This window comes from Pseudoalteromonas rhizosphaerae, from assembly GCF_902498845.1.
Lineage (GTDB): Bacteria > Pseudomonadota > Gammaproteobacteria > Enterobacterales > Alteromonadaceae > Pseudoalteromonas > Pseudoalteromonas rhizosphaerae.
The window spans coordinates 576,712-634,382 of record NZ_CABVLM010000001.1; the positions used below are offsets into that span (position 1 = coordinate 576,712).

A 57,671-nucleotide genomic window follows, 5' to 3' on the forward strand; every position below is an offset into this window, starting at 1 on the left:
ATTAAAGCGCATTTGAATTGGCTGTAAGAATTCATATCTGTTACCTGGAATAGGCTCGACTAGTGCAGCTAACTCTTCTACTATTTGAGCTTTAGATTTATTTGGGTTTGGCCAATGATCTCGTGGTTTTAGAATAATAAAGTTATCAGCTACGCTAGGTGGTACTGCATCTGTTGCTACATCCGCGGTACCAATTTTTGCAAATACGCGTTCTACTTCAGGCATCTGCGTAATTTTTTCTTCCAAGACTTTTTGTAGCTCAATCGCTTGGCTTAAGGAAGTACCTGGAATACGAAGCGCGTGCATAGCGATATCACCTTCATCAAGATTTGGTGCAAATTCGCTCCCTAAGCGTGTTGCTTGATAACCAAAAAATGTCACAAGTAAACAAGCGATTAGTACTACTGCCCAGCGGCCTTTTAATGCTAATGCGAGTACTGGTTTATAAACACGGCTTAACCCCAGCATAATATGATTAGGTTTTTCTTTAATTGGCTTTTTAAATAATAGGGCGACCATTGCAGGCACAAATGTGATCGAAAGCGCCATTGAACAAAGCAAAGCAATCACAACCGTTAATGCCATTGGATGGAACATTTTTCCTTCAACGCCTTCAAGCGCGAAAATAGGTAAATAAACAACGGTGATGATGAATACACCGAATAAAGCGGGTCGAATAACCTCTCGTGTAGCCGTAAAAACAATGTCTAAACGTGCTTTTAAAGAAAGAGGGGTATCACCTCTCATACTTAAACGACGTAAGCAGTTTTCGACGATAATTATCGTACCATCAACCAATAGACCAAAATCTAATGCCCCTAAACTCATCAAGTTTGCACTGACTCGCGTATGTACCATACCGGTTATTGTCATCAACATTGCAAATGGGATCACTAAAGCCGTTAAAAATGCGGCTCTGAAATTCCCCAGTAATATAAATAATACAACAATAACTAAAATGGCCCCTTCGAGCAGGTTAGTTTGAACAGTATTAAGCGTTTTATCTACCAGTTTAGTTCGGTCATAGACGGCTTTTGCAACTATACCTTCGGGTAAACTGGCATTGATTTCTTTTAACTTTTCACCCACGCCTTGTGCAACTGTGCGGCTGTTTTCTCCTATTAGCATGAACACGGTACTCATCACCACTTCGCGGCCATTTTGAGTAGCAGCACCGGTACGAAGCCCCTTACCATCACTTATAGTGGCAACATCTTTAATAAACACTGCGCTACCGTTGATGGTTTTAATGGGTAAATTTGTGATTTCAGTTAAATCAGCCACCTGACCAGGGACGCGAATTAACCATTGTGCACCGCTTTTTTCAATAAATCCTGTGCCTTGGTTTTGATTGTTTTGACCAATAATATCAACAACATCTGCTGAGGTAAGATTATAAGCCAGTAGTTTTTCAGGTTTAAACGCAATGAGAATTTCTCGCTCGTAACCACCAATAGGGTTTACTTCAACAACACCTGGCACCCGCATTAATTGAGGGCGAATTGTCCAATCATGTATTGTTCGTAAATCAATGGGAGTTACCTCACTACCGTCGGGGTTTTTAGCGCCAGGTATAGCATCAACCGTAAACATAAAAATTTCACCTAACCCAGTAGCTATCGGGCCAAGCTCAGGTAAAAGGTTTATCGGTAACTCGGAACGAGCACTAGACAGCCGCTCATTAACCAACTGGCGAGCAAAGTAAACATCGGTATCATCAGAAAAAATAGCAATAACTTGCGATAAACCATAACGAGACACAGAACGTGTGTTTACAAGCCCTGGTAGCCCAGCTAATGCATTTTCGAGGGGAAAAGTAACGCGTTGTTCAACCTCTAACGGCGTATAGCCTGGCGCTTCGGTGTTGATCATAACCTGAACATTAGTTATATCAGGTACTGCATCAATAGGCAGTTTAGTAAAATTCCATAAGCCTAATCCTGCAATGGCTAATACCATGACAAGAACGAGGATATTTCGCTTTATAGCAAAGCGTAAAATCGATTCTAACATTACGCTCTCCTAGTGATCGTGTGACGCGCCAGACTTTTCAATATCGGCTTTGATGATGTAGCTATTTTCAGTAACATACTCAGTACCAGCAGGCAGTCCACCTAGTACCTCTACCCATGTTGCATCTGAACGACCCAGCTCAAGCATCCTGACTTCATATTCATCAGCGACTTTTGCATACACGACCGTAAAATCACGAAAGCTCTGTAAGCCTATTTTCTTTACCGCTAAAGGAACTTCAAAAGAAGCAGTTTCAATATCGGCTTTAACAAAACTCCCTTCCAACAAAGGCTCAGCCTGTTGTGCCAACGTAACCCACACCATTCTTGCCTGATCACTTCTAACTTTTGGCTCTATAAATGATACCTTACCAGCAGTATTCACAAGACTACCTTCTGCCTTAATGCTCACTAGAGTGCCTTGAGATACTTTGCTGTAATCGCTCGGGTAGACTGCTAATTTAACGACAGATTGACTCGCGTCTGTGATAACAAGCAGTTCTCGGTTATTCGTTTGCTCACCTGAATTAGCCATTTGTTTTGCGACAAAACCAGCAATAGGCGATTTTATCTCATAGGGGTTTAAACTTTCATTACTTTCAATCGTCATTAAAGTTTGGCCTTTATTTACTTTATCGCCAAGCTTTACATTTAAGTGTGTAATAACACCTTCAAAACGTGCAAAAACAGTGCGGTGCGCACTCGGCGGTAACCAAACCTGTCCATAAGCAGGGATCGTTTGATGAAGCTTTTGAGACCCTGCAATTGCAGTTTCAATCGCCATTGCATCTGCTACTGCGGGTTCGATTTTTGTTCGCCCCTCTAGGTTATCGTATTGCCAACGATATTTTTTTCCTTGGTAGCTCGCATTTACTGTGACAATAAAAGAGTGCGGTTCGTAAATTTCCATATCCCCACGTAAAAAGTCACTTTGGCTAATAAACTTAATATCATCAATCACATTACCTAATCGGGTTAACGTAACCGTTAATTCAACATCGTCGGGATTAATTGGGTTTTTATTATCCGTTAACCATACTCTAAACTCAGGTGGTACGCCTGTTTCGAAAATCGCTAACTCCAATGCGAAGCTTCCTTCACGAAGCATACGACCATTATGCGGCCCTTTTTCAGGCTCTGCTTGCTCTGTAGTAGGTGTTGATACTGCGCTAGCGGGTAAATGTACCCCCGCGCTGAGGCCGAGTAATACGGCAACGGTTATGGAGGGAATAAAGTTTGTCGTTTTCATAAATAATCTCATTGTTCTATCGATGCGCCAGTAAGACGCTGAATTTCTATATGCTGTAAATGTAAGCTTTCATAAGCGCTAAGTAGTTCTGATTGCGCGCTTAATTGCGCCTGACGCACGCTACTCCACTGGTTGTAATTCAATTTACCAACGTTAAATGCTTGTTTTGCTTGGGTAAGCGCGGTTTCTAGCGTGGGAATGATTTCATTTTTTGAGGTGGTAATTACATGAACAGAATGCTTAACTTCTTGAAGCAAAGCATAAAGCTGGCTATTAGCTTGTTGAGTTAAACTCTTCGCTTGCGCTGTTAATACATCTTGCTCGGCACGTAACTTAGCGACCGTTCCGGCATTGCTGCCAGATGCTCCCCACGGAATAGAAACACCGGCCACGAGCCCAAAGTCATCCGTTGATTCATAGCGACGTAAGCCTGTTGTAAATTGCCATTGTGGTTTTGCTTCAATTTGAGCTAATTCAATGTGTGATTGTGCAATACGTTTTTGACTTGCTAACTGCATCAAACGAGGCGCATTTTTAAAGCGCTCGAACTGTGACTGAAAATCTACAATTTTAGGTAACTGCAATAAGTTACCTGCAAGTGTAAAGTCAGTGCGAGGCTCTGCCCACAAGGCAGAAAGCTGATATTTTCCACTGGCTATTTCATGCTCAAGATCTTCGAGGAGTAATTCTTGATTAATTAATTCAGCCTCGGCTAAGTATTTATCAATTGATAATGACTTACCTATACGAACCCGTTCATCAATTGCATTTATAACCTCATTAGCTTGCCTTACAGCCATTTTATTGAGCTTTAGCGCCTCTTCTTTCACCAGTAGTTGAATAAATAGCTTCGCGGTCATCGCAGCTAAATCAAGTGCAAGAATTTGTTTCTCTATACGTATCTGCTCAAGTTCAGACTGGCTTGCTTTTACGCGACTATCAATTTGCTCTTGTTGCATCAGCCAAGAAAAAGTTAAGGTTGATTGCATATTTTGCAAACCACTATGCTCACCTGTCCCAAAAGCATCTTCAACCATTAAGCCTATTTGCGCTCTTTGGCCTATATTTGCTTGTTTTATCTTACCTTGCTGCGCTTTGTCTCGGTAAAAGTAGCCCTGTAGTTGCGGGTTGTTAGCAAGTGTGAATGAGATTGCTTGCTTTAGGTTTAATGTTTGATAAGTCTCAGAACTTGCAAAACATGGTAGTGCTGAGAAAGATATAAATAAGCCCACAAAAAACCGACTGGCGATCGGTTTTTTGTGGGTGAAATGACGACTGAAAAATTTCATTTTAATCCTTACTTAGTGGATGAAAAAAGTTTCTATAAGGTGATGAACACTATCGACAGTCGACAGTGTGAATAAAGCGATAGCCATAAAGCTAAACAACGTGACAATTAAAAGTGGTTTAGGCGTAGTAGGAATTGGCGTTAACAATGTTTGTATACGCTGAGTTATTTGCTCATTACTAAAATGACTCGTAAAAATATTGTCATTAGTGATACGTTGTTGTCGTTGAAATCGAGCAACATTAATAAGCGCTTGAGCCACATCTAAACCATCAAAATACTGTGTGGCACCGACATCAGCAATTTGCTCAGTTAAAGCCGTATAAGATTGCTGTAACGCCGCGCGCGTTGGCGAAGGAAAACACCAACTAAATAAACTAAACAAAGTTTTAAAAAGCGGATCTCGGGCTTTTAAATGTGCTAGTTCATGCTGTATGACTATGTGTACTGTTTTTTCATCAAGTGCTTGTAATCCGCTGGTTATATACACTTTTGGATTGAAAAAACCAACAGTAAATGCCTCTGGTACAAGGTGTTCAATAACGTGTACAGACTGGTTGGGATAATCTTTGTGAGGTTGAGTATTTGATAAAGCCAACAGACTGCTCATTGCTGAACTATGTCTATTAAGACTAAAAAATGCATGTACGCTAGCGCTTGTCATCAAACAAGCTGCTGATATAAGTAATACCGAATGCCAACTATAGACAGAGAAAACCTCTAGGTGATGCCAGTGAGCAACCCCTTGCAACCAATTAGACATTTGGTTTTGATGTGCCTGCCAAAATACAGCTGCACACAATAAGGAGATCCACCAAGGGCTGCTAATAGTTAACCAAAGCATGAACTTACGCTCGGTAAACTGGAAAATAGTAATTTTTTTACAAAGCGAGGTGTGGAAGAAGGAAATCAATATGATCACACAAATAAAAGCGGTCACCGCTGCGCTCGCTAGATTTAAAAACACGGCCCAATTTCCAACAATCATGTTTACACTTTTCCGCTTCGTAGTTTTCGCTGTTGCTCTATAAGCTTTTCGAGCTCATCTAATTGTGTATCATTAAAATTAGTCGAAGTAGAAGAAAATGCAGCAATTAAACTGTTTTCACCCTCTTCAACAAAGTCAGCTGTAATATCATTTATTAAAGTAGCTATAAGCGAGTTACGATCAACTTTAGTTCGGTAATTATAAGCATGACCCTGCTTAGTTCTGCTAAGAAGGCCTTTTTTATAAAGTCTTTCAAGGGTGCTTTGAATAGTATTGAGAGTGCAGCCACGTGTTTTACCTAAACGACTGTGCACATGCTTTGCATCCGCTTCTTTAGAAGACCACAAATATTGAAGTACTAGTTTTTCTAATTCGCCTAACTGCATAATCAAATATCTCTTAACAACATAGCCATATCATGGCAAAATAAAAACCGATAGGCAATCGGTTTTTATTTTTTTATTTAAAAAGGAAAGTAATACATGGGTTGGATAATTTTTAAATACTTAGTGACAGCAGCAATTGTTGTAGCGGTTTCAGAGGTCGCAAAGCGCAGTGATAAACTCGGAGCACTAATTGTAGCACTTCCATTAGTGACTATTTTAGCAATGATTTGGTTGTACGTTGAAAAACAACCAACGGAGAAAATTGCGAACCATGCTTGGTATACCTTTTGGTATGTCGTGCCTACCTTACCGATGTTTTTAATATTTCCATCATTACTGCACCGATTTGGTTTTTGGCCATCACTCGGCCTTAGCGCCTTAATAACTTGTTTTCTCTTTGGAGTGTTTGCATTCGTTGTTAGCAAATTTGGAATAAATTTAATACCCTAAAAGGTTGTTCCTGAAATTAATAATATAGTGAAATAAAGGATGTAGATGGGGCAATAATTTCGATACTTATCCCTAAAAAATTTTCCATTACTTAGCAGAGTCAAATAAAAGCTAGCCTTATTTATGTACTAAGAGTGATAATATAAACAGAATATGGCTCATTTTATGGAACTATAAAAATGCTTCTATAACTCTAGTTCTAAGTGATTTAATTTGTATACTGCTCAATGAACAACCTGAAAGCAGCTCATCATAAGCTATACCGAGCTCTGGAGTCAGGCCCCCTAGAACGAGTTTATCAAGGTTTTCTTTTAACTTATTATCCCTGTTTATTTTTGGCGATGTTAAAGGTCTAAATATATCTTCTCTCACCAAAATTGTGTCACATTCCATATCAACATAAGAACAACTATCTGGTATATCAATATTAATGCGCTCAGCAAACTCAACTAAGCTTGTTTCTGCAAATGTGAATAACCAGGCGAATTCAATTTTGTCCTTGCCTGACCTAAGAATGCGCCCTAGTACTTGCCTAAAATACAATTCGGTTTTTATAGAGCTTAAATGACAACATACTTGTAGCCTAGGTATGTCGGTCCCTTCACTGATCATACCAACACTAACAATCCACTGTTCTGTAGATGACTTAAATGAATTGATCTTCTCTGTTGAATTATCGTGTAAGTAAGTAAGTAACTATGGTTGATGTTTGATTGAATTCATCAATTAATAGACTGTTTATCATTTCAGCGTGCTTAACTGAAGACGCGACCACTAGACCGCCAGCAGTCGGGTTTGAAGCTCTTATCTCCGACAATTTTAATACGGCTAACTTCAATAAATATTTAAGTGCAGGGTCATTATTAAGCACCTCTTGGTACGTTGAGTGAGTTTGCCTAACAAATTCAGCTATAGACCCATATGTTTCGTGACCATCCGAAATATTATTGCTATCAACTAAAACTATTTTTGGCTCTCTACACACATTATCTCTAATGGCCTGACTCAAGCTGTATTGATAATCGCATATCAACTCACCTTCTGGGTCAGAATAGTTCACTAAAGCAATAGGAAGAGCGTCTGAGCGCCAAGGAGTGCCTGATAGCGCAAGTGTATACGTTGCAATATCCTGTAAATGAAAAACAACTCTCTCACCCCACGTATTGATTTTAGATTTATCTTGCGAGAACGAGCAATGGTGTATTTCATCAAAAATAAAAAATGTACGGTATTTGCTTAGACCATCCCAGGTACTTTGAGGAATGGAGCATAAACTTTGATAAGTCATCGAGGCACCTACAGCGGTAAATGAGCCATCAAATGAACACCCAATTATTTTTCCAAATGTTCTTTTGATATTATTAGCCACTTCAACCGATGGTGAAAAGCAGATCACTCTGTCAATCATTCCTTTATCAAATAACGTTTTGGCCAATGATGCTGCCATTATTGTTTTACCAGCACCAGGAGTGGCCTGACATAAAAAGTGCTTATCACTAACAGTGTATTTCTTTACTGCTAACTCAACACATTCTTTTTGCCAACTTCTCAGCATCGCGAAGCACCATTGTTCAAAGAAGCCAATATAGTGGTTAAAGCATTAACTTTTCCTAATAACTTAGCTGAATTATTTTTAGCATCGTCTAATGCAGAATAGAACAAGCTAAGGTGCTCAGGGAATCGCTTTTGTAGGGCTTTATATTCATCAACTTCCCCTAACAAAATCGCAAGCTCAGCCTCAAACTGTTTCTTTTCATTCAATAAAGTCTCAACAAGCGGTGATGCTTGATTATCAGTATGACTGTTAATTGCTTTTTCTTGTTGAATTAAAGCCTGTTTCGCTACAAACGTAGCGTTATTAAACAGCCCAGTTTTAAAATATTTTTTATGGCGGCCACTTCCTTTTGAAGTTAAGAGATCCTTCCGCTCAAGAGTTGTCGTTTGCCTATAAATGAATTTACGTGCCTCATCTATATCTTGATATTTATCAGTTACGGTTAATAACTCATCCCTGAGCTCGACAATTGTAAAACCATTGCACTCTTTTTCGATCAAAAGAGAATAAATGTGGTGGTTTAATTTAATAACTTGGGGCATTTCTTATACTACAACAATTAAGAAAACTTAGGGTTGCTAAGTATATAGAACAATGCAAAACTTAGAAATACTAAGTTTTATATTTGAGAGCATTTTTAAGAACACACCCACAAAACAAACTTAGGATTCCTAAGTGTACAAACCATTGTAAAACTTAGACAATCTATGCAATTAGAGACTGAAAAATGATATTTCTGTGTTCCAAAATCCAATTCCAATTAGACTCAAACAAGCCCGCGCTAAGTCAGGTATTACTCAAAAGCAGCTGGGGATACTTATCGGTATGGATGAAAATTCAGCGAGTGGTCGCATGAACCACTATGAAAAAGGCCGCCACATTCCAGATTTAGCTACCCTAAAAAAGATCGCTGATGAACTAAATGTTCCATTGAATTATTTTTTCTGTGAAGATGAGACAACAGCAGAGCTAGTAATCGAAATCTCGAAATTAGATATAGAGAAGAAGCTTAAATTAATCAAAGAACTTAAAGACTCATCTAATTAGTTGAGCCTATATTAAAAAAGTAAATTGTCGTATACAATTAAATAAAAAATAGCCATAAAACAATGGAACTTGGACAATACTACACACCTAAAACTTTTAGTACTCTATTGATAGAGAACATGCTTTCAACTAAAGCTGATTATGTTTTAGACATAGGCTGTGGACAAGCTAGTTTATTAGAGGCAGCAAGAGGAAGATGGAAAAAAGCCAAACTTATTGGGTACGATATCGACCCAACTAACTATAATTTACAAGGTGAAAATTTACACATTGGCTTTGGGGATGGCTTAGACCCTGATTTATCAAATAAAATATTAGACAACTTTGGTTATATTGATATATCAGTAGCGAATCCTCCGTGTACCAGTAAATAAAAACATAATACGTTCAAAAAAGGCTCTAGAGGCCTTCTATTATTTCTTTCTTTCGATTTAAGTCTTACTTCACATCGCCGATTTATTTCAAGTAAGACTTCAATATCAAAATTAACTCCTCACTTTCATTTGCTCTCTCTTCATTACTTAAATTCGCCAGACCAATATGATGTCTTATGTGATCTTCCAGTATCTTGTTCATTAGTCCGTTAACAGCTCCCTTAATCGCAGCTACTTGCTGCAATACAACAATACAGTCAGGTTCTTGTTCCAATGCTTTTTCTAGTGCGTTAGTCTGGCCACGAATCTTTTTTATCCTAGTCAGCAATGCCTTTTTATTTTTTTCGATATGAGCCATACAATCCTCAATTGTTCAAAGTAGTATACTAGGGTATAGTATAGCAAAATTAATAAATAATTAAGAGAGTAAAATGCGCGAGCAAGCAGTCGAAAAATGGGGTCATACTCATCATTTTGCAATTGACACTGCACAATCTGAAAAGAAAGTGACAATCGTATTTGCAATCACTACTTTGACTATGGTGATAGAGATAGTTGCAGGAACTTGGTTTGGTTCAATGGCACTATTGGCTGATGGTTGGCACATGTTTACTCACTCGGCCGCTTTTGCTGTTTCAATTTTCGTATATTGGTATTCAAAAAAGCATCGAAGTAATAGGGAATATTCTTTTGGCGTTGGTAAGGTCAATACCCTAGGTGGATTTGCCAGTGCCGTTGCGCTCGGAACTGTTGCATTAATGATGATAGTAGAGTCTGTAAGTCGACTTTTTTCACCACAAGCAATACGCTTCGATGAAGCTATCGGTGTAGCGATAATTGGACTGATAGTCAATGTCGTATCGGCCGTTCTGCTTCATGACAATCACCACCATCATGGGCAAGAGCACCATAAACACACTGATGAAGATCATAGTCATGACCATCACGATCACAATTTAAAAGCGGCTTACTTTCATGTACTTGCCGACACTCTGACATCTGTGTTTGCTATTGTTGCCCTTGTCTCAGGTAAGTATTTTAACTGGTTATGGGCAGATGCTCTTATGGGAATCGTAGGCGCAATTATAATTACCAAATGGGCCTATAAATTGTTGACTGACAGTAGCAACATATTACTTGATAAAGCTGCAAGTGAGCCGATAGCTAACAAGATTGTATCGTGTACAGAAGAAGATGGCGTGTCCGTGGTAACCGATTTACATTTATGGAAGCTTTCGAGTAAACACCTTAGTGCAATTGTTTCTGTTGCAACACCTTTAGAAAAAACTCCTGATGATTTTAAAGATATTATTCGTCGTCATATTGACCTCTCCCACTTAACTATCGAAGTTAATAAAATCTAAGCCGAATTCGGCAGTCGAACTTACTTTTTTGTTTTAGGAATTATCGTTTATGAGTATTTTTGCATTAATTCTTATCGCGTTTGCTATGTCTAGTGATGCTTTTGCCGCTTCGATTAGTAAAGGATCAAAACTTAAAAGCCCACGTATTTTAAATGCACTGAAAATGGGGCTAATATTTGGTGTCATTGAGGGGATTACTCCTATCATAGGTTGGGTGATAGGTTCGGCAGGTTCTTATTACGTTCAGGAAATAGATCATTGGATAGCATTTATCCTTTTGTTTTCGCTGGGCTTGCATATGTTATATGTGAGTTTCCAAGCTGAAGAAACAGAAATATCTCTTAGTCCCTCAAGTAAAAAACGAGCGCTAGCTGCCACAATATTAACTGCGTTGGGCACTAGTATTGACGCAATGACAGTGGGCGTTACGTTTGCATTTTTAGACGTAAACATTGTTATAGCAGCCGTATTGATTGGTCTTGCAACCGCTCTAATGGTAACTATTGGTTCTTTATTAGGAACGTGGTTGGGTGCCTTAGTCGGGAAAAGAGCTGAAGCGTTTGGAGGCATTATCCTAATAATTATAGGTTCATGGACTTTGTATTCGCATCTGAGCGTTTAGTTGAGCTTATGACGCATTGGTTGTATTCGCAACTTGCATCGGCAATGCTCTTACAACCAAATCGTGTGATAATTAGACCGACATTTTCCCTTGGTAATCACATTAATCCACATAAAGCTAAGAGAAGATTAGAATTCCAGTCTAGGTTCGACGGACACTTTTAAACTAGTCATAGCCTTGAAGGTAGTTGACTGTCTCATGAAGTATTCAAACCAATAAAATGAAAAAACCTGACAGTCAGCTTTCTGCTATGACCGATTCACGCCCTGAGCCGAACTTCGGCAAAGAGCGATAACCGGACTGTCGGGTCAACTCGTTTTTGGACAAAAACGAGTCAGTGGATTTGCTCATTTAACGGAGTACGTATTAGGAGACGTATGGCCTAACTCAACTTAGCAAAAGGTAAGACCTGAACCTATATACATTGACCAGCCAGAATCGATAAAACCTTGTCTCGCTCTCAGTGGCATTGAGAAGATCCTTTAATGTGAGCTAGGTTCGAGATGATTCCAATGAACTACAAATTAGCGCCAATGGCCCATCCATCATTTCGGTTTTGATCAAACTCGCATCATTACAACAACTGGTAGAGAACGCGAAACCATGTAAGTAATCAGCCAGCAAATCTAGGCCGTCTTTTTCCACTTTTGTGTGTAAAGCTAAAGGAGCAATAATAGTTTGATAACGCTCAGTAAACACTTGGGCAGGTCCGTGTGATGTCATGCTTAGCATGGTTTGTAGTAGCCCGTTGTACTCGCGTAACAGCTCGATATAACTGACACATAAACGTTTTAACTCGCCTTGCCAGTTCGAACTTTCCTGAGGCTGATAGATCTCCGCCACAAGCGATGTGGTGAGCGCTTCCAACAAAGCATTCTTGTTTTTGAAGTAATAATAGATCGCCATAGGATCCACGTTTAATTGCGTTGCTAATGAACGGACACTTGGGACTTTTCCATCCCTTTTCATCAAACACTTAGCCGTTTCTAGGATGCTCTCAGCACTTAACTGTGATTGCTTCCCTACTGGTCGCCCACGTTTTTTTTCATTGACAGCCATTTGCTCTTCCCGATAAACTCAATAATATTCTTCATTGTAGAATTAATTTTAAACTATATTTTAGCTTCGCTCAACCACGACCAATTTGATGAGGTACTTATGGCAAACATCGTATTTATTGCAACTAGTCTGGACGGTTTCATCGCAGATAAACAAGGCAAACTCGACTGGCTACATTCGGTACCAAATCCAGACAATATTGATACTGGTTTCTTTGCGTTGATGGAGCGAATTGACGGCTTGGTGATGGGACGCAATACCCTCGATGTGGTTCTGAGTTTTGATTGCGATTGGCCTTACACAAAACCAGTGTTCGTGTTGAGCAACACCATGACGAAAGTGCCACAAGGTTATGAAGGCAAACTATTCTTAGTCAAAGGTGAATTGAAAGACATTATCGCGGAGCTGAATGCTAAGGGATTTTATGATCTATACATCGACGGTGGCGTGACTATTCAAAACTTCCTCAATGAAGATCTGATCGATGAAATGGTGATCACTCGCTTTCCTATCCTACTTGGCGGCGGCGCACCTTTGTTTGGTGAACTAAAACAACCATTGAACTTCAAAGTGACCAAGAGTGAAGTAGTACTAGAAACCTTGGTTCAAACCTCTTACGTGCGAGAGAAATAATCTCGATTTCTGCATCTAAAAACGCCCTTTACAACAAAGTGAAGGGCGTTTTGCCGTCTATTTGAGCAACAGGGATCAGGTCTTGTCTTTTGCCTCTCCCATTAATTTATGTATTGAAAAGTTCTCTGATTGTCTAGCTAGTAATACTAGACGTAACTCATTTCGGGGCAAGGGCAGTATAAGAACACTGCCTGCGTTAAATCAACAATCGGTTTCTCTCGATATTTTAATGGCGTCTTCAATCTCTATTCCTAAATATCTGATGGTGTTATCAATTTTTGTATGACCAAGTAGTAACTGAACGGCACGTATATTTTTGGTTCGAGCATAAACTAAAGTCGCTTTGGTTCTTCTCATTGAGTGAGTTCCATATAGGTCAGAATCAAGCCCTAATTGCTCAGCCCAACTCCTGATGATAGACCTGTAATATGAATAGCTTATTGGTTGATTAGAGCGACGTAAACTCCGAAACAAATAATCACTAGGTTGCAATTTAACTTCTTGAACCCAAAGGCTAATACTTTGTTGTGTTCTCGGAGTTATCTCAAATTGAACTTCTATCCCTGTTTTCTTCTGCGTCAATTGAACCCTCTCAAATACTTGGTCGTGAGTAGCGACGTCTCGAACTTTTAAAGAGAGTAAGTCACATGATCTTAGCTTGCTATCTATAGCCAAGTTAAGTAGGGCCAATTGCATCAAGTTGTTTTGAATTTCTATTCGAGTGCGAATACGCCAAATCTCTTCAAGCTTGTAAGGGCGTTTCACACCAGTAGCATTGTGATTTAGTTCTGGTTTCATAGTGACCTCCTATTTAAAAGTCATTATGGAGGATAGCGGATGTATTACTGATTAGGATTTTGAAAAAATGCGTTAGAGCATCTCAACTACTTATTCACACAACTTAAGCCACAATAATGGACGTTCATCTAAATCTATTAAAACAAAAATGTGCTTGCGAAACTGTTATTTTGGCACAAAGGATTAGTCGTAACTTTCAGTTTCAAAAAATGTATTGCATTACAGGTATAACAAATTTATTATATAACAAATTTATTATGAGGGTGGTTATGAAAGTTCTATTTTTGTGCACTGAAAACTCGGCTAGATCTATCATGGCTGAGGCGTTATTAAAACATCACGGAAAAGGTGAGTATGAGGTTTACAGCGCTGGTACTGAGCCAAATAATGTGGACAGCCGAACGCTGTCAGCTATTGAACACTTTGGGTTACGGACTGATGGCTTACGTTCAAAACACCTTGATGAAGTTAGCAATATCCATTTTGATTTTGTTATTACCCTGTGTGATAAAGCGGCAAAAGAATGCGATAGCCGAGTTAATGGCACTAATTGTCTTGCATGGGATTTTCCTGAGCCACGTTCCCGCAAAGAAGCCAATCCGTTTGAAAAAACACTACAAGAGCTAAATGAACGGCTCAAAATGTTTTTGCTGATACAGGAAAAGCAAAAACCAGCGCCAATCACACCAACTACTTTTTACAAAGCGTTAGCTGATGATATTCGTTTGAAAAGTCTATTAATTATTGCTGTTGAAGGTGAAGCATGTGTTTGTGAGTTAATGACTGCGCTAGATGAAGAAAGCCAACCTAAAGTATCCCGTCACTTAGCACAGCTTAGAAAAGCTGGCATTTTATCTGACAGAAAGCATCAGCAATGGGTATTTTATTCAATTAATCCAACACTACCAAAGTGGATGAAGCAAACCATCACTTCAACTGTAGTGAATGAACCTATTTTTATTGAACAAGAGCTAGCCAGATTGAATGCTATGGGTGATCGCCCAACGCGTGTTGCAAGCTGCTGTAATTAAGGAATATGACTATGGGGATTTTTGAACGTTATTTATCTGTTTGGGTTGCGATATCAATTGCTGCTGGTATGGCACTGGGGGTTGTTTACCCACCTCTTTTTGAAGCGATAGCAAAGCTTGAAGTTGCCCATGTCAATGTGGTTGTTGCAGTTTTCATTTGGGTAATGATTTACCCCATGATGGTACAAATAGATTTCTCAACAATTAAAGAAGTAGGCAAAAATCCACAAGGACTTGTGTTAACTTTAGTGATTAATTGGCTTATCAAACCATTTTCTATGGCTGCATTGGGTTGGTTGTTTTTTGAAGGATTGTTTGCCGATTTTGTTTCACCAGAAACTGCGCAAGAATATATCGCAGGAATGATTTTACTTGGCGTAGCACCGTGTACGGCAATGGTGTTTGTCTGGTCACAACTGACTAAAGGCGACGCAAACTACACGTTAGTTCAAGTTTCGGTTAACGACATCATCATGATTTTTGCGTTCGCTCCAATTGCAGGATTATTGCTGGGAGTAACAGATATTCATGTGCCTTGGGGAACTTTGTTTATTTCTGTCGTCTTATACGTATTGCTACCCTTAATCGCAGGCGTACTCACCAGAAGAAGTTTAAACCGCTCAGGTCGTGATGAAACGGCTATCACAACCTTGTTAGAAAAGTTAAAACCATTTTCTGTCATTGGTTTATTAGCCACAGTTATGCTGTTGTTCGGCTTTCAAGCTAACACTATTTTAGACCAACCACTCAATATTTTGCTAATCGCGATTCCGCTGGTTATTCAAACGTATGGCATTTTCATCATTGCCTATTTTATTGCGCTAAAAATCAAGCTTCAACATAATATTGCGGCTCCATCGTGCTTAATTGGTACATCAAATTTCTTTGAGTTGGCTGTAGCTGTAGCTATTTCTCTTTTTGGCTTGCATTCAGGTGCAGCGCTAGCAACCGTGGTTGGCGTTCTTGTGGAGGTGCCTGTCATGCTGTCTCTCGTAGCGATTGTAAACAGAACAAAACATTGGTTTAACGAATAATTAAGAGGATTCTTATGCAAACTCACCCTTATGACAAACTGACACTTGATAATGGCGCTAGTTTTATATTTACGCCATGCCCAGGAACGAAAAAGGTTGATTTAACAACATCGGTAAAGCAACTCAAAGATGCGGGAGCACAAGCGATTGTCACTCTGATGTACGACGCAGAAATAAAGAAAAACGAGGCCGAAACACTTCCTCAAGTTTGTAACGAACAAGGCATAAAATGGTTTCAGTTACCTATTTTAGATGATGATGCGCCTAATGATGACTTTGCAACGGCGTTCAGATCTCACCTTGATGACGTGTTAGCTATTTTGCGCAATCAAGGCACTGTTGCCGTTCACTGTAAAGGCGGTTCAGGTCGCACGGGCTTAGTGATTGGCATACTGATGTATGAGTTAGGTTACAACAAGACAAGCATTATTAACCAAGTACAGAAAGTACGCCCTAAGGCGCTTTCTAATCCTGTGCAACTTTCATTTTTTAATGAATATCAAAAAGTAGGAGTTTAACTATGACAATTAAAATTGGTATTAACGGTTTTGGCCGCATGGGCCGATTAACGCTTAGAGCTGCCTTTGGTTGGCAAAATATTGAGTTTGTGCAAATCAACGATCCTGCTGGCAACGCAGAAACACTGGCACACCTATTAAAATACGATTCAGTGCATGGCACTTGGTCACATGATGTATCTAATGATGACAACAATGTGATAATCAACGGTCAAGCTATCCGTGTGACCCAAAACAAAGCGATTAGCGATACGGATTGGTCTAAATGTGATTTGGTCATTGAAGCCTCTGGTAAGATGAAGAAAACTGAGTTGCTACAAGCCTACTTAGACCAAGGTGTAAAAAAAGTCGTTGTCACTGCTCCCGTAAAAGAAGACGGTGTGCTCAATGTGGTTATGGGGGTTAATGACCACCTATACGATGTTGATCAACACGCAATCGTAACGGCAGCGTCTTGCACCACTAACTGCTTAGCACCAGTGGTGAAAGTTTTACAGGATAAAATCGGCATCAAACATGGTTCGATGACAACCATCCACGATATTACCAATACTCAAACTATTCTCGATGCACCGCACAAAGATTTACGTAGAGCACGTGCGTGTGGCATGAGCCTAATCCCAACAACCACAGGTTCGGCAACAGCTATTACTCATATTTTTCCAGAGTTGAAAGGTAAGCTGAATGGTCATGCGGTACGTGTACCTTTGGCGAATGCGTCAATTACTGACTGTGTATTTGAAGTAGAGCGTTCAACAACGGAAGCTGAAATTAACGCTTGGATGAAAGAAGCGGCTGAGGGCGAGTTAAAAGGCATTTTGGGCTATGAAGAAAAGCCACTTGTGTCAATCGACTATAAAACCGACCCACGTTCTAGCATCGTCGATGCGTTATCAACAATGGTGGTCAACGGAACTCAGGTAAAGCTGTATACATGGTATGACAACGAGTGGGGATACGCGAATAGAACGGCTGAGCTTGCTCGTAAAGTTGGCCTATCAATTAAGGGATAATGTAATACTATGAAGCGCTTGACATCATTATCAGACGATATAAAGCAGTACCTCGTTATAACAGGTAACTATTGGGCATTTACCTTAACGGATGGGGCACTTCGCATGTTAGTGGTGCTTCATTTCCATGCGTTAGGCTATAGTCCGCTTAGCATTGCGATGTTGTTCTTGTTTTATGAAATCTTTGGCGTTGTCACCAACTTGGTTGGCGGCTTCTTAGGTGCTCGTTTAGGGCTCAATAAAACCATGAATATTGGCTTAGCCATTCAGGTTATTGCCTTACTAATGCTAGCTGTTCCGGCTGAATGGTTAACCGTTGTGTATGTGATGATTGCACAAGCGCTTTCAGGCATTGCCAAAGACTTAAACAAAATGAGCGCTAAAAGCTCGATTAAGGCATTGGTTGCAGCAGGACAAGAAGGCACGCTGTTTAAATGGGTTGCGCTATTAACAGGCTCCAAAAATGCCCTAAAAGGTGTTGGCTTTTTCTTAGGAGGCCTGCTGTTAACCTTGCTATCCTTCAAGGGTGCAATGTTGCTAATGGCTGGTGTTTTGGCTCTTGTTTGGTGTTACAGCCTTTACGCCTTAAAAAGTGACTTAGGAAAAGCAAAGAGCAAACCTAAGTTTACCGATATTTTTTCAAAGAGTCGCTCAATTAACATCTTGTCAGCTGCACGATTATTCTTATTTGGTGCGCGTGATGTCTGGTTTGTCGTCGCACTGCCCGTATTTTTGTCGCAAGCCTTTAATTGGGATCATTGGACGGTAGGCGGCTTCTTGGCACTATGGGTGATTGGTTACGGTTTCGTACAATCTATCGCACCTAAGGTAATGAATCTCAAAGAAGGGTTTTCGCCTGCTATAGAAACAACCAAATGGGCGAGTTTACTGGCACTGGTTACATTAGGTATAGCCTTATCACTGTATTTTAATTGGCAAGTAAAAACAGTGCTCATTACTGGTTTAATGTTGTTTGGTGTACTGTTCGCCATTAATTCATCGCTACACAGTTATTTGATTGTTAGCATGGCAGATGCCGACGGTGTTTCCCTCGATGTTGGCTTTTACTATATGGCTAATGCAATGGGGCGTTTGATTGGCACGGTGCTGTCAGGTTGGGTTTTCCAACTATACGGATTAGCCGCTTGTTTGGCGATCTCTTTTGGTTTTGTGATTTTAGCAGGGTTAATTTCTAAAAAGCTGCCTTCGAAATTAATTAACTGAAGTGACATCGGAGATGCATGCAACATGTTAAACGTTAAGAACTTAAATCGGTTTTATTGGACTTCCCAGCTTTCACTAGACATCGGCTAATAATCTTAAAGTACAAAACGAAAGTAAACTTCCGTTTCAAGGGCTTCAAAGGTAGTTATCAGAAATATATTCTGTTTTGTGAAAGCGTTAACCCGGATAGCTATATGAGCAACTTTTCGGGGTCTTATTTGAGCGAGAAGCAGACGGTCGGTTAAACTCGTTTTTGGACAAAAGCAAGTTAGAGTATTTATTCGGTAACGCCCAAAGCAGCGGCACGCGTTAGCGTTGCTGCCTTTGTTTGTTATGCCGTATTACTCTTATGCAATTGATCAATGTATTTTTGCAGTCTTGTATGCCATAGATAAAATCCAAACACCGAAACTAGCACTCCAATAAATATTCCAGAAAAGCTTATGTACTTAGCCATATCATATTTGGCTGTTCTAGTATTCATAGCAATTCTTGTTGCTGGATTTGAATTTATTATCGCATCAGCCTCTTTGCTTAATTTTTCAGATTCGATAAGTATTTTGTCCAGTTCTTTTTTTTGTTCTTCTGACAGGAGACTCTGATCGCCAGCCACACTGTTGTAGATAGCTATACCCTCATTAGTTTTTTTTGCAAATTTCTCATACGCCTTACCACCTTCAAATATGCTATTCACGTATTCTGCATTCGACTCAAAAAACTGATCATATTCATTAGAGGCGCTCCACCAGAATGCTGCTGACGAAAAGACAACAACAAGTCCAAATATGGACATGAACTTATATAGGTTATCAGTTGGTGGGGTAATCATAATTCTTGATTCCAAAGAAATAAAGCCCTGTTAATGGGTAAAATAAAGTTGGCTAAAATTATGCGATGAAAGAGCAAAAGCCAACTGTATTTTGTCCTTGTTAAACAGCTTGTATGGCATTTTTTATGCTCAGAAACTCTGCAACTAAATCCCAACGGTCTTCATAGTTTGCCAAGTCAGGGATTGTTTTTAAACTTACCTTACCCCAATCAGCACTTCTTGGCGCGTTTTGAATTACGGCAACAGGAAAATCATAATATTTAGGCGGCAATATTTCTTTTTTGCCATCTTTTGAACCACGGTTTAATAAAACAACAACTACAAAATCACAATCAAAATTTTTAATTGGAAAGCCGTTTGCTCCAGTGCGCCAACGGCTTTTCACCTGCACCATTGCTGATTTATTTGATTCTGGGTTTGTAGCAACTAAATCATAACCAGGCATATTAGTATAAGTTTTGTAACTTGCTATTTTATGTAGCAAAAGCTGACCTAAAGCTAAAAACTCTGCACCTTCAGCTTCTAAACGAGTATCAAGACGCGCCATAACTTCCCTAAATGCCTAACAGCATATCACTAAAAATTGCCGTTAAAACTCTATGTGTTAATTTCCAGAATTATCAAAATACGGTTTTTAATAATCTAATTATTACTAACTTACACATAGGCAAAAGGAATTACAATTGTTTAGACTACTCTATAACCGAGAATTTACTTGTTCGAGAATGGATAAAATTATATTACGAGAACATGCATAAAAATAGTTTTAAAATTAGCAACTTAAATGTTACTGAAAATTTAAACCTGAAACCACTTAAATTACATAAAGCCAAATCCATTGTTGACGAGTTATACCAATGGTTGCTCAAGCACAAAGATAAAATCCCGCCCAAAATGGCGCTAGGTAAAGCCATCAACTACGCGATAAATTAATTTGAAAAATTCCGGCGTTACTTAGAGGATGGCAGACTTAAAATTGATAACAATCGCGCAGAGCGAGCTATAAAACCGTTCGTGATAGGGCGAAAAAACTGGCTGGTATGCTATTTACGTCAAAGTCGCTCGGTAATTAGACCGACATAACCCCTTGGTAATCACCACACTTATTCAACTAATTTTACTAAAAAGCCTAACAAATAGTACATTGACTTTATCTTATTTATTAGCCTTAATTACTTTATTCAAAGCTTGTATAAAGCCTCTTGGGAATACTTCATTTTGATATTCACTACCTTTCACTTGACCTACTTCTGTTTTCAACCAACCATTTAATTCCATACACTCGACAGATACGGCGTAGGTTAAGGCCGATAGCTCATTTTGAGTTAGCTGTAAATTAGGCATAGAGTCTGCAGTTTGATTAAATTGATTACGCTTATCGATTACTATTTCAGATTGATTTTTTAGGATGTTTAGCTCGTTTTTAAATTTCTTTCTTTCTGTTAATATTCTTGCAAAGTAAGCACGAGTCGCAATATCCGGTATCTTATTTAAGAGCTCATTATCTGAAAGTAGTAATTTTCCTTTATGTTCAACCGGTTGATTTTGTTCGCTTCTTAATTCTGACCAATAACCAATTAGCTTTCTATAGTGCACATTTTTTGTTGCACGAAGCGTTTCGTAACTTGGCCCCTCATTTTCATTGCTTAGCATTCCGATATTTGTTATTGAAAAATCAACACCTCCTTGCTCAAAATATTTTGATAAAATTAAATTTAATTTATTAAGAGTATCTCTGGTCTTTTTTGTTCTCCCTTCTTTTAGGGCCTCTAGCTTCTCATCTAGGTGCTTTATTATGTCTGCTTGCATTCTGTACCTCATTTATGAGACGTTAAGTTAATATATTTGTGATTTGTATTAGTATACCCGGCATCTAATAATTTTGAGTCAGTGAGATATTTTTCGGCTTCAAGATAATCCGCAACAATTCTAAACCCTTCAAATTTATCATTTGGGGAGGCAATTTTCGCCATTTGTCTTATCATTGCATTTCCCGCAATTAATTGTTCTTTATCACCCATTTCTAAGAAAATAGGTTTTTTACCCTGCTTGAGTAAGATGCGACTTAATTGAATTGTACGTTGCTTTAATGCTGGAGTTTTTTGTAGTGTGTCCATAAAATCTGGATATATTTCCGCATCCTCACATAAGCATGATAGGTGCAATAGTTCAGATTTAGTTTCAATGAACTTCAAAGCCGTATTTACATCAGTTGTGTTTCCTAAAGCTATTAATTTATTTCTATTATTATCAGTGTCTCGGTTTTCTTCTAATTGTATAATTTTAGATATGATGCCAAAACATGATATCCAGTCCTTAGTATATTCGTCAGACTCAACTTTTTGTTTTTCATACCTGCGTTGAAATGAGTGAATCTCTTCAAATTTTAAAAATGGTTTATTGTTTTGCTCAGCGATAAACTTACTGTCTTTGAGCTTCTCTAACTTTGTTTCTAAATCTAATGCTAGGCTTGCCGCTTCATGAGCTTTGAAGCTTAACTGATTAAATAAAGCATTTAGTTTTGGTAAATAAACAGCTTCGGTGATGAACCACCTACACCTAATGCAATTTTCTGGCCCATTTGGTACTTTTCCATATACCCTTTCTATTGCCCTAGCTTTATTAATTAAAAGTTCACCACCATTCCAGCATCCACCTAGAGTACTCATTTCATCGGAGCGAACATTATTTCCACCTACTAAGCACATACCATATGCTCTTTCTTCCCATCCTATAGGGTTTCTATTTGCTAGTGATGCTACAACACTATCTTCACTGTTATAAACAACGTTACATTTAATTTGATTAATGGATGCATCTTTTAGAAATGAGCGAAGTGAGTTATCCGAGTTTTCGATCAATCTCTCCTCTGCATCTTGCATTTTATCTGCCATAACTGACGGTGAAATTTTGTTATAATATATCGTTGAAATTAGCCTTGAATGACCCGCAAGTAGTTTAGATATTACTGGGATAGGTACGTTTGAATCCATTGAATAAGCTGTAATTAGGCTTACTCTTAAACTATGTGGAGGAAAATGTGTAGTTGATCCTTTTAATTTTTCGTTTTCATAATTGACAACTAAGCTGAGTTTTTCTCCATTCTCAAGAGTATCACCTTCACTAAATAGATTATTTTCGAGCTCTAATAATAAAGAGTACCAAAGGCGTTTTAAGGAATCAGCATCAATAGGTTTGAGCTTATCATCGCCATGAGCTGTAGGGTCTCGAAATAAAAAACACATATTCCCCATTGTATTGAGTTGAAGTTCTGATTTAGTCGTGCCTAAGTGTTTTCTTGAAAGTTCTTTGCAGTGTAATGGTCTGTGTATTGGATTGTATTTATTTTGCCAGTTTCTAAGTTTTTCAAGCCAATATAAAACTTCTTGATGATTCCATGGTATTACATAGCCAGCGTCAACTTCAGCATCAGAGGTTTTATTAGTGTTTATAAATAGTCCTGTTGTATAAGTTGAAGTATATTGATCATATATTCTCCTAAAAACACCTTTTTCAACCAATTTTGGGCTAGAAGTCTTCATTAATTTGCTTTCATTTTCTATCCAAGATTTATTGTCATATTTCCAAGTATCATCCTCCCCAGAGTCTAACACTCTTACTTGATAGGTTCTCAGTGGTAAATGCAGTTTTATCAATAATGCCAATGATCTAACAGGAGACCACATTTGAATAACTACTTTATCAGTAGCGCCTTTTGGTTTGATTTTTCTTTGGCGCCAAACACAGTCAGGATCATTTTTGTCAATCAAACTTTCAGGTACTTCGAACCAATCACCACCCTTTGCTCCTGAACGAACTCCTGTTTGAGCTTGTGCCCAAAGCCAATCTTTGAATGACAGACCGTGGTATGTTTCATCGTGTATAGTTGTTTTGTCGGTATGAGGTGAAATTATATTTCTTAGCTTGAGTATATATTTATAAGGAAGTGGCTGGCGAACTGTTTCAAGAGGAACACTTTTAAATTTAACCTTTATAAATGGGTTAACGACCATTTTTTTTGGGACATCGTTTTGGTCGGCGACTGTAAAATGCTTTTCGATAACAAAGTCAATAAAATCAACTATGTAGTTTGGTCTTCTTGAATGCTCGTTCAGATCGTTTATGCCTGATATTTTCATTACTTCGATAAGTTCATCTGAACTACATACATGGCCATTTGAACCTCTAAAAAAATCATCGATATTAGATGCATAGGGAGCATGTATAAAAAGATATTTTTCTAACAAAAAAGTCAGAGCCACTCTTTTTACATCTATTGCCGTTGTTTGCACCTCCATCCATTTACTCGCAAGCTTCTCCCAAGAATGCCATTTAGTGCCAAGAACTTTAGATACCCAGCTAAATGTTAAATCTATACTTCGATTGTCATTTTTTTTAATTGTTTTTATCATTTTATACCTTAAATTTTTTATTTTCACCTGAAAAGTATTGATGAGGATCTATGTCATTGAAACCATATTTAGTAAGGTTTTCCCAACTTAAATCTAATAGTTTTTCACCTTTAACTAATGCTTCTGAAGCAGCAGTTAAAGTATTTGATATTTCGTTGAAATTTGGCTCTGTGTATGGAGTTTGAGAGTCAAGCGATTTGTGATGCATGCATCTTCTGATTATTAATGGATTTACGTTGGCTCGTCGTAAACGCCGACCATAGCTATGTCTATGACCATGTGGATCATAACCTTCATGCTTTGAGGGCAATAAATTAATTCTTTTTAATGCATTTTTATAGTTTTGATGAAATGCATTTAATGTATAAGGTGAGCCGGAATATTTGTGATGAAATGAAATAAAGGCATAGGGATGATTGCATAATATAGAGGCTCGATATTGATGGTAAACTTTCCAGAGACTTAGAAAAATCTCGCCATAGTATGAGGGGAACCAATTAACAATTATATAACCATCTCTGTGGTCTATAGTCCCACCTTTCCAGCCTAAATGTTCAGTATTGAACATAGAAACACGAGGTATTCTACCATATTTTTCTTTTAGGAATAATTTTCTGGAGTTTCCACCCTTGTATGATTTCCAGCCATAAGGGGCAACACCTTGCTCTTCATTATATATCTTAACAAGCGCAGAATTATTATTTAGAGGGTCTAATTCAATATCTGAAACCCACAAAGTCATGGCCTCACTTTCTCTTAAGCCACCTCCATGCATAAGCAGTAAAATTAGCTTGTCTCTTATCGAAATTCTTAAATCACGTTGAATTGAAAAACCATCGACGAAAAAAGTTTTAAATTTTTCCTCAGGGAAAGCTACTGCATCACCTTCGACTAATAAATGGGTTCTTGTTGAGCTGTAATTCATTTCTCTGTAGCTTAATAAGCTTTTTTTAAATGACTTTGTATGTCCAAGAAAGTCATTTATATTTTTCCTATACCATGCGGAATAAAGTAAAACACTACGAAAATCATTTGGGATAAGTTTATAGGTTTTTGTGCATTTTGGCTCTAACCAATTTAGAAATGAGACTAAACAACGAATAATATTTTTAGTATTAAGAAAGGACTTTGGCTCCCAAAAAAGACCAGAAGGGTCGAACCCTTGTTCATCTAAAGTACCAGTTCTCAACCTTAAAATGAATGAAGTAAGTAATCTGTCAGGATCACTAAATATATTTTTATTAGCTTCCATATAATCAAGAAATAGTCTAAAGGCTCTTGCATAAGATATGAGAGTGGAACGACTTTTACCTTGTGCGGTTAAGATTAAAAAATAGTCTGTAATTAGTGGAATGTCACCTTTGACGGTAAGAATTACAGGAACATTAACCCACGAGCCTGTGTTATCTGTAATAATTTTTGCAATAACGGTAACTGTTGACATCTTAAACTTGAATTATTCTTAATATCAAAAAGTTAATCTATTTTGAAGGAAATATAAAGGTAATATAAAGGTAATATTTATTAACTTGAAAGAAAAGTACATGTGAAGAACACTATATACAATAGACAGTATCGGACTTTAAAGTTAAACTGTAACTACTTTATTTTATTAGAAATAACTATATTATGCTTGTTGCTTTGGTCGATACATTAAAACAATTACGGTATCAAATTGCCCATCTTGAAGATGATACAATGCAATCAGAATACCCAGAACTTGCCACCTTTATACAGCAAGTTGGCTTGACTGTCGCTGAATCTAAGCAAGAATTAGTATTTTTGTATCAATTTTTATATGTTTATGGTCGAAAATCAGAAGCGACCTATAATCGTTTTCGGAACGAACTCGAACGCTTTTACCTATGGTCTTGGTTAGTCGCAGAAAAATCAGTATTTGAATTAAAACGTGAAGACATAGAAGCCTATGTCGATTTTATGGTCGAACCCGATAAAAGCTGGGCGATGACTTCTGTGCAATGGCGCTATAAAGATGAGCAAGGGATCCGTAGATTAAACGAAAATTGGCGCCCTTTTATGCTCAAAGAATCTATTGCTAGCCAACAAACATTAGCGGCCATGTTTACTGCTTTAAATGTATTTTACAAGTTTGCTATTTTAGAAGAAAAAACCTTTGCTAACTTTGTACCGGTTGTAAAAAAGAATAGCCCTTATTTAGTTGTGCAATCACAAATAAAAATTCCTGATACCTTGAGTGATATTCAATGGGAATATGTATTTGGTGTCACACGTGATAAGTGTGAGCAACAACCTGATCTTGAAAGAAATTTATTTACCTTAGCGTGTTTAAAAGGTCTTTATTTACGGATCTCTGAACTATCAGAGCGACCACAATGGTCGCCTGTTATGTCTCATTTTTGGCAAGATAATGATGGCTTTTGGTTTTTAAGAATTATGGGTAAAGGAAATAAATTACGTGATGTCACACTCAGTGAAGATTTTGTAACTTATTTAAAACGTTATAGGTTGTACCGAGGTTTACCAGCCCTGCCCCGCGTTGATGAATCTGATCCATTGGTGCATAAAATTCGTGGTCAAGGCGGAATGACCGTTCGACAAATTCGTCGCTTAGTTCAACAAAGTTTTGATTTAGCCAAACAATCTTTACTTGATGATGGCTTTACTGATGATGCCGAGCAACTAGAATCGGCAACAGCGCATTGGCTCAGACATACTGGTGCTACGCATGATGCACAAACTCGCCCTTTAAAACATTTATCAGAAGATTTAGGACATGCAAAAATTGCCACCACCGATCAAATATATATTCAGACAAATATCAAAGAACGAGCAAAATCTGGACTTAAAAGGAAAATCTAAATGGAATATGTTGTATTAGCTGCAGTGGGTTTAGCCTTTTTAATTTATTCATTATCTATGCATCAATTAGAGCGAGCTGAAATTACCGGACCTATGTTTTTTGTTATTATCGGTGCGTTGATCGGGTTTATGCTACCAAGTAAAACGGCATATTTAACCAGAGACTTAGATCACTTATTACCTTTAATAGAATTAACACTGAGCATATTTTTATTTACTGATGCGGCAAAAACCAAACTGATGGTTTTAAAACACAGTTTTCAATACCCTAGCCTATTACTTTTTATTGCTTTACCACTTACCTTGTTTGCTGGAATTATTATTGCGAGTTTAATGTTTCCCCAGCTAACACTTATTCAAGCTGCACTAGTTGCAATAATATTAACGCCGACAGATGCAGCGCTTAGTAAAGGATTATTAAATAGCAGCGCGGTGCCTGAAAAAATTCGTGAAGGGATCAATACTGAAAGTGGTTTAAACGATGGTTTATGTGTGCCAATATTTTTAGTCTTGATGTTGTTAGCAAAAGAGCCTGCATCTACATTTTCGGTTTTTGAGACGGTCATTGTCTTTGCGCGTGAATTAGGTGTGGCTATTCTGGTTGCAGTTGCTGCGATGGGATTGATCATTCCCGCGATTAAATTTGCCATGCAACGTCATTATTTTTCAAATAATAGTAGCCCATTTTTAGTGGTTGGTATGGCAATGGCCATTTTTTCAATCGCACAAAGTTTACATAGCAGTGGTTTTATTGCGGTGTTTGTTGCTGGATTAATTTTTGATAGATTTACCGATCAGGCTTTACGCTTAAAACTCGTTGAAGATAGTGAACACATCGCGGACTTTACTGGTTTGTTGATCTGGTGTTTATTTGGTTTTGTGTGCAGCTATTTAGTTTTGCCAGAATTATCATGGCCACTTGCTGTATTTGCACTACTGAGTACAACGCTTATTCGAATTATCCCTGTGATGTTGTCACTACAATTTACTAAATTAAAAATGAAAGAACGTTTTACTTTTGCTTGGTTTGGCCCGAGAGGCTTAGCATCTATTGTATTTACTTTAATGGTGATTGATAGCGGCATCGAAAATAAATACCTTATAGCTACGATTGCTATGACAACTATTTTATTTAGTGTTTTTATTCATGGTATGAGCACCAAGCCTATTGCTGATAGTTATTTAAAATAAAAATCACGATATAAAAAATGCCGCATTCCTTTTTAAAAGCGTGCGGCATTTTTATATTAAATGTTATTGCTTAGCTTATCTGCTAGTAGTTCTATTGGGTGTTTTGGTTTGAATTTTTCATAGCGTTTAACTTGGCTACGACAAGAAAAACCGGTTGCTAATAACTGCTCAGGTTTATTTTTCTCTACAACACCTTGCCAACTCATTTCATATAATGCTCGAGAGTTTTTCTGGTTTTGCGCTTCATGGCCATATGTACCTGCCATACCGCAACACCCTGTTGCTGTTGTATTAAGTTTTAGGCCTAAGTCAGTAAAAATTGTTTGCCATACATTCGCCGCTTTTGGTAATGCGGTTGTTTCAGTACAATGACTTAATAACGTAAATGTTATATTGCTATCAACTTTGTTAGCTAATGATTTAAAAGATTGTGTTGCTAACCATTCATGAGCAAGTAGCACTTCAAATTCACCACGCTCATCACCTAAAATAGAATTATATTCATCCCGATAACACATTACTAATGATGCATCTAAACCTACAAGTGGTGCATTTATTTCAGATAATGAATTTAAAAATGTTGCTGCATTTTTTGCTGTGATCTTAAATTCATTTAAAAAACCTTTAACGTGTTGCGGTTTTCCATTTGGCTTAAACGGTAACAGTATTGCCTTCTTGCCTAGTGCGGAAATTATTTTTATAAAACTTTCTACCAGCTCAGCTTCATAAAAACTGGTAAACGGATCTTGCACAATTAGTACATACTCACTTTGTTGCTCGGGAGATAAGCCTGAAAGTTGTGCAAAATTAAATTCGTGTGTTTTATTAATCCGTTTTGTTAAACGTGGTGAACTGAGTACGGGTGTATCAACATAGCCAACAGATTTTTTTATTAATGAGCTGACTAATTTAGTTTTTACAATTGGGTTTATTACATTTGAAAATTTGGCCATTAATGGTGCACTGGCTTCAATATTACCGACTAGATAATCTTTGAGTGGGCGCGCGTAGTAACTGTGATAATAATTTAAAAAACGTGATCTAAAAGTCGGTACATCAACTTTTATTGGGCACGCTGTGGTACATGCTTTACACGCTAAACACTCATCCATTGAGGCTTTAACTTCATGAGAAAAATCATATACGCCTTTCTTTTTATCGCGGCTATGTTGAAAACGTTCCCACCAGGTGATCACTTCACCTTTGTTAAGTTCTTTTTCAACCTCAATTAAATCAATCTCTTTTGCTTCTTGTAAACGCAGCCATTCGCGCATTAAACTTGCGCGACCTTTAGGTGAATTACGACGATCTCCGGTTACTTTATATGATGGGCACATTGGGGAGTTTTCATCATAATTAAAGCAAATACCATTGCCATTGCATGTCATTGCATTATTAAAACTAGTTTTAACATCAACCGAAATTTGTTTGTCGAACCACGCACGCTTTTGATCGTCAACGCTAACTAGTGAGTCCTTACTTTCAATTGGAGTACATATTTTACCGGGATTAATCCTATTGTTAGGATCAAAAGCTGATTTTATACGGCGTAATTGTGTAAATAAATGCTCACCAAAAAACTCAGGGCCATATTCACTTCTATACCCTTTGCCGTGCTCGCCCCACATTAAACCACCGTATTTAGCTGTGAGTTTAACAACTTCATCAGAGATCACTCGCAGTAGTTTTTCTTGTTCGGGATCACACATATCAAGTGCCGGTCGTACATGTAAAACCCCTGCATCAACATGACCAAACATACCGTATTGTAAATTATGGCTATCGAGCAAAGCTCTAAATTCAACAATATAATCTGCAAGATTCTCAGGTGGTACGGCGGTGTCTTCAGCAAACGCCAAAGGTTTTTGTGCGCCTTTAACATTACCTAACAAGCCAACTGATTTCTTACGCATGGCATAAATTTTTAAAATATCAGCCTTACTGCTGGTAAGTTGATAACCAATTACGCCATTTTTTTGTTGTGCAACGCAATCATCGAGTAATGCACAAAGCGACTCAACTTTGTCTTTTATGTCATCAGGCGATACAGCATTAAACTCAACCATGTTAAGCCCTTGCATATCTTTATTTGGCACATCGGTTATTAAGTCCGATACTGAATGCCAAATTATATCTTCACGTGCAAGATTTAAAACTTTGCTGTCAACGGTTTCAACTGAGGTAGCACGAGCATCGACCAAAAACGGTGAATGCCGCAGTGCCGAATCAAAGCTATCATACTTGATGTTGATTAAGGTTTTGAATTCAGCAATAGGTGTGATGTTTAATTTAGCCTCAGTAACAATACCAAGCGAACCTTCTGAGCCAGTTATTAGCCTACTCATATCAAAGGTTTGTAAGTCATCACTTAGCACATGTTCTAAGTCATATCCGGTTAAAAAGCGATTTAAACGTGGAAACTTGGCTAAAATTGCATCACGCTCAGACAAACAAATATCAAGCACTGTTGCGTACAGTTTACCGATTGTAGTGTTTTGTTCAGCAATTAGTTTGGCTTTATCAATGTCTATTGGTGTCGTTGACATTTGTGTGCCATCGACTAAATAAGTGGTAAGTCCTAAAACATGATCGCTAGTTTTACCATACACCAGTGAGCCTTGTCCTGATGCATCGGTATTAACCATTCCGCCGATTGTTGCGCGATTACTCGTTGATAAATCAGGTGCAAAGAAAAATCCATAAGGGCGTAAAAAATCATTTAGTTGATCTTTAATCACGCCCGTTTGCACTCTAACCCAACCTTCTTCAGGATTAATTTCGAGGATTTCTCGCATATAACGTGATAAATCGACTACGATCCCGGGAGTTAATGATTGACCGTTGGTGCCTGTACCACCGCCGCGAGGTCCAAAAGTCAGCGATAGATAAGGGTCTTGTGCAGCAGTTTGCAGGGCAATTTGAATATCTTTTTCAGTTTTAGGAAAAATAACACTTTGCGGTAACTGCTGGTAAATACTGTTATCAGTTGATGCAGTTATACGAGTGGCATAACTTGCATCAGTGTCGCCAGTAAACCCTTGTTTAATTATAGTTTTTAAGTAACTTGCGACTAAATCGGTCGCGGCATCTTGTTGGCTAATAGTTGCTATCATGACGGTAGTAAATTAAGGCATTTGTTCGATTATATCATGCTAAAGAGCAATAGAAATTGAAGATTTTACAGTTTGTAACACTCTTTTTATCGTAAAAAGACTGTGATTACTTATACTCATAGTAGATGCTTAATTGCGAGGGAATTGAAATGAAAAAATGTGTATTAGTTTTAGTCGGCAGTTTATTTATGTTGCTGGGATTATTTTTTGCTATTGTACCAGGCCCTTCTTTGATCTTTTTTATTGCAGGGCTTATGTGTTTCTCTTTTTATTACCCTAAAGCACGCCATTATTTAGCAATTTGCCAAAAAGCGCTGACAAAATCCTGCGCGTTCTTAGATAAGAAGTTAGCCCGATAAAAGTTATAAATAGGCTATAACATATTGAGTAAACAAAAATGCCAGCAATAACGCTGGCATTTTTTATACTTTAACGATTATTTTGCTAATTTTTTAGCAAGGTATAACCAAGTTTCAAGTACTGTATCTGGGTTTAGTGAAACAGAATCAATTCCCTGCTCTACTAACCACGCAGCAAAGTCTTCATGATCTGATGGACCTTGACCACAAATACCAACATACTTTCCTTTTGCTTTGGCAGTTTGAATTGCCATAGAAAGTAGTTTTTTGATTGCAGGGTTACGCTCATCAAATAAATGGGCAATTAATCCTGAGTCACGGTCTAAACCAAGTGTAAGTTGCGTTAAATCGTTTGAACCGATTGAAAAGCCATCAAAATGTTCTAAAAATTCATCAGCAAGTAATGCATTTGATGGAAGTTCACACATCATGATTACTTTTAAGCCATTTTCGCCACGTTTAAGACCATGCTCTTCAAGTAATTCAATAACACGTTTACCTTCTTCAAGGGTACGTACGAATGGGATCATGATTTCAATGTTGGCCATATCCATGTCGTTACGAACACGTTTGATTGCTTCACACTCTAGTGCGAAACAGTCACGGAAATCTTCCGAAATATAACGTGCTGCGCCACGGAAACCAATCATTGGGTTTTCTTCTTCAGGCTCGTATTGTTGTCCGCCAACTAAGTTGGCATATTCATTTGATTTAAAATCAGACATACGAACAATTACACGCTCTGGTGCAAATGCACAGCCTAAAGTCGAAATACCTTCAACTAATTTAGCAATATAGAATTCAACCGGTGATTCGTAACCGGCAATCATCTGTGTGATTTCAGCTTTTAACTCATCTGTTTGAGCATCAAAATTTAGCAATGCTTTAGGATGCACACCAATCATACGGTTGATAATAAATTCAACGCGCGCAAGACCAACACCTGAGTGTGGTAAGCGTGCAAAATCAAATGCACGATCTGGGTTACCAACGTTCATCATGATTTTCATTGGTAGTTCAGGCATTTTATCGACACGTGAAGTGAGGATTTCAAAATCTAAAATACCTTCATAAATAAAGCCAGTGTCGCCTTCAGCACATGATACGGTTACTTCTTGGCCTGCTTTAATTAGGTCAGTTGCATTACCACAGCCTACAACTGCTGGAATACCTAACTCACGGGCAATGATTGCCGCGTGACATGTACGACCACCACGATTAGTTACAATCGCTGCAGCACGTTTCATGATAGGTTCCCAATCTGGATCAGTCATGTCGGTTACTAAAATGTCACCTTGTTGAACTTGATCCATTTCTTTAATCGAATCAAGTACACGAACAACACCTGAGCCAATTTTATGACCGATGGCACGTCCTTCAACGACAACAGCACTGCTGCCATTAAGTTGAAAACGCTCCATAACATTCGTATCTTCGTTTGAACGAACTGTTTCAGGGCGAGCTTGTACAATGTATAGCTTGCCGTCATTACCGTCTTTTGCCCACTCGATATCCATCGCGCGGCCATAATGTTTTTCGATGATCACAGCTTGCTTTGCAAGTTCTTGAACTTCGGCATCGGTAATTGAGAATTTATTTGAAAGGGCTGCATCTACGTCTACGATTTCTACTTGTTTACCATGCGCTTGATCGGCAGAGTAAATCATTTGAATCGCTTTTGAGCCAATATTACGGCGCACTACAGATGGCTTACCTTTAGCAAGTGTAGGTTTATGAACATAAAATTCATCAGGGTTTACTGCGCCCTGTACAACCATTTCACCTAGACCATAACTTGAGGTGATAAACACGACATCTTCGAAACCTGATTCAGTATCAATACTGAACATAACGCCAGACGATGACTTATCAGAACGTACCATGCGTTGAATACCCGCAGATAATGCTACGCCGCGATGATCATAACCCTGGTGAACACGGTATGAAATGGCACGGTCATTGAAAAGCGATGCGAACACATGCTTGATGGCGACCATTACTGAGTCGATACCACGTACATTTAGGAAGGTTTCTTGTTGACCTGCGAATGATGCATCAGGCATATCTTCAGCTGTTGCTGATGAACGTACTGCGAATGAAACATCGTCTGCTGCATTGCCGTGGAGTTGGCTGTATGCGTCGCGAATGGCTTGGTCTAAATTAGGTTGGAATGGGGTGTCGATAATCCACTGACGAATATCAGCGCCGACTTTTGCTAGTGTATTTACATCTTCCACGTCCAGTGTGTCTAAAATGTCGTGGATCTTTGCATTTAGTCCTGATTGCTCAAGAAACTCATTAAATGCGTCTGCGGTAGTAGCAAAACCACCTGGGACTTGTACACCAGCGTTTGCTAGGTTAGAAATCATTTCGCCGAGTGAGGCATTTTTGCCGCCAACACGAGGAACATCTTGCATACCAAGCTCTTGATACCAGAGAACGTATTCTTGCACGGATCTTTCTCCAAAAAAACAAATTGTAGTAATAACTGTGAGAGTTAAGAAAGAAAACCTTCTAAAAAGGTCACCTTCATTCTACACTGGCAATAGACCTTACGTAAACCGTAGGGTGGCTATTTTAACTATTAAACGTAATAAAAAGGTTAATATGAGAACTGCATTTTATATTTCTGACGGTACAGCTATCACTTCTGAAGTATTTGGCCACGCCACTTTGTCATTATTTCCCGTTGAATTTAATCATAAAACTATCCCTTTTGTTGAAACTGAAAAAAAAGCGAACGAAATAAAAGCATTGATCAATGCAACGGCACAACGCGAAGGCGAAAAGCCATTGGTTTTTTTTACTTTTGTTAATCACAATTTAAGTGAAATTATTCGCTCATCGACCGCCGTTACTTATGATTTCTTAACTACATTTAGTGAGAAAATTGAGCAAGAACTAAAAGTAGCGCCTGTGCCTAAAATTCATCGTACTCATTCAATGCATGAAAAAAGTTATGACTTTAGAATTGATGCCGTGAACTATGCGCTTACTAATGATGACGGCGCTAATATTAGTAACTATGCTGAAGCCGATATAATTTTGGTCGGCGTAAGCCGCAGTGGTAAAACGCCAACTAGTTTATATTTAGCGCTACAGTATGGTATTAAAGCAGCTAATTACCCTATCACTGAAGAAGATTTAGATTCGGGTAACTTACCACAGTGCTTAGTAGCCTATAAGCATAAGCTGTTTGGTTTAACGATTGATCCAGTCAGGTTGGCTGATATTCGCCAACGCCGTATGGCTAATTCAAAATACGCATCACTTAAGCAATGTCGAATCGAAGTACGCGAAGTTGAAATGCTGTATAAAAAACATAAGCTGGCGTATTTAAATTCGACCCATCACTCTGTAGAAGAAATTTCCGCTAAGATCATTTCTGATACTAACCTTGAGCGACGTAAGTACTAACTTCAATATAGCTAATTATAGTTCCACAAGGTATAAAAATAATATCGGACATTAATAAAGCCGCATCTGCGGCTTTTGATTTTTTGGACTAACTCTACTTACGCGCGTCTTTTAATAAATCTGCAACTAAGAAGCCAAGTTCTAATACCTGATCAGCATTTAAACGTGGGTCACACTGTGTGCGATAACGCTGTGCTAGATCGTCATCAGATAATCCGTAAGCACCACCAGTACACTCAGTAACATGTTGGCCAGTCATTTCTAAATGAACACCACCTGCATACGAGCCCTCAGCTTTATGAACTGCGAAGAACTGGCTGATCTCACGCAAAATATTGTCAAAGCTTCGGGTTTTATACCCTGATGTCGCTTTTTCAGTATTCCCGTGCATTGGATCAGAACTCCAAATTACTTTACGGCCTTCTTGTTGAACGCGACGTACTAAGGCCGGCAACTTTTCAGGAAGTACATCAGCACCCATACGTGTAATTAATGTTAAGCGCCCTGGGATGTTATCTGGATTAAGCGCATCAATTAAACGAATTAAGTCGTCAGGATCCATTCCTGGGCCAACTTTTACCCCAATTGGATTTTTAATACCTTTAAAGAATTCGATATGTGCATGATCAAGTTGGCGAGTACGTTCACCAATCCAAACAAAATGTGCTGAGCAGTCATACCAATCGCCAGATAGATGATCACGGCGAGTAAGCGCTTCTTCATACCCAAGTAATAACGCTTCATGAGAGGTGTATAGATCAGTCTCTTTAAGGCTTGGTGCAATTGTTGAGTTAATACCGCACACTTCCATAAACTCAAGCGCATCTTGAATCTTATCCGCAAGTTGTTGGTATTTTTCTTTAAGTGGGTTTGCGGCAACAAAACCCATGTTCCAGCGATTTACCTGATGTAAATCTGCAAGTCCACCTTGTGCAAATGCGCGTAATAAATTTAATGTTGCTGCACTGTGATGATAAGCCGTCATTAAGCGTTGTGGATCGGGAATACGCGCTTGTTCAGTGAACTCAAAATTATTTACGATATCACCACGGTATGAAGGTAAAGATACCCCATCAATGGTTTCTAAATCTGCTGAGCGTGGTTTAGCATATTGCCCTGCCATGCGCGCAATCTTAACTACAGGGCATTTACCGCCATAAGTTAGTACGACTGCCATCTGTAATATTGTTTTAAATGTGTCACGAATATTAGCGGCATTAAAGTCACTAAATGATTCAGCACAATCACCACCTTGAAGTAAGAAGGCACGGCCTTCACAAACGTCTTCTAGTTGTTTAAATAAACTACGGGTCTCTTCTGCGAAGACCAGTGGCGGTGCACTCTTTAATTGGCCTTCAACAGTTTTCAGCGCTTCTTGATCTGGATACTGTGGCTGCTGAAGTATTGGGAGCTCTCTCCAGCTATTTGGGTTCCACGACTGCATATTAATTTCCTCATTCCTACATTTACCTGATAGATGAAAATTAACGTATGCAGTGCCCCTGTTCAAGGACTATATTCGCTAATTATCAATTATTTAGTTATGAGATAAATATTATTGATGATTTGCACTGTTCTGCCACCTTTTTATTTTTTAAAATATGCACAGGGTATTGTTTAACTTATTAATATAAAACATAAAATTAAATAATACAGCGAGACCGTAGTAAATAAATTAAGTGCCTACTCTACAACTGAAAATAAGAACACATCATACTTAAACTGCAATGCTATGTAACCTTAACTTTACAGTTAAAATTAGATTATTTTTTATATCAAATGGCTGAAGTTTAAAATATGTGCTACGGGTGCTGAGTAATAAAGAGGTATACCTAAATGAAATTCAGTTCGTCTGATGTTGCTTGTAACTACCTTGTTTGATTCATGTTGGCACGTATCTCAAATTACTGATAGTTGTCAATTCAAGCCTGAATGACACTGCAATTAAATTAAGGCAATAGTATGTAATTGTAAAATTCGAGCGCTGGTTTGACTCCAACTCCTATACATCTTATTGGCCTATTTCTCAGCGTTCATACAACATTTTTATAATGCCTGGCTTAAACTAGATAGGTTTAGCAGCTTGTTATCACTGTAGTTCAGCTCTTTAACTATATCGACGATTACTTAAGCTTCATGGTTATAAAGTCTGTAAGCGCAGTTTATTTTTGTGCTCACAGCCATAAACTTACTCACTGCAACTGCACGACTGATAATTTGTAAGCTGCTTCAAATTAGATAATCCCCTGAAGCAAAATTGAAATAATCTGCCTATGAGTAATTTATAGAATTGGTCACATCAATAAGCTCCCGTAAATTGTTGCATTGATATACCAGTATCCATTGGCAACTGAAAACTACAATAGAGTTAGTCCTCACCCTTTAATTACACAACTTATACTTGAGGTAAATACCTTCTATCGGATCGGAGATTATACAATTGCAGCAACATGATGTACTTAATCATCAGCTCAAAGGCAATATTTAAACATACTTATTTAGAGATGATCGAACTTTTAAGTTAGAAAAACTATCAACCTATCCGCTATAAGATCCTTAACAAGAATAAAGAACACATCATACTTTATTGCTTATAATAATTACTTAGCATCTAGTAGAATTTAACAATATATAAACAGGTAATTGTGCGCTGCTTTGTTTTTAGTTTAACTGCGGCTATGGTAGACTATTATCATCTATATTGTATGATGTGTTCTTATGGTAACTAAAGTACAAATTCGCAGTCAGTTCGATTTACTTAGTGATTTAACTAATCACTTTATTGATGATTTAATGCAATGCGATTATTCAAAGGCTGATTATTATCAATTGCCTGATATTGATAGTAACGATGAAAAGATAGTCCCTCAATCGATCAATGTTACGAAAATTACAGGTGCTACGGGCCAAAAGTTGATTTTAAATTCATTTAACGATATCTATAAAAAATCAGGCTTAAGTAGTCGTGTTTTAAAACGTCACCCTGGGTTACTGGTAATAAAAAATGCGGATCAAAAACAACTTGTTGCTCGAATTCAACAATTAAATAAAGCTAAAGCTGCATTTAAAGAATGTATTCTAGCCATTGATAATAATGATGCTCGCTTTGAAGCGGTTCATAATGCGATACCAAATTTAATAACACTCGCCGCGTACCGTAAAATTCATTTTGAAGTAAACTCCCCTTTTTCAGTTCGTTTTACCTGGATGCACAAACACGCGACTAAAACACTGACAAAAAAGATGGCACTAGCCATGCTCGAAAAATCAGCCGGTTATTCCAATCCTAGAATGATAGATCAACTCAGTTGGCAAACACTCGTTGCTCAAGAACAATTACGTGTCGCTAGTTTAGGAGATAAAGATAAATTACGAATAAGACGCCCAACCCGCGTTAGCCCACAAGTAAATGTGAGATACACCGCGCAAAATCGTTATCATGTTAGTGCCGCACTACCTTTTATTTTGATAAACCCTGAACCGGATGTAAAACTAGGTACGTTATCAGATTATCAAAAACCACAAAGCCATCCGCGTAAACGAGAGTATGATTTTCTTGTTGATAGATTATATTTGGAACAAGTTGATAAATAATTATGTTAAAAAGGCCGCTATATAGCGGCCTTAGTCAGAATAGCTTAAGCGGTAAGTTAATCTTTAACTATTTCTTCAATTTTATCTTCGTCGATTAAAACTGCATTTTCAACTATGCGTTTACCACCTTGAATTTCAATACGTTTGTTATGCTTATTCAAAGTAAGTATTTCATCACAAAACTGATCTGAAGGATGCATCTCGTATGTATAATCGACAATGTTGCCAGTTTTATCATCTTTAACATTAGTAATGCTATATTCTGAAATAGCACCTTTTTCGATAAGATCTTTCATCGTAGTGGTCATATCACGACGCAATGCTTTTAATTTATTTTCAGTGATATCGTCAGTTGAATAGATTGAGCCATATTTTTCCATGATAGATAACAATCTAAAATGATATGTTTTTCCTGGTGCCGCATAGCGCCAAAGATGATAAAGACGCAACATCATCCAGCGAGATAATCCGCGCTTTAATTCTTGCGCGCTATTGAAATAGTAACCTTTGTATTCAAGGTTATCGATCATGTTATGGACAAACGCATTCAAGCACGCAACACATTTAACATTACCGCCCTGCCCTTTTTTACCACTAAAGTGCAAAGAAGAAAGAAAGTTCATATTTGATTCGTAAAATGAATCATCAATATTGGTATTTTTAGTATCTGTCGCTGAATACTTAAACGATAGCTTAGAACCTTGCAGTGCTTCTAATGCTTCTTTTATTTGTGGGTAAGGCATTGATTGCCCAACAGCTTTAAGTTCTTGCGCTAATTCGTTCATCGAAAAAACCACGGCATATTGAATACCGGACTTAAAATTGATTTTAACAATTTTACCTTTAGAAGCTAAACGGATTAATGCACGTTCTACTTTTTCTTCACGATCTGATGGCCAAACTAAATATTCAACATCTTCACCGTCTTTACGGGTACTTACTACCGCTGGAGTAATTTTAATTTCACCATCATACAAAATGCCATCCACTTTTTCGGATATTTTTCGAGTAATAATGGTTTTTTTAGGCGCTTCTTCGAGTGGTAATTTTTTATGGCCTGAGCGAACAAAACGTCCCCACAAATCATAATGATTAAAAGTATTCGAATAGGCCCTTAGTCCATGCGCTGCATTTTCTAATGAAACTCGCACATCTTTATTGTCTGTAAATAATGCGAGGCTTTCGTTATCTATTGCACTTTCCACCCCGTGGATCTGACCCCGTAATGTATCGGGTAAGTTATCTACCGAGATGTTGACCTTTCGGTTCATTGTTCTTATTTCCAATTTTATTGCGACAGCTAATAACAACACATTAAACAGAAAAAGTTAAATGTTTAAGTTAGTACAAAACTGATCTGGGATTAAAATATATGTTCAGATCACTATTTTACTAAGTAACCTTAATGATCTTGATTTTCAGATCAGTTTTTTACTAACACTACGGTTATAAGTCTAAATTTTACTAACTCACGCATATTTTTGTCCGTGTATTTTTGTTTTTTAACCAAAAATACACGACATAAATCTAATTTTTACTAATGCCTGTGGATAATCATCGAATCAGTTAGCATAGATCTGATCTATACCTACTACAGATCAGATCTATACTAATTGAACAGCCTATTTATCCCGATTGTAAGTGGATAAGTTCTTAATTATCTTAGTAAAAAACTGATCTCAACAGCGGTTTTTGTGCGTAAACCTGTGTTCAAACTGTGCATAACTTAAATATCTGATTCAGAGTTAGTAAAATTACGATCTGTCAGTTACTAAAGATCTGATCTTAACCAAGTATAAACCTGATCCACTTTTTTTACTATTATTTATATATATCAGAAACTTAGATGTCTATTTTATGCCCTTAACCTTTACTACCTTATATATTTAACCACCTTTAAACTTCTTTATTTATACTAAGCAATTTTAAAATTACAAATTAATTCTAAATGTCTTGTTATTAAAAGCCATGTCGTCATAAATAGTTGTTTACAGTCAATTGAATGGACATTATACTTAATACCTAACTTTGAGGAATAAAGTATGTCAATTCATAATAATGCGCTATCCACCTATCGGCTTTTAAAAGCAACTGCAGAAGTCGCAGAAAAATCATTAGCAGGACGTATTCAGCATTATCGTGCCCACTTAAAATCTGAAGAAAAAGAGCTTCGAACTTACACTCAAAAAGCAGCAGCAGATCTGTTAGGCTGTAACAATCGTACCTTAAAACGCCGCCATGACAATGGTGATTTTGATGAGCTAAACATCAAACGCGGTGCAAACGGCCATTACGCTTACACTTTGGTAAATATATTTGCTATGGCAGATATAATGGATATTCAGCCAGATCACCGCAATGTTGACGATAAATTACAAGTTATTGTTATCAACTCTCTAAAAGGCGGCTGTGGTAAAACAACCAGTATGGTAAATATTGCTGCAGCCCTAGCTACGACTAACATTAAACGTTACCGTATTGGTATTATTGATTTAGATCCGCAAGGGTCATCATCAAGTTTTTTCCCACCCAGTGAACCTGAACCGATCACGGTCGGTGATTTAATGCGAGATTGCATTGATTTAGATCCAGATGAAACTTGGCAGCAACTTGTTACAAATGCTTTTTTGCCTACGCATATCCCAAATATACGCATTTTGCCTTCTGGTATGGATGACTTTTACTTTGAACATGAAACTGCAACGTTGCTAAAAGATAGTTCAAGTTATGAAAAAACCCGTCATTACCATAAACTATTAGAAAAAGTTATTGATCCGGTCAAGGATCAATTCGATATCATTTTAATTGATACAGCTCCATCTCTTAACTTCATGTTTTATAATGCTTTAATGGCATCTACGGCAATGCTGATCCCGGTGCATCCTGAGGCCGTTGATTTCGATGCTAATAACAAATATTTAAAACGTTTAGGCGAGATCTATCATACCGTTGCATCTTTAGGTCATGAAGGCTGGGACTTTATGCAATTTTTAGTAACTAATTACGTAAAAGGCAATCATTCACAGCGTGACATCGTTAAAGATGTACGCAGTGCATTTGGTCGTCAGGTAATGAGTTACCCAATTAACCACAGCTCGGCAATTACAGCGAGCTCTTCGTCATTCAATACTATTTTTGATCAAAAAACATCTGACAGCTTAGCAAGTAGAGAATCACTGATCAGAGCTCAAGAAAATATAAAAGATGTTGTTGATGAATTAGAAATGCTGATCCGTTCAAACTGGCAATCAACACAATCTCAATTGAATGAAACTAAGTAAGGTAGTTAACAAAAAATGGCTAAAAAACGTAAAAATGACACCAGCTTAGATCCTTTTGCTACTTCAATTGGTAATAGCAATCTTGATGAATTACTAGAACAAGCAAACGCAGGCGATGTGATCAAAATGCCTGCACCAAGCGATCCTAATCGTCAGATCACACTCGTTTGCAAAGTGATCCCGCATGCTGAAATAGAAAGTACCACCAAGGTGTACGCAAAAAATCGTCGTGTTCAAGTATTACTCAATGAAAAGTCTGTCGCTGATATACTCCCTGCAATAGCCGAGGATGGTCGTAACCAACACCCCGCCCTATGTTGGGACAAAGGTGATGAAACGTTGGTATTAGCCGGCTCACGTCGTCGTATGGCATGTATAATCGGCAATGCTGACTACATGGTTCTTAGTTCGAGTGATTTTACAGATTTAGATGCTAAGATTTTAGCGGTATCGTCAGACCAATATATTGCCCCTAGCCTCTGGGAACTTGGCCAAGCATATCAACAAACAAAAGATGAATTAGTTGCACAGGGAAAAAAAGGCTCTTATCGTGAAGTAGCCGCCATTGAAGGTGTATCGCATACAGCTATTGCTGATGCAATTAAAGCCTTTGAGAAGCTTCCTGCTGCCGTACTTGCCCTTTATCCAACAGCGAATCATGTTGGCCGTGAAGTAGCTAAAAAACTGATTGCAGCAAAAGAACGTGATGAGCATAGTTTTAATCAGCAAGTAAATCATTTGACACACGATAATAGCTTAGAAGATATAATTGGTGATGATAAGCGTGCAATGGCGATCACTAAATTGCTTACGGCTGAGCCACAGTCAACTCAACGTCGAGAAGCACTACTAGAAAATAATTACATTAGCTTGCAACGTAATTTAAAAAGTGGTGATTTATCAATCAAAATTGATAATAAAGTGATGACTGACAAGCGCTTAGAACAGCTAACTAAGTTATTAAATGCATTTAACTAGTTAATAAAAATCTGATCTGAAGGCTTTTTTTGTTAGTAAAATTCTGATCCCAAACTATGTTTTGTTAGTAAAATAATGATCTGAAATATCAATAAACCTTACTATTGAGCTCATAGATCATTTTTTTACTAACTGATTAGCTATATTTTTCACTCTTACCGCTATTTTTTTATAACTTAGTAAAAATGTGATCTGTAAACGCGCTTAATTATTAGCAATATGTTTATAACTTGTGGGTTTATTGTTGGTTAGTTGTGTTTAACTATTAAATTCAGCTGTTTTTGTATTGAGATCATTTTTTTACTAACTTATCAGCTCCAACCAGTCTTTTTAATCATTTTAATGCTTTAGCTCGACGCCGATAAATCATATACTGGTAAAATTATTTTTATTTTTTACTGCCCTGAGCAATATGTCTGCTAACTTATCTAAGAATGACCTACTCGCTATTTTTGAAGAGATCAAGCAAGAGCAAGCGACTCAATTTCCTTTATCTGAACGATTTATTAAACAGCTGTTTAAGCCTCATGTGCTCAGTAAAGCAAAAGAGTACGTAGCAAATGGTCAAATTAATTGGTTAGAGCATAATCATGATTTCTCTGTCATTGATGCCTCGGTGTTTGGAAATCAAGGCAGTACTTTTACCCAACACATAGAGATAAAGAAGTTAGCCAATGGTTTTGCAGTTGATCGACACTGTTCATGTAATGCCAAAACTAACTGTCGCCACTTGGCTGCTGTATTGTTAAAGCTGAAGATTGATCATTCTGGTGATTACGGCCAAGACTATATAATGAATGATTGGTTTGAAGAGCTAACAACACTTAAGCAAAACCAGTCAGCACAAGCTAAAAATGTACTTTTATTTGTGCTTGATGTAGAAAACAATCGGGTTATTTTAACACCAAAAATTGCCGCTTTCTCTGCAGAACATCAGTATACCCTCGGTAGAAACCTTACTGATCAGCAGCTTAATAGTTTTGTAACACCATCCGATTTACTCGAAACTGATTTTCGTTTATACAGTTGGATCCGTTCTCAAAATGCACTTGGTAATTTAGAGCTTAGAGGGCAATGGGGATTTAACGCATTACAGCAGTTGATTGCTTCTCAGCGTTTGTTTTTTGGGCGTTCTCGTCAGTCGATTAAAGCTGATAGTGCTGAAGATCTGAGTTTTTCGTGGTCACACAAAAAAGATCTTATTCAATTAAATGTAAGTTTAACGGGTAAACAATCCTGGTTCTTACTTAAAACCACACCACCAACTTACCTTGATACAGAGTCACTACGCATAGGCCGTTTACGTACGCCACTAAGTGGTGAAGAAGTTGCTCATATCAGAGCGATCCCAGCCATTCATACTGCTAATTTTGATCGTGTCTATAAGCAATTAGCTGCAAATTTTGGTGACGGTGTAATACCTCATTACCAATCATCTGAACGTAAAAAAATAAAACGGGTAGCAGATACTTGTGCTGTTGTGGATGTTAGTAATAGCAATAACCAATTAAAGCTTACGCTTACCTTTAACTATCAAGATGGTAATTACGCTCCAAACTCAGCACCAGCAAATATTCTCAATGCATCGCTTGAAAATACCGTTATCACAGAGCTCACAAATTTAGGCTTTGAACTATGTAAAGGGGCTTTACAAAATGAGTTTGTTTTTAATAAACAATCAGTTATTCATCAGCATTGGTTTAAATACGAGGTTTTGCCTAAACTTCGTCAGCGTGGTTGGAAGGTAACTGATAAAAAACTAGTGATAAAAAAATCAATCACTAATGTCAGCTTGGATGTTAAACGTGGTAAAGGTCATCAAATTGTTAGTAAAATAATGATCTCAAACGCTAAAGCTGCCACCGTATTAGCAAACGATAATTCAGAATTTCAATCACTTAATCGTCAAAGCGAACTTTTTTATTATTATGCAAATGGTAAACAGTTTGGAGTAATAACCAAACCAGCTTTTGATACGCTTACTGATTTTAAAGATCGTTTTGAGTTTATAAAAACACGCGATGAATTACTTATACCTTTATCATTTTTAGTACATTTAATGAAGATGAGCTGTTTTGCGGTTAACTTAGTCGACGACAGCTTAGAGTCTTATTTAGCTGAGCTAGATGCACCAGCTACTGCTACTACAGTGTTACATGGCTTGAATGCGGGCGTGCGGCTTCGCGAGTATCAACAGCAAGGCGTTCAATGGCTACAGTTCTTAAAGCGCCATCAGTTAGGCGGAATACTAGCCGACGACATGGGATTAGGCAAAACCTTACAAGTTATTGCATTTTTAGCTAACGCACGGCAACGAGAGCAAGCCGGCCCAACGCTAATTGTCTGCCCAACGAGCTTGGTAAGTAATTGGCAAAATGAAATGGCTAAATTCGCCAGTAGTATTAAAGTGACGACCCTATTTGGTAGCGCGCGGATTGAGCAATTACAACATTTAGCCCAGGCAGATTGCATTCTTACTACTTATCCATTACTCAAGCGAGATATCGCTTACTACTCGCCGTTGTATTTTGAGAATATTATTCTTGATGAAGCGCAGTATATAAAGAATGACAGTGCGCAAGTATCTCGTTTAGTTAAGCGTTTAAATGCTCAATTTAACTTATGTTTAAGTGGTACACCGATTGAAAACAATTTATTTGAATTGAAATCATTGTTAGATTTTGCAATGCCTTCCTTGCTTGGTTCACAGGCTCATTTTAAACAGCATTTTCAGACTCCGATTGAGCGTGACGCTGATAGTGATCGTGCTAAAGAGCTTAAATCACTGATCTTGCCTTTTATTTTACGCCGTACAAAAGTTGAAGTAGCACAAGAGTTACCACCGAAAACAGAGTTGATCAAAGAGTTCGAATTCGAAGCACAGCAAAAAGATATTTATCAAAGCATTACTGATTCTCTAGAAGAGAAAATGGTCGACCTGTTTGCTTCCCAAGGCGCGCAAAAGAGCAAATTAGCCTTTTTAGAGGCGTTATTAAAGTTACGACAAATATGTTGTCACCCGCGTTTGATTGACGAACACACCTCAGCTAGAAGTGCAAAACTTGACTGGTTGAGTAGCCATTTACCAGTAATGTTAAGCGAAGGTCGTAACATTATTATTTTTAGCCAGTTTACTTCTGCATTAGATATTATTGCGCAGCAGCTAGCATCACTGGAGATCAATTACAGCTTGCTTACGGGGCAAACGCGCCATCGCGATAAAGTGATCGAAGAATTTACCAGTGGTAAAACGTCGGTATTTTTGATCAGTTTAAAAGCTGGCGGTACAGGGCTTAATCTTACTCAGGCGGACACTGTGATCCATTTCGATCCTTGGTGGAATCCAGCAGTAGAAAAACAAGCGACAGATCGTGCTTATCGAATCGGTCAAACAAATCCTGTTTTTGTTTATAAACTGATAATGGCGAATTCAATTGAGCAAAAAGTATTTAAAATGCAACAACATAAGCAAGCCCTTGTTGATGCATTATTTACTGAAAAATCAATGAGTTTTACAAAGTTTGACGAACAACAAATGCTTTCTTTGATAAAAAGTTAGCATTATTTCAAATTAGCCTGATTTATTTTGAACTAAAGTAGTTTGAGGGCGTCTACTTCTTTGCTTGTTGTTGAATTGCAGTTTACACAAGCATCATTGTTGATTTCCCCCTATTTGGTTACTAGTTTTAGTAATGATTGAGCCAGCCCATTTTGAGCTGGCTTTTTTTATGCCTGCTATTTGGTTCACGAGTTATTTTCAACAAATTTAAATTTATTTTGAACTAAAGTAGTTTGAGGGCGTCTACTTCTTTGCTTGTTGTTGAATTGCAGTTTACGCAAGCATCATGTTGATTTCCCTATTTGGTTACTAATTTTAGTAATGATTGAGCCAGCCCATTTTGAGCTGGCTTTTTTTATGTCTGCTATTTGGCGCATGCAGTATTATTTTCATCAATTTTAAATTTATTTTGAACTAAAGTAGCCTGAGGGCGTCTACTCTTTTGCTTGTTGTTGAATTGCAGTTTACGCAAGCATCATGTTGATTTCCCTATTTGGTTACTAACTTTAGTAATGATTGAGCCAGCCCATTTTGAGCTGGCTTTTTTTATGCCTGTTATTTGGCGCATGCAGTATTATTTTATCAATTTTAAATTTATTTTGAACTAAAGTAGCCTGAGGGCGTCTACTCTTTTGCTTGTTGTTGAATTGCAGTCAACACAGGCATCATGTTGATTCCCTAGTTTTAGTTACTTATTTTAGTAATATTAGGCCAGCTCACCTTGAGCTGGCTTTTTTTATATTTCATTCTTTTTACTTATCCCTTTAATAAACAATTGCTGTAATAGTACGTAATGTTTATTTTGCCTTTTTGTTTCTAAAATACTGTTATCTGGCCGCAATTGTTTGCGGATTAATCCATGAATACATTGAATGTTAATTTTTTGTTTCATTTTTGTTTGGTTGTGTCTATTATGGAGAATTGATTGTAATATCAATAGTTAGACACATACCTCATCATTCGATAAAAGGTAGTGATAATGGCTTATTTAATTAATAAACATACAAGCGAATATTGTTTTTTATATGCGCATCATAGTTTTGGGCGCTTTCAATATTCTGTAGATACACTTGTCAACGATCTGAGTGTGTCGAAAATACACACTATTATTGAGTGGTTGAATGGTAAGTGGTATATCCGTGACTTAAGCCTGAATGGTACTTGGTTAAATCATAAGCGTTTGGTGAAGGATGACTCTGAAGAACTAAGTATTGGCGATAAAATTTATTTTGCCGGTAATTCAGAGGTTACTTATGTGGTTAAAGATCTCACTGCTCCTACAGACCAATTAATCAAGTTAGATGACGAGCAAAGTCAAACAGCCGAGACAATTAAGCTTAATCATTACCACCTATTGCCAGAGCAGCAACCTGATAGCGTAGTTGTTTTTGAGCAAAGTAGCGGCCAATGGTTGTTAGAATCATTACACGATGATGAGTTTACGATACGAGAAGTCTTAGAAGATCATAGTATTATTACCTTAGGTGGTGAACAATGGATGTTTCTTTCTAGTCATCTGGAAGTTGCAACCCAGATGAGCTCCGTACCACAATTGTATATTAGTGATTTAGACTTTATTTTTAACCTAAGTTTGGATGAAGAAACATCAGAATTAAAAGTTCAACATCACAATAATAATAAAGATTTTGATTTGCATGTTCGCTGCCATCACTACTTAACCTTAAATTTAGCGCGCTATAGAGCTTTAGATGCTAAAAAAGGAGTATTACCAGCTAACCAAGGTTGGGTAAATACGGAGCAATTAGTGAAAGATTTAGGTGTCGACATGCGCTATTTAAATATACAGATACATCGTGCTCGCAAGCAGTTTTCAGAAGTTTTAGTAAATGTTCATGATGCTGAAAATATCATCGAAAGACAATTGCGAAAAGTACGGTTTGCTGGCGCATCCTTTATGATTTATAAAGGGTGTGAATTAGAGAGTACCTCGGATGTCGTTAGAGCATGAAACAGTATTAAAATTTAATAAAGTCATCACTAACTATAAATTAATTAAACTACTTAACCAAGGAGGTATGGGAAGTGTGTATCTTGCAGAGGATACACGTTTAAAGCGCTATGTTGCGATTAAATTATTAAAGCCTACTGAGCACTCAATAGAACATAGCGACCCCTTGGTTGAAGCGCAGCTGCTTGCTCGTTTAAATCACCCTAATATTGTACAAATACATGATGTAATTTTATATGAGCAGCAAATTTGTATTGTAATGGAGTACTTAAAAGGCAAAACATTACAGCAGTTTCAACATCAGCACGTCACCACACTCTCCGAAAAGCTTAATTTATTAGCACAACTGTGTGCTGGTCTAACCCATGCCCATAGTCAAGATGTTATGCATTGTGATTTAAAGCCTAGCAATATTTTAATTGATAAAAATGAATTAAAAATCACTGATTTTGGTATTGCAACATTACAAAATAAGCCGCTTAGTGAGCAACGTGATGAATCCAGTTGTGGCAGTGCTAGTGCGATGTCGCCTGAGCAGCTTAATAAACAGCCGTTAGATTTTCGCAGTGATTTATTTTCTTTTGGTATGCTGGCCTATATGTTTATTAGTAGCCGTCATCCATTTGGTGAAGGATCTGCGCAAACGATTGCTAATAATATTGCCAACGGTAAAGCGTGTAATGCACATGAGATCATTCCCAAGTTACCTAATGAATTATGTGATTTACTAAATCAATTATTACAACGAAAAAAAGACCGCCGCCCTGTTGATGCTCAAAGTGTAGAGCGTAAGTTACAAGCCGTTATTATAGCTATTAAACAGCAAGAAATTTTGGCGCAAGACACAGTTCCACTAGAGCGACTCGCATTACAAAAAAAATCGCCTAAAAAGGCTGTTTTTTTAGGGACTTTGCTTTGTATTGCCGTGGTTGCAACAGGCTTAATGTATAAGCTGCAAGTACATAAACCAGCAGAGCACTATGTTGCATTTTTACCTCCGGTGGTAAAATCAGCCGCACTGTTATCCGCAGATACAAATATGCTCAAAGCCACAATTGATGATGCTATTAGGCAAAGTATTATTAATAGTAAGCAGTTAAATCTTATTTCGCAGGATGAGGTTGCGCTCATTTTACAAAGCGGCAATGCTAAACTTACTTTTACAGATAAGTTACATAAATTAAAGCAAGCAACGGGTGCACAAGAAGTGGTGACCGCTGAGCTTAATTGCATGCAACCGCAATGCTATTTAACGTTAGTTCGGCTCGAGGCGCCAAATTGGACGGTAAAAGCGCGTAAGCAATGGCCCATTGTAATTGATAGTTATAATCAGATGTACCATTTAAGCAGTCAGCAATTAACAGCGCTTTTCCCTGATTTTGATAGTAAATATATTGCAATGGCGCAGCTTAGTGACAAAGAACAAATAGAACATATTGAGCTTTATCAAAAAGTGCAGCAAGTTGGTGATTACACTGATCAATTATTTATGCGTATTAAAGAGGCTATAGAACAAACCCCGCAGTTATATGCCAACTATGAGTTATTACGTGAAGTCGCCCTGAGTTTATATCAGCAATCACAGCAAGCAGAGTATTTAAATATTGCCAGTAAATTACTTTTTAACTCACCAACTGCGTATCAAAACACCCCTGCATTTGCTACAAATGCAATGCTAATCGCGGTTGCTAGGCAAGATTGGTTAACTGCGAAGCAGTATTTAGCTAAAGCTGAACAAGTTGGAGCAAGTTCTACCGCTCTTTATGAACTTAAAGGTTTATTATATTTACAACAAGATCAGTTGCCTGAAGCACAGCAGGCGTTTGAACTTGCATTAAAAATACGAGCAAATCCAATAATAAAGCAAAATTTAGCGCAAGTATTATGGTGGCAAGGTCAAATTGAAGAGGCAAAGCAGCTGCTTAATGAAGTTATAAGCTTAAGCTCTCAAAACTATATGGCAAATCAATTACTGGCAGATATAGCCCTAACAGAAGGTGATTTAGCCATTGCTATAAAGCAATATAAACAGGCAATTGAGATTAAACCTGATAGTACGAATTTAAGTAATTTAAGCATTGCTTATTCTTTGCAAGGGGAGTTTGATCAAGCGTTAATAGTTGCCCAACAGGCTGTGGATATAAACCCGGGGCATGTAGGTTTTAGACTCAACTTAGCTGATACTCAAAAGGCACTTAATCTGGTGGAATCATACCCGGCAAATTATCTAAAAGTAGTTGAGTTGGCACAAGATCAACACACTCTTGATAGTTATTTAGAAGTCGCACAAGCACACAGCCAGTTAGGCGAAGCTAAACTTGCCTTACAAGCACTCAATAAAGCAATAAGTATTGCGTCAGATCATTATGAATATGTGTTTACAGCAGCACTTGTGTATAGTGTGATTGGTGAATATCAGTCAGCGTTAATGTATATAGAAAAGTCATTAATGATAGGTTATCACCCAATGTGGTTTAATTTACCCTGGTTTAAACCTTGGTGTCAAAAAGAAGAGTTTATTGCGTTAATGCAGCAATATGACTCTTCTTTTCGTTGTGCTAGTGCTTTATATTAGTATGTAGCACCAGGCCTACGAACAATGATTTTAGGATCTTGTGACATATAAATTTTGCCAGAAGGCACATGTTTAGCTGTATACCTAAACGAAATAGGTAAATACTCAGTTTCTTTGCCTTCGGTTACTTCAACAACTTTTTCAAGGTTGTCTTTATCTACACCGTTAAATTCATAGGTCGGCTCTACTTGAGCAATTCTTAAAACTAAGGTGTCGTCATCAGTGATCTCGGTAGATATATTATATTGGCAATTGCTATCGGCACCACAATATTCAACACCATTCCCGTAAAATTCCCAATCGGCAGCCACTGACGGATCTAGGCTGATAATAAGTTCTACGTATTGTCTTTTTTCAGTGCTTATGAGATCGTTTTTTCCTGCATTATTAAACAAAACACTCAGCGACTCAGTCGGATTTATTTCGTTATTAAAAAATGTTAACCAATTTTCTTGTGTATGAGGTAAAACAGTCAACGTTTTAACGGAAAAGTAGTTATCTGCTTTACATTGCACTTCAATATTTGGGGTTTTGATATCGTTCATTTTTTCAGTCCTTGTATTGTTGTATAAGTAAAACCACTTGTTGGTTTTTATTATTGTTCTGAGTGTAGAATAAAATTGTTTATATAACTAATTAAGATGGGTCTTTTGTAATGCTCTGTAATGATTTTTAGAGTCATAAAAAAGTAAAAAAACCTATCGTGGTATTTTTAGATTGGCTATCATGAAGTGTCTTTTGGTTAATTAAAGTTTATTTATGTATATACAGTTACTTACAAACATTGATTGGGTAAGTGTTGGGATTGGTTTTAGTGTTGGCGCGGTGCTTTTTAGTGTTATTTATGCAAGTCGTGGTAAGCGACTAACAGCAGAGCTAAGTGAGCAGCAGCAACAACTAGCTTTATTGCAAACACAGTCCAATGAAAAACAGCAGCAATATACTGCCTTGATAGATGAACACGATTTACTTAAACAAAGCCACCAAGAACAACGCGACGAAACTCAGCACTATAAAACCCGCTTCACTGAGCAAGAAAAGCAAAGCCAGCAATACAACCATTATTGGCGCAAGGCTGAAGCTGATTTAACAACACTACGAAGCGAATACAATGCCCGTGATGTTGAGCTCAATAATATGCGCACTATGCTTGAGCAAAAGCAAAGCCATTTTGAGCAGCAGTTACAACATATTAAAGAAAGCAAAGAGCAACTTAAAAAAGAATTTGAAAACCTTGCTAATCAAATACTCGAAGAAAAATCGCAAAAATTTAAAGTCCTTAATCAAGAAAGTATTGAGCAGCTGTTAAAACCTGTCCAAGGTGAGTTAAAAGGCTTCAGGGATAAATTGGAATCAATTCATGTTGAAGATCTAAAACAACGTGAAGCTCTGAAAATAGAGTTATTACATCTACAAGCGAAAAGCCAAGCAATCACTGAGCAAGCAGACAGGCTCAGTAACGCATTGCAAGGGCAAAAGAAAACCCAAGGTAATTGGGGCGAACTAATGCTTGAAAACGTGTTAGACAGCGCAGGGTTGCGCGCTGGTACTGATTATAAACGCGAGGTATCGTTTAATACCGAAGAAGGCCGCCTGCGCCCTGACGTGGTGGTGTATTTGCCTCAAGGTCGGCATTTAGTGATTGACGCTAAAACTTCGCTAAACGCTTACACTCGCTACGTAAATGCAGATAATGAACTGCAGGCTCAACAAGCAATTAAAGAGCATGTTGAGGCTGTAAAAGCGCGTATTAATGAGCTGGCGAGTAAATCATATGATCGCTTACCTGGGCTTAACTCTCCTGAAGTGGTGGTGATGTTTGTGCCGATAGAATCAGCCTTTGTTGAAGCACTTAAGTATCAAAGTGATATTTATCAACAAGCGATAGAAAAGAATATTCTGGTTGCCACCCCCACTACCCTTTTAACCAGCTTAAATATTGTGAAACAGTTATGGCGCTTTGAAGAGCAAACTAAATACTCCAAAGAGTTGGCTAATCGCGCGGAGCGTTTTTATAGCAAGCTCAACGGCTTTTTAACCAGCATGGAAGGTGTTGGTAAACAGTTAGATAAAGCCAAAGAAAGCTACGATAAAGCGTTTTCGCAGTTATATCGCGGTAAAGGCAACCTAATAAAACAAGCCTCAGAATTTAAAGAGCTTGGCGTATCAGTACAAAAAGAACTACCCGCCGAAACGTTAGAGCGGGCGCAATTAGAGCTAGACGAATAAGGAAATTGTATGCAGATCATTCGTGGTAAAGAGTTCACCGCAACAAAGGCATGGGGAGCAAAAGATATTGCCAATATGAATGGCATCACTACCCGCTTACATTGGACTGATAAACCTTATAAATGGCATATCAATGATGGCGAAGAAGTCTTTGTGGTGCTTGATGGAGCCGTTGAAATGTTTTACAAACAAGATGGCGAGACGCACTCAACGGTACTGCAAAGTGGTGACATTTTTTATGCCTCAATAGGCACTGAGCACGTAGCACACCCTGTAGGTGAAGCGCGAGTGTTAGTTATTGAAACGCAAGGTAGCGTTTAAGCTGCTCAAGTTTGATATTTAACTACTGAGTTTTTAGAGCAGCTTGTTTTACCTTTACGGCAGCTAGAATCGAATTGGATCAACAAATAATTATGAAAGATTTTATAAATAAAGGAATTGTTAAGCTAAAATCGACATCTAATAAAATGTTTGATGAATTAAATAAAGGCTATGTATTAGCAAAAGAAATGATTGATGGTCTGCCTATTTTTATGTCATTTGAACGCTTTGGTACGCAAACCCCTACGTCATTTGATGAAAAGCATTATTTTGTAATTCCTTTCGCACTATCGGAACATCAATTCGCTTTACACACCATGCGTTATTTGCCAAACGGCGTACCTGAGATTAATAACTTACCTAAGCGGCGTATTTTTCATTTTCCTAATGAGCATGCTGAGGCCGGACTTCGCCATTACATGCTAAATAGTGCTGATGCAATTATGCGTGATCAAGCTGTCGGGCAAACTAATTCATTACAGTCGCTTGCTAATGATATTGATGCCTTAGATAAAAAGCTCACTTACGGAATGCTTTTGGTTGGTGGCTTAGCGGCTATTGCAAATCCATTGTTAGGAGCCAGCATTGCAGCTAAAGCTATGCTGCCAAGTATCACTGGCCTACTGAATAAATATGGTGTGCGTGCCTCTGCCGATAAATTGTCTCAATATCAACTTGAAAAAGAAATCAAAGCAGCCCAAAGCAATATAATTGCAGAGTTTGAGGCCGCAAATACGCTACAGTTGATCAACCCTATTTTACAAGAGTTAGAGTTAACTCTTAGAACGACTGAAGCTGAGCATGATCCTATCAGTTCTTTTAATTTAGCAGATGGCTCACTATCAGAGTTTAATGACGACAAATGGCGTGAGTTAACCGAAGTAGCGATTTGCCATGTCTATAAAGATGTTTATGATGATCCCTCATTACATAAACAAGCAAACTTAGATGCAAAAGACTTAAGGTGGTTAAAGTTAATGTTCGATGCAGAGGAAGCTAAGGAAAACACATGATGAATATTGCTATTTATATTTACGATGATGCCGAAGTGCTGGATTTTTCAGGCCCATTTGAAGTGTTTAGCACGGCAAAGCGTTTAGCAGACAATAACTGGCAGGTATTTTTTGTAGCCGAGCATGCCGGGCCGGTTATTGCCCGTGCAGGTTTTAGTGTAAACCCCCATTACAGTTTTGCTGATCACCCCGCTTTTGATGTGCTGATTGTTGTAGGTGGTTTACATACACATGAGCTTGAAAAGCCAGCCGTAATAAACTGGATCAGAGAAACCGCTGGCGCTGCTAGCAAAGTTGCCTCGGTGTGCACCGGCGCTTTTTTACTGGCCAAAGCGGGTTTACTTGATGGTTTAACGGTGACAACTCATTGGGAAGATCAGAGCGATCTTGCTGCCATGTTCCCAGCTCTAAATGTGATCGCAAATAAGCGTTGGGTGTCACAAGGTAAATTAACTACTTCTGGCGGTATTTCTGCGGGTATTGATATGAGCTTAGCCCTAGTTGCAGAGCTAATAAGCCCAGCACACGCAGAGCTAACAGCAAAGCAAATGGAATATCAGTGGCATAAAAATGTTTAAAGCCGCTGTTGAATAAATTCGTGCATGTAATCACGTAAACAAACCGCTTTTTTACTAAGTAAACGGCCGCTTGGCCAGATAGCATAAATTTCGCGATTATGGCTTTGCCATTGTGGCAGCACCCTGACAAATTCTCCCGTTGCCAGCTCGTTTATAATTTCAAATCGAGGTAATAAGCCGACCCCTTGATGATCTGCCACTTGGTACTTAACAAAACTAGTATCGTTATAAATACTGCTAAAGCGGCACATATGTGTATAGCTTGCTCGCGTAGTTATGTGGGTGAGTGGCCAGTTATTTCTCAGCGTTGTGCCAATTAAGCGATGTTGTTTAAGATCGCTAGGTTCAGTGAGCACGGGTGCATTGGTTAAATAGCTTGGGGTCGCTACTAAAATAGAGTCGGCTTCTGCGAGCTTTTTTTGCTGTAATAACGAATCAGCTTGAGGGCCGATCCTGAGCGCTAAATCAGCTTGGTTTTTAATAATATCGTCAAGTTGATTACTTAAAATCAGCTCCAACTGAATATCAGGGTATTTCTTGCAAAACGACAACCACATCGGCTTTAAAAAACCATGACAGATATTCAGTGGCGCGAGCACTTTTAGCTTACCACTAAGTTGTTCTTTTTGTTGATTGAGTTGATAACGAGTTTGTTCAAATTGCTCAACTAAGTTGGCATAACTTTGATAGTACACCTGTCCTTGTTGTGTGAGTGTGCATTGGCGTGCAGAGCGATGCAGCAGTTTTTGCCCAAGGCGAGATTCAAGGCGCTGTAAACGCCGCGTAACTGTTGCCGCAGGCAGCGATAAATACTCCCCCGCTTGAGACAATCCTCCTTGTTGTACTATGTGCACAAACAGCACTATATCATCTAGCATGATTCCACTTTTGCAATTTAAGTTTGATTAAAGCTTTATATTTAACATTTTAGTAAGTCTATATCATTGCTCTTAGGTTTTCTTGTTAAAGAGTATTTTTATGGAACACAGTATTAATTGGGTAGCTGTTATTGTTATCGGTGTAGGCGCAACAGCAGTGCTTGATAGTTGGTCGCTATTACTTGCGAAAGTGTTTGGCGTGCCATCTTTAAACTTTTGTATGGTCGGTCGCTGGATAAGCTTGATGCGAAGTGGTCAATTTAACCATACAGCAATAAACAAAGCGCCATCGCAAAAAGGCGAATGCGCAATCGGTTGGTTTATCCATTATGTAATAGGCGTTATTTTTAGTTTTACTTTTTTATTGGTTATGTCAAATGACTGGCTAGTATCCCCCCGCCTAATACCCGCCCTTATATTTGGTTTAGCCACAGTATGTACGCCTTTTTTTATTATGCAACCTGCGCTTGGGCTGGGTATTGCTGCGAGTAAAACGCCAAGACCAGCGTCGGCCAGAGTTAAAAGCTGTGTATCACATTGTGTATTTGGTGCAGGAATTTATATCAGCTCGCTTGTTTTATTGCTATTTTGAGGAGCTACTATGTCTGCTGATTATTGGTTAAATCGTTGGAAAAACAATGATATTGGTTTTCATGAAAGCCGAGTAAATCCATACTTAGATCGTTATTTTACTAACTTGAAAATTCCTCAAAATGGCCGAGTTTTCGTGCCTTTATGTGGTAAAACAAACGACATTGCATGGCTACTCGAGCAGAATATACAGGTTGTGGGCGTTGAGCTCTGTGAAAGCGCCATTAAACACCTACTTGGCTCTTTAAATGTTACACCTACAGTAACGGTGCACGACAAGTTTAAACTGTATAGTGCGGATAATTTGGCTATTTGGGTGGGAGATATTTTTGCACTAACCGCCAACTTACTTGGATCTGTTGATGTTATATATGATCGCGGATCATTAGTAGCCCTGCCTTTTACACTACGTAAAAAATATAGCAGGCATGTAGTGATGATCACACAAAAAGCACCACAGCTACTTATTTGTTGTGTATATGATCAGTCTAAACGCGATGGCACACCATACAGTATTAGCGCTCAAGAGGTATTTGATCACTATCACCATGCTTATTCGCTACAACTAATTAGATGTGAAGCTATTGCGAATGGAGTTAAAGGCGTTGTACCGGCAAATATAGTTGTTTGGCAGTTAAACAAAAAAGATTAAACTTTATGTTGTATATTGCATGTAATGTTTGGGGTCAATGGATGAATGCTTGCGATGAACGTTCTGATCTTATATGCAAACTTTGCTAAAGTATCTGTAGTTAACCTTGCTCAGTTTTACGAGCGAATCATTTTGTCACTTCCTCAACCATTTGAACAAATACAATAACTAATAACAGCACTTTTAGGATCATATAATGAATATAATCAAAACCTCAGGGCTTGTCCTGTCGGTATTGGCTGGGCTGTCGCTATCAGGCTGTTCGGTAACACACAACGTCACGGCTACAACAACGATGAATCAAATTAGCAATCCACTGTCGCTTGAACAAATCTATAAAGATAAATATTTCAAAGCGCAGCGTAGCACTTACTTTAAATGGCTTGATGATGGCACCGGCTACACCGTGCTTGAAGAACGTGGAAGCGAAAAAGATAAAAAAGACGACGCTGAAAATGCCAAAGCAGATGACGAAAAAGAGCACGGTGTAAAAGGCAACGACATTGTATTTTACAACGCCGATGGTACTGGCCGCAAAGTTCTAGTTGAGTTTGAAAAACTACTGCCAGAGGGCGCAGATGAGCCATTTGCAATCGAAAGCTACCAGTGGTCAAAAGACGGCAAATGGTTGATGGTATTTACCAAT

The 57,671-nt window shown here is 38.1% G+C and carries 50 protein-coding genes and 1 pseudogene (2 of these 51 only partly in view); 29 read left to right on the forward strand and 22 right to left on the reverse strand.

What is annotated here, in order from left to right:
• The 5 genes in view from PSR9079_RS02340 to PSR9079_RS02360 are tightly spaced (at most 12 nt apart) and all read right to left on the reverse strand, a layout consistent with a single transcriptional unit that may run on beyond the window.
• A protein-coding gene (locus PSR9079_RS02340; protein ID WP_016900202.1) for an efflux RND transporter permease subunit crosses the window boundary here: on the reverse strand, positions 1 to 2,013 show its 5' portion. Its footprint begins 1,131 nt before the window's first position; only the first 2,013 of its 3,144 coding nucleotides appear in the window; the start codon lies at positions 2,011 to 2,013; its stop codon lies off the left edge, out of view.
• Positions 2,014 to 2,022: 9 nt separating this feature from the next.
• On the reverse strand, positions 2,023 to 3,261 hold the full coding sequence (locus tag PSR9079_RS02345; RefSeq protein WP_029609994.1) for an efflux RND transporter periplasmic adaptor subunit: 1,239 nt from the start codon (positions 3,259 to 3,261) through the stop codon (positions 2,023 to 2,025).
• Positions 3,262 to 3,269: 8 nt separating this feature from the next.
• A complete protein-coding gene (locus PSR9079_RS02350; protein WP_016900204.1) occupies positions 3,270 to 4,550 on the reverse strand; it encodes a TolC family protein in 1,281 nt (426 codons plus the stop codon).
• 12 nt (positions 4,551 to 4,562) lie between these two features.
• On the reverse strand, positions 4,563 to 5,537 hold the full coding sequence (locus PSR9079_RS02355) for a M56 family metallopeptidase (RefSeq protein WP_016900205.1): 975 nt from the start codon (positions 5,535 to 5,537) through the stop codon (positions 4,563 to 4,565).
• Between the two features lie 2 nt (positions 5,538 to 5,539).
• Positions 5,540 to 5,923 carry a BlaI/MecI/CopY family transcriptional regulator gene (locus PSR9079_RS02360; RefSeq protein ID WP_008467191.1) on the reverse strand — a complete coding sequence of 128 codons (384 nt, stop codon included), beginning with the start codon at positions 5,921 to 5,923 and terminating at the stop codon, positions 5,540 to 5,542.
• Positions 5,924 to 6,019: 96 nt separating this feature from the next.
• On the opposite strand from PSR9079_RS02360, the gene PSR9079_RS02365 reads away from it, so the two are divergent.
• On the forward strand, positions 6,020 to 6,373 hold the full coding sequence (locus tag PSR9079_RS02365; protein ID WP_016900206.1) for a DUF3147 family protein: 354 nt from the start codon (positions 6,020 to 6,022) through the stop codon (positions 6,371 to 6,373).
• A 171-nt stretch (positions 6,374 to 6,544) separates the two neighbouring features.
• On the opposite strand, the gene PSR9079_RS23775 is transcribed toward PSR9079_RS02365, so the two are convergent.
• From PSR9079_RS23775 to PSR9079_RS02375, 3 genes are all read right to left on the reverse strand, one after another.
• Positions 6,545 to 6,985, reverse strand: coding sequence for a hypothetical protein (locus PSR9079_RS23775; protein ID WP_218939770.1), 441 nt, complete (start codon positions 6,983 to 6,985; stop codon positions 6,545 to 6,547).
• Positions 6,986 to 7,046: 61 nt separating this feature from the next.
• A complete protein-coding gene (locus PSR9079_RS23780; RefSeq protein ID WP_218939771.1) occupies positions 7,047 to 7,928 on the reverse strand; it encodes a DEAD/DEAH box helicase in 882 nt (293 codons plus the stop codon).
• On the reverse strand, positions 7,922 to 8,470 hold the full coding sequence (locus tag PSR9079_RS02375) for a hypothetical protein (RefSeq protein ID WP_016898896.1): 549 nt from the start codon (positions 8,468 to 8,470) through the stop codon (positions 7,922 to 7,924). The genes PSR9079_RS23780 and PSR9079_RS02375 overlap by 7 nt, the downstream gene beginning before the upstream one ends.
• A gap of 196 nt (positions 8,471 to 8,666) precedes the next feature.
• Between PSR9079_RS02375 and PSR9079_RS02380 the strand changes: the two genes are divergently transcribed.
• Positions 8,667 to 8,975, forward strand: coding sequence for a helix-turn-helix domain-containing protein (locus tag PSR9079_RS02380; RefSeq protein ID WP_016898897.1), 309 nt, complete (start codon positions 8,667 to 8,669; stop codon positions 8,973 to 8,975).
• A gap of 62 nt (positions 8,976 to 9,037) precedes the next feature.
• Positions 9,038 to 9,349 carry an N-6 DNA methylase gene (locus tag PSR9079_RS02385; protein WP_016898898.1) on the forward strand — a complete coding sequence of 104 codons (312 nt, stop codon included), beginning with the start codon at positions 9,038 to 9,040 and terminating at the stop codon, positions 9,347 to 9,349.
• Positions 9,350 to 9,431: 82 nt separating this feature from the next.
• Here PSR9079_RS02385 and PSR9079_RS02390 read toward each other — a convergent pair whose 3' ends face one another.
• Positions 9,432 to 9,707: a metal/formaldehyde-sensitive transcriptional repressor gene (locus tag PSR9079_RS02390; protein WP_016899626.1), complete on the reverse strand. Its 276-nt coding sequence runs from the start codon at positions 9,705 to 9,707 to the stop codon at positions 9,432 to 9,434.
• 73 nt (positions 9,708 to 9,780) lie between these two features.
• Here PSR9079_RS02390 and dmeF point away from each other — a divergent pair, with 73 nt between their 5' ends.
• Both dmeF and PSR9079_RS02400 read left to right on the forward strand, forming a co-directional pair.
• The gene (dmeF, locus tag PSR9079_RS02395; protein ID WP_016899627.1) at positions 9,781 to 10,713 is read left to right on the forward strand and encodes a CDF family Co(II)/Ni(II) efflux transporter DmeF; all 933 of its coding nucleotides are present in this window, start codon (positions 9,781 to 9,783) and stop codon (positions 10,711 to 10,713) included.
• A gap of 49 nt (positions 10,714 to 10,762) precedes the next feature.
• Positions 10,763 to 11,335, forward strand: coding sequence for a manganese efflux pump MntP (locus PSR9079_RS02400; RefSeq protein ID WP_016899628.1), 573 nt, complete (start codon positions 10,763 to 10,765; stop codon positions 11,333 to 11,335).
• Positions 11,336 to 11,827: 492 nt separating this feature from the next.
• Here the strand turns inward: PSR9079_RS02400 and PSR9079_RS02405 are convergent, their stop codons facing one another.
• Positions 11,828 to 12,394, reverse strand: coding sequence for a TetR/AcrR family transcriptional regulator (locus tag PSR9079_RS02405; RefSeq protein WP_016899629.1), 567 nt, complete (start codon positions 12,392 to 12,394; stop codon positions 11,828 to 11,830).
• A 99-nt stretch (positions 12,395 to 12,493) separates the two neighbouring features.
• On the opposite strand from PSR9079_RS02405, the gene PSR9079_RS02410 reads away from it, so the two are divergent.
• Positions 12,494 to 13,027, forward strand: coding sequence for a dihydrofolate reductase family protein (locus tag PSR9079_RS02410; RefSeq protein ID WP_016899630.1), 534 nt, complete (start codon positions 12,494 to 12,496; stop codon positions 13,025 to 13,027).
• Positions 13,028 to 13,228: 201 nt separating this feature from the next.
• Here the strand turns inward: PSR9079_RS02410 and PSR9079_RS02415 are convergent, their stop codons facing one another.
• Positions 13,229 to 13,825 (reverse strand): tyrosine-type recombinase/integrase, encoded by a 597-nt coding sequence (locus PSR9079_RS02415; protein ID WP_149980293.1) that lies wholly within the window; start codon positions 13,823 to 13,825, stop codon positions 13,229 to 13,231.
• A 269-nt stretch (positions 13,826 to 14,094) separates the two neighbouring features.
• Here PSR9079_RS02415 and PSR9079_RS02420 point away from each other — a divergent pair, with 269 nt between their 5' ends.
• Genes PSR9079_RS02420 through arsJ form a run of 5 tightly spaced genes read left to right on the forward strand, consistent with a single transcriptional unit; the run spans position 14,095 to position 18,645 of the window.
• A complete protein-coding gene (locus PSR9079_RS02420; RefSeq protein WP_029609941.1) occupies positions 14,095 to 14,856 on the forward strand; it encodes a metalloregulator ArsR/SmtB family transcription factor in 762 nt (253 codons plus the stop codon).
• An 11-nt stretch (positions 14,857 to 14,867) separates the two neighbouring features.
• The gene (gene arsB / locus PSR9079_RS02425; protein WP_016899633.1) at positions 14,868 to 15,890 is read left to right on the forward strand and encodes an ACR3 family arsenite efflux transporter; all 1,023 of its coding nucleotides are present in this window, start codon (positions 14,868 to 14,870) and stop codon (positions 15,888 to 15,890) included.
• 14 nt (positions 15,891 to 15,904) lie between these two features.
• On the forward strand, positions 15,905 to 16,408 hold the full coding sequence (locus PSR9079_RS02430; RefSeq protein WP_016899634.1) for a phosphatase domain-containing putative toxin: 504 nt from the start codon (positions 15,905 to 15,907) through the stop codon (positions 16,406 to 16,408).
• A 2-nt stretch (positions 16,409 to 16,410) separates the two neighbouring features.
• Positions 16,411 to 17,421, forward strand: a complete 1,011-nt coding sequence (locus PSR9079_RS02435; protein ID WP_016899635.1) for an ArsJ-associated glyceraldehyde-3-phosphate dehydrogenase — start codon at positions 16,411 to 16,413, stop codon at positions 17,419 to 17,421.
• 9 nt (positions 17,422 to 17,430) lie between these two features.
• Positions 17,431 to 18,645 carry an organoarsenical effux MFS transporter ArsJ gene (arsJ, locus tag PSR9079_RS02440; RefSeq protein ID WP_016899636.1) on the forward strand — a complete coding sequence of 405 codons (1,215 nt, stop codon included), beginning with the start codon at positions 17,431 to 17,433 and terminating at the stop codon, positions 18,643 to 18,645.
• A gap of 331 nt (positions 18,646 to 18,976) precedes the next feature.
• Here arsJ and PSR9079_RS02445 read toward each other — a convergent pair whose 3' ends face one another.
• Both PSR9079_RS02445 and PSR9079_RS02450 read right to left on the reverse strand, forming a co-directional pair.
• Positions 18,977 to 19,474: a hypothetical protein gene (locus PSR9079_RS02445; RefSeq protein ID WP_016899637.1), complete on the reverse strand. Its 498-nt coding sequence runs from the start codon at positions 19,472 to 19,474 to the stop codon at positions 18,977 to 18,979.
• A gap of 100 nt (positions 19,475 to 19,574) precedes the next feature.
• A complete protein-coding gene (locus tag PSR9079_RS02450) occupies positions 19,575 to 20,021 on the reverse strand; it encodes a hypothetical protein (protein ID WP_016899638.1) in 447 nt (148 codons plus the stop codon).
• 281 nt (positions 20,022 to 20,302) lie between these two features.
• Here PSR9079_RS02450 and PSR9079_RS02455 point away from each other — a divergent pair.
• Positions 20,303 to 20,512: pseudogene (locus PSR9079_RS02455) on the forward strand (IS66 family transposase); the annotation flags it as partial.
• A gap of 117 nt (positions 20,513 to 20,629) precedes the next feature.
• On the opposite strand, the gene gmtX reads toward PSR9079_RS02455, so the two are convergent.
• The 3 genes from gmtX to gmtY are packed head-to-tail and all read right to left on the reverse strand — an operon-like array spanning position 20,630 to position 25,330.
• A complete protein-coding gene (gene gmtX, locus PSR9079_RS02460) occupies positions 20,630 to 21,283 on the reverse strand; it encodes a gamma-mobile-trio protein GmtX (protein WP_016898929.1) in 654 nt (217 codons plus the stop codon).
• 8 nt (positions 21,284 to 21,291) lie between these two features.
• A complete protein-coding gene (gene gmtZ, locus PSR9079_RS02465) occupies positions 21,292 to 23,886 on the reverse strand; it encodes a gamma-mobile-trio integrase GmtZ (protein WP_149980294.1) in 2,595 nt (864 codons plus the stop codon).
• Position 23,887: 1 nt separating this feature from the next.
• On the reverse strand, positions 23,888 to 25,330 hold the full coding sequence (gmtY, locus tag PSR9079_RS02470; protein ID WP_016898931.1) for a gamma-mobile-trio recombinase GmtY: 1,443 nt from the start codon (positions 25,328 to 25,330) through the stop codon (positions 23,888 to 23,890).
• 185 nt (positions 25,331 to 25,515) lie between these two features.
• On the opposite strand from gmtY, the gene PSR9079_RS02475 reads away from it, so the two are divergent.
• A complete protein-coding gene (locus PSR9079_RS02475) occupies positions 25,516 to 26,727 on the forward strand; it encodes a tyrosine-type recombinase/integrase (protein ID WP_149980295.1) in 1,212 nt (403 codons plus the stop codon).
• Positions 26,728 to 27,918 (forward strand): cation:proton antiporter, encoded by a 1,191-nt coding sequence (locus PSR9079_RS02480; RefSeq protein WP_149980296.1) that lies wholly within the window; start codon positions 26,728 to 26,730, stop codon positions 27,916 to 27,918.
• A 56-nt stretch (positions 27,919 to 27,974) separates the two neighbouring features.
• On the opposite strand, the gene ydiJ is transcribed toward PSR9079_RS02480, so the two are convergent.
• On the reverse strand, positions 27,975 to 31,031 hold the full coding sequence (gene ydiJ, locus PSR9079_RS02485; protein ID WP_149980297.1) for a D-2-hydroxyglutarate dehydrogenase YdiJ: 3,057 nt from the start codon (positions 31,029 to 31,031) through the stop codon (positions 27,975 to 27,977).
• A 149-nt stretch (positions 31,032 to 31,180) separates the two neighbouring features.
• On the opposite strand from ydiJ, the gene PSR9079_RS02490 reads away from it, so the two are divergent.
• Entirely contained in the window at positions 31,181 to 31,390 is a 210-nt protein-coding gene (locus tag PSR9079_RS02490; protein ID WP_145239030.1) for a PGPGW domain-containing protein, read from the forward strand.
• 77 nt (positions 31,391 to 31,467) lie between these two features.
• On the opposite strand, the gene ppsA is transcribed toward PSR9079_RS02490, so the two are convergent.
• On the reverse strand, positions 31,468 to 33,843 hold the full coding sequence (gene ppsA, locus PSR9079_RS02495; protein ID WP_149980298.1) for a phosphoenolpyruvate synthase: 2,376 nt from the start codon (positions 33,841 to 33,843) through the stop codon (positions 31,468 to 31,470).
• A 154-nt stretch (positions 33,844 to 33,997) separates the two neighbouring features.
• On the opposite strand from ppsA, the gene ppsR reads away from it, so the two are divergent.
• Positions 33,998 to 34,807, forward strand: a complete 810-nt coding sequence (ppsR, locus tag PSR9079_RS02500; RefSeq protein ID WP_149980299.1) for a posphoenolpyruvate synthetase regulatory kinase/phosphorylase PpsR — start codon at positions 33,998 to 34,000, stop codon at positions 34,805 to 34,807.
• Positions 34,808 to 34,901: 94 nt separating this feature from the next.
• Here ppsR and PSR9079_RS02505 read toward each other — a convergent pair whose 3' ends face one another.
• Positions 34,902 to 36,251: a class II 3-deoxy-7-phosphoheptulonate synthase gene (locus tag PSR9079_RS02505; protein WP_145239021.1), complete on the reverse strand. Its 1,350-nt coding sequence runs from the start codon at positions 36,249 to 36,251 to the stop codon at positions 34,902 to 34,904.
• A 1,274-nt stretch (positions 36,252 to 37,525) separates the two neighbouring features.
• On the opposite strand from PSR9079_RS02505, the gene PSR9079_RS02510 reads away from it, so the two are divergent.
• Positions 37,526 to 38,401 (forward strand): DNA replication terminus site-binding protein, encoded by an 876-nt coding sequence (locus PSR9079_RS02510; protein WP_145239018.1) that lies wholly within the window; start codon positions 37,526 to 37,528, stop codon positions 38,399 to 38,401.
• 56 nt (positions 38,402 to 38,457) lie between these two features.
• Here the strand turns inward: PSR9079_RS02510 and PSR9079_RS02515 are convergent, their stop codons facing one another.
• Positions 38,458 to 39,672 carry a replication protein A gene (locus PSR9079_RS02515; RefSeq protein WP_145239015.1) on the reverse strand — a complete coding sequence of 405 codons (1,215 nt, stop codon included), beginning with the start codon at positions 39,670 to 39,672 and terminating at the stop codon, positions 38,458 to 38,460.
• Between the two features lie 771 nt (positions 39,673 to 40,443).
• Here PSR9079_RS02515 and PSR9079_RS02520 point away from each other — a divergent pair.
• The 5 genes from PSR9079_RS02520 (at position 40,444) to PSR9079_RS02540 (ending at position 50,763) form a co-directional block, all read left to right on the forward strand.
• Positions 40,444 to 41,682 (forward strand): AAA family ATPase, encoded by a 1,239-nt coding sequence (locus PSR9079_RS02520; protein WP_145239012.1) that lies wholly within the window; start codon positions 40,444 to 40,446, stop codon positions 41,680 to 41,682.
• A 15-nt stretch (positions 41,683 to 41,697) separates the two neighbouring features.
• Complete coding sequence (locus PSR9079_RS02525) at positions 41,698 to 42,660, forward strand: transcriptional regulator (protein WP_149980300.1); 963 nt, start codon at positions 41,698 to 41,700, stop codon at positions 42,658 to 42,660.
• A gap of 412 nt (positions 42,661 to 43,072) precedes the next feature.
• A complete protein-coding gene (locus PSR9079_RS02530; protein ID WP_149980301.1) occupies positions 43,073 to 46,219 on the forward strand; it encodes a DEAD/DEAH box helicase in 3,147 nt (1,048 codons plus the stop codon).
• 979 nt (positions 46,220 to 47,198) lie between these two features.
• Positions 47,199 to 48,188 (forward strand): FHA domain-containing protein, encoded by a 990-nt coding sequence (locus PSR9079_RS02535; protein ID WP_149980302.1) that lies wholly within the window; start codon positions 47,199 to 47,201, stop codon positions 48,186 to 48,188.
• On the forward strand, positions 48,172 to 50,763 hold the full coding sequence (locus tag PSR9079_RS02540) for a serine/threonine-protein kinase (protein WP_149980303.1): 2,592 nt from the start codon (positions 48,172 to 48,174) through the stop codon (positions 50,761 to 50,763). The genes PSR9079_RS02535 and PSR9079_RS02540 overlap by 17 nt, the downstream gene beginning before the upstream one ends.
• Here PSR9079_RS02540 and PSR9079_RS02545 read toward each other — a convergent pair.
• Positions 50,760 to 51,308: a hypothetical protein gene (locus tag PSR9079_RS02545; protein ID WP_149980304.1), complete on the reverse strand. Its 549-nt coding sequence runs from the start codon at positions 51,306 to 51,308 to the stop codon at positions 50,760 to 50,762. The genes PSR9079_RS02540 and PSR9079_RS02545 overlap by 4 nt on opposite strands.
• Before the next feature lie 214 nt (positions 51,309 to 51,522).
• Between PSR9079_RS02545 and PSR9079_RS02550 the strand changes: the two genes are divergently transcribed.
• The 4 genes from PSR9079_RS02550 to PSR9079_RS02565 all read left to right on the forward strand — a co-directional run bounded on the left by PSR9079_RS02550 (position 51,523) and on the right by PSR9079_RS02565 (position 54,904).
• Positions 51,523 to 52,992 carry a DNA recombination protein RmuC gene (locus tag PSR9079_RS02550; protein WP_149980305.1) on the forward strand — a complete coding sequence of 490 codons (1,470 nt, stop codon included), beginning with the start codon at positions 51,523 to 51,525 and terminating at the stop codon, positions 52,990 to 52,992.
• 9 nt (positions 52,993 to 53,001) lie between these two features.
• Positions 53,002 to 53,313, forward strand: a complete 312-nt coding sequence (locus PSR9079_RS02555) for a cupin domain-containing protein (RefSeq protein WP_145238990.1) — start codon at positions 53,002 to 53,004, stop codon at positions 53,311 to 53,313.
• Between the two features lie 92 nt (positions 53,314 to 53,405).
• Positions 53,406 to 54,326, forward strand: coding sequence for a hypothetical protein (locus PSR9079_RS23860; protein WP_246175475.1), 921 nt, complete (start codon positions 53,406 to 53,408; stop codon positions 54,324 to 54,326).
• Positions 54,326 to 54,904: a DJ-1/PfpI family protein gene (locus tag PSR9079_RS02565; protein WP_149980394.1), complete on the forward strand. Its 579-nt coding sequence runs from the start codon at positions 54,326 to 54,328 to the stop codon at positions 54,902 to 54,904. Before PSR9079_RS23860 ends, PSR9079_RS02565 begins: the two co-directional genes overlap by 1 nt.
• Here the strand turns inward: PSR9079_RS02565 and PSR9079_RS23865 are convergent.
• A complete protein-coding gene (locus PSR9079_RS23865; protein WP_182739320.1) occupies positions 54,901 to 55,782 on the reverse strand; it encodes a LysR family transcriptional regulator in 882 nt (293 codons plus the stop codon). The genes PSR9079_RS02565 and PSR9079_RS23865 overlap by 4 nt on opposite strands.
• A 100-nt stretch (positions 55,783 to 55,882) precedes the next feature.
• Between PSR9079_RS23865 and PSR9079_RS02575 the strand changes: the two genes are divergently transcribed.
• The 3 genes from PSR9079_RS02575 to PSR9079_RS02585 form a co-directional block, all read left to right on the forward strand.
• Complete coding sequence (locus PSR9079_RS02575) at positions 55,883 to 56,374, forward strand: DUF2938 domain-containing protein (RefSeq protein WP_149980306.1); 492 nt, start codon at positions 55,883 to 55,885, stop codon at positions 56,372 to 56,374.
• A 9-nt stretch (positions 56,375 to 56,383) separates the two neighbouring features.
• The gene (tmpT, locus tag PSR9079_RS02580) at positions 56,384 to 57,025 is read left to right on the forward strand and encodes a thiopurine S-methyltransferase (RefSeq protein ID WP_149980307.1); all 642 of its coding nucleotides are present in this window, start codon (positions 56,384 to 56,386) and stop codon (positions 57,023 to 57,025) included.
• A 196-nt stretch (positions 57,026 to 57,221) separates the two neighbouring features.
• On the forward strand, positions 57,222 to 57,671 hold the start of the coding sequence (locus tag PSR9079_RS02585; RefSeq protein ID WP_149980308.1) for a S9 family peptidase. The gene runs 1,893 nt beyond the window's last position; only the first 450 of its 2,343 coding nucleotides appear in the window; its start codon is at positions 57,222 to 57,224; its stop codon lies beyond the right edge, outside the window.

What these genes read in the sequence shown, in the direction of transcription:
- PSR9079_RS02345 (WP_029609994.1), bottom strand. Translation starts at nt 3,261, where the DNA reads ATGAAAACGACAAACTTTATTCCCTCCATAACCGTTGCCGTATTACTC.
- PSR9079_RS02350 (WP_016900204.1), bottom strand. Translation starts at nt 4,550, where the DNA reads ATGAAATTTTTCAGTCGTCATTTCACCCACAAAAAACCGATCGCCAGT.
- PSR9079_RS02355 (WP_016900205.1), bottom strand. Translation starts at nt 5,537, where the DNA reads ATGATTGTTGGAAATTGGGCCGTGTTTTTAAATCTAGCGAGCGCAGCG.
- PSR9079_RS02360 (WP_008467191.1), bottom strand. Translation starts at nt 5,923, where the DNA reads ATGCAGTTAGGCGAATTAGAAAAACTAGTACTTCAATATTTGTGGTCT.
- PSR9079_RS02365 (WP_016900206.1), top strand. Translation starts at nt 6,020, where the DNA reads ATGGGTTGGATAATTTTTAAATACTTAGTGACAGCAGCAATTGTTGTA.
- PSR9079_RS23775 (WP_218939770.1), bottom strand. Translation starts at nt 6,985, where the DNA reads ATGATCAGTGAAGGGACCGACATACCTAGGCTACAAGTATGTTGTCAT.
- PSR9079_RS23780 (WP_218939771.1), bottom strand. Translation starts at nt 7,928, where the DNA reads ATGCTGAGAAGTTGGCAAAAAGAATGTGTTGAGTTAGCAGTAAAGAAA.
- PSR9079_RS02375 (WP_016898896.1), bottom strand. Translation starts at nt 8,470, where the DNA reads ATGCCCCAAGTTATTAAATTAAACCACCACATTTATTCTCTTTTGATC.
- PSR9079_RS02385 (WP_016898898.1), top strand. Translation starts at nt 9,038, where the DNA reads ATGGAACTTGGACAATACTACACACCTAAAACTTTTAGTACTCTATTG.
- PSR9079_RS02390 (WP_016899626.1), bottom strand. Translation starts at nt 9,707, where the DNA reads ATGGCTCATATCGAAAAAAATAAAAAGGCATTGCTGACTAGGATAAAA.
- dmeF (WP_016899627.1), top strand. Translation starts at nt 9,781, where the DNA reads ATGCGCGAGCAAGCAGTCGAAAAATGGGGTCATACTCATCATTTTGCA.
- PSR9079_RS02400 (WP_016899628.1), top strand. Translation starts at nt 10,763, where the DNA reads ATGAGTATTTTTGCATTAATTCTTATCGCGTTTGCTATGTCTAGTGAT.
- PSR9079_RS02405 (WP_016899629.1), bottom strand. Translation starts at nt 12,394, where the DNA reads ATGGCTGTCAATGAAAAAAAACGTGGGCGACCAGTAGGGAAGCAATCA.
- PSR9079_RS02410 (WP_016899630.1), top strand. Translation starts at nt 12,494, where the DNA reads ATGGCAAACATCGTATTTATTGCAACTAGTCTGGACGGTTTCATCGCA.
- PSR9079_RS02415 (WP_149980293.1), bottom strand. Translation starts at nt 13,825, where the DNA reads ATGAAACCAGAACTAAATCACAATGCTACTGGTGTGAAACGCCCTTAC.
- PSR9079_RS02420 (WP_029609941.1), top strand. Translation starts at nt 14,095, where the DNA reads ATGAAAGTTCTATTTTTGTGCACTGAAAACTCGGCTAGATCTATCATG.
- arsB (WP_016899633.1), top strand. Translation starts at nt 14,868, where the DNA reads ATGGGGATTTTTGAACGTTATTTATCTGTTTGGGTTGCGATATCAATT.
- PSR9079_RS02430 (WP_016899634.1), top strand. Translation starts at nt 15,905, where the DNA reads ATGCAAACTCACCCTTATGACAAACTGACACTTGATAATGGCGCTAGT.
- PSR9079_RS02435 (WP_016899635.1), top strand. Translation starts at nt 16,411, where the DNA reads ATGACAATTAAAATTGGTATTAACGGTTTTGGCCGCATGGGCCGATTA.
- arsJ (WP_016899636.1), top strand. Translation starts at nt 17,431, where the DNA reads ATGAAGCGCTTGACATCATTATCAGACGATATAAAGCAGTACCTCGTT.
- PSR9079_RS02445 (WP_016899637.1), bottom strand. Translation starts at nt 19,474, where the DNA reads ATGATTACCCCACCAACTGATAACCTATATAAGTTCATGTCCATATTT.
- PSR9079_RS02450 (WP_016899638.1), bottom strand. Translation starts at nt 20,021, where the DNA reads ATGGCGCGTCTTGATACTCGTTTAGAAGCTGAAGGTGCAGAGTTTTTA.
- gmtX (WP_016898929.1), bottom strand. Translation starts at nt 21,283, where the DNA reads ATGCAAGCAGACATAATAAAGCACCTAGATGAGAAGCTAGAGGCCCTA.
- gmtZ (WP_149980294.1), bottom strand. Translation starts at nt 23,886, where the DNA reads ATGATAAAAACAATTAAAAAAAATGACAATCGAAGTATAGATTTAACA.
- gmtY (WP_016898931.1), bottom strand. Translation starts at nt 25,330, where the DNA reads ATGTCAACAGTTACCGTTATTGCAAAAATTATTACAGATAACACAGGC.
- PSR9079_RS02475 (WP_149980295.1), top strand. Translation starts at nt 25,516, where the DNA reads ATGCTTGTTGCTTTGGTCGATACATTAAAACAATTACGGTATCAAATT.
- PSR9079_RS02480 (WP_149980296.1), top strand. Translation starts at nt 26,728, where the DNA reads ATGGAATATGTTGTATTAGCTGCAGTGGGTTTAGCCTTTTTAATTTAT.
- ydiJ (WP_149980297.1), bottom strand. Translation starts at nt 31,031, where the DNA reads ATGATAGCAACTATTAGCCAACAAGATGCCGCGACCGATTTAGTCGCA.
- PSR9079_RS02490 (WP_145239030.1), top strand. Translation starts at nt 31,181, where the DNA reads ATGAAAAAATGTGTATTAGTTTTAGTCGGCAGTTTATTTATGTTGCTG.
- ppsR (WP_149980299.1), top strand. Translation starts at nt 33,998, where the DNA reads ATGAGAACTGCATTTTATATTTCTGACGGTACAGCTATCACTTCTGAA.
- PSR9079_RS02505 (WP_145239021.1), bottom strand. Translation starts at nt 36,251, where the DNA reads ATGCAGTCGTGGAACCCAAATAGCTGGAGAGAGCTCCCAATACTTCAG.
- PSR9079_RS02510 (WP_145239018.1), top strand. Translation starts at nt 37,526, where the DNA reads ATGGTAACTAAAGTACAAATTCGCAGTCAGTTCGATTTACTTAGTGAT.
- PSR9079_RS02515 (WP_145239015.1), bottom strand. Translation starts at nt 39,672, where the DNA reads ATGAACCGAAAGGTCAACATCTCGGTAGATAACTTACCCGATACATTA.
- PSR9079_RS02520 (WP_145239012.1), top strand. Translation starts at nt 40,444, where the DNA reads ATGTCAATTCATAATAATGCGCTATCCACCTATCGGCTTTTAAAAGCA.
- PSR9079_RS02525 (WP_149980300.1), top strand. Translation starts at nt 41,698, where the DNA reads ATGGCTAAAAAACGTAAAAATGACACCAGCTTAGATCCTTTTGCTACT.
- PSR9079_RS02530 (WP_149980301.1), top strand. Translation starts at nt 43,073, where the DNA reads ATGTCTGCTAACTTATCTAAGAATGACCTACTCGCTATTTTTGAAGAG.
- PSR9079_RS02535 (WP_149980302.1), top strand. Translation starts at nt 47,199, where the DNA reads ATGGCTTATTTAATTAATAAACATACAAGCGAATATTGTTTTTTATAT.
- PSR9079_RS02540 (WP_149980303.1), top strand. Translation starts at nt 48,172, where the DNA reads ATGTCGTTAGAGCATGAAACAGTATTAAAATTTAATAAAGTCATCACT.
- PSR9079_RS02545 (WP_149980304.1), bottom strand. Translation starts at nt 51,308, where the DNA reads ATGAACGATATCAAAACCCCAAATATTGAAGTGCAATGTAAAGCAGAT.
- PSR9079_RS02550 (WP_149980305.1), top strand. Translation starts at nt 51,523, where the DNA reads ATGTATATACAGTTACTTACAAACATTGATTGGGTAAGTGTTGGGATT.
- PSR9079_RS02555 (WP_145238990.1), top strand. Translation starts at nt 53,002, where the DNA reads ATGCAGATCATTCGTGGTAAAGAGTTCACCGCAACAAAGGCATGGGGA.
- PSR9079_RS23860 (WP_246175475.1), top strand. Translation starts at nt 53,406, where the DNA reads ATGAAAGATTTTATAAATAAAGGAATTGTTAAGCTAAAATCGACATCT.
- PSR9079_RS02565 (WP_149980394.1), top strand. Translation starts at nt 54,326, where the DNA reads ATGAATATTGCTATTTATATTTACGATGATGCCGAAGTGCTGGATTTT.
- PSR9079_RS23865 (WP_182739320.1), bottom strand. Translation starts at nt 55,782, where the DNA reads ATGCTAGATGATATAGTGCTGTTTGTGCACATAGTACAACAAGGAGGA.
- PSR9079_RS02575 (WP_149980306.1), top strand. Translation starts at nt 55,883, where the DNA reads ATGGAACACAGTATTAATTGGGTAGCTGTTATTGTTATCGGTGTAGGC.
- tmpT (WP_149980307.1), top strand. Translation starts at nt 56,384, where the DNA reads ATGTCTGCTGATTATTGGTTAAATCGTTGGAAAAACAATGATATTGGT.